Genomic DNA, 47,730 nt, shown 5'->3' with positions numbered 1-47,730 from the left:
GACCCGGGTCTAAAAAGCGGGCACCCCTGTCGGGGTGCATCGTTCACCACTCTTCACAATGAGTGGAGTGGCTCCTGTAACGCTCAAATGCGTCACCCCTGGATCCGGAGACCTGACGGATAAGAGGCCTGTATCACTAACTGTAGGGGGCTCCCTAATGTGCTGGGTGTCAGCAGCAGGATGAAGGCTGTTTCTATTACCGGTATTAGGTTTGACTATTACCGATATTAGTGTTCACTAATACCGACTATAGTTTCGTCTAATATCGGTATTAGTCCGAGGGCATCTTCATCCCCCGGCTACTACCGCTCCGGGATGGGGAGGATAAAGGTGGGGACCGGCTGTCCTCCGGCGGTGCGCAGGTTGGCATCCGTCCAGCCGGTGAAGGCATAGGCGACGGAGACGATCCGGAGTGATCCCTCGGGACACTTGATCCTCAGGCTAGCCCCGTCGATCTCGCCACGCAGCGGGATCCACTGCCCATCCAGCGTCTCCCCGAGGAGACCCCGTACCTCCGCGCCGTCGGAGGTCTCGAGAGTCCCTTCGCCGGCATCCAGTGAGAGCCTCCATCCGTCGGCACACGCCTCGATGCGTAGGGGTCTCGCCGCAGTCGCTTCTGCCCCGTCACGGTGACCGTAGACAGACTGAAGTGCCAGCCGTGCAGCACGCTCGCCAAGAGGCGTCTTGTAGTGGTAGTGCACATCGCCCCGCTCGCCGAGATCATAGCTGGTGACGAGGCTTACCCCCTTCATCTCCTCAGCCAAACGGCGCTGCAGGTCTCTAAATCGCCCCCAGGAGGGACGATCAAGGTTGCTTAGCTGCACCGTCAGCACAGGCAGATCGGAGCCGAAGTGACGACGCAGATCCCGCACGAAGCGGGGGAAGAGGAGACCGTACTGCTCCGCATTCTCCGCATCACTCTCGCCCTGATACCAGAGCACGCCGGAGAGCGACTGACCATAGATAAGGCGGTAGCCGGTCTCTTCGTTGAAGGAGGGGTCATAGCTATGTCTCTGGAAGGGATCCTTCGTGAGCTGCAGGTTGGTCTCCATTCGCTCCCGACACCACCGCATGGTGTAGTCATTATCTCGCCAGTGGTCAAAGACCTTGGCAAACCTTGGATCGTCCTCCAGAATGTCTCTGCTCACCCATGAGGTGAGAGGGGTACCGCCATTGTCGATCTCGATGACGCCTACCGGCACGTCTAATTTTCTTGCCATCTGTGTGGCAAAGGCGTATCCCACGGCTGAGAAGTCGAGTGCCGTCTCGGTACTTACTGCCTTCCATTCGCCGTGATAGAAGTCAAGCTCATTGGCCCGGCGCAGAGCCTCTTCGCTCCATGGCTTGCTGTCTGTCTCGGCGAAGGGTCGCAGGCGAAGCAGCCGCAGGGTGCCCTGCCGGGGATGGCAAGCAGCTGCATAGTCTGGTCCGCCGGTGGCATCCCTGAGAGAGAACGCCATATTGCTCTGACCGCTGACGAGCCAGACCTCTCCCACGAGGAGGTCAGAGAGAGTGATCTTTTTCTCCTTTCCCTCTAAGGACAGCACCTGAGGCTCTACGGTCGCCTCTCCGGCGGGGAAGGTGATTGACCACTTCCCATCATTCTCCACCGGTGCTGAGAGATAGCGCTCGCCTCGCCACTTTAGAGTAACCCGGTCCCCTCTGTCTGCATGACCGGTGATCGTGTGGGTCATCCCCTGCCTCAGCACCATGTGAGGCTGCCAGGCGCCATCGAGGCTGAGGCCGCCGTAGTTACCTGTAAGGGATCGGAAGACCGTCTCTGCCAGATGACGAGCTCCGCGGGCATTGGGGTGGAGCGTGGGCAGATCGGTGATCAGATCGGGGCGGTGGCGAAACGCCTCGTAGAGATCGATAAATCCCGTCTGACGGACCTCCGCCACCCGCGGGATCAGTCCCTGCAGGATCCGGTACCAGTCGTGCGTGGAGGAGATGTATCGTGAGTGACAGGGGAAGATGGGAGTCATACTGCAGATCCTGATGTCCATCTCCGGATTAACCGCCCTGAGGGTGTCGATCAGGGTGCAGTAGTCTGCCACGAAGCGATCCCGGTAGTGTGGAAAGTTGCGGGGGTCGGTGTCGTTGAGTCCCAGGTGGATCACCGCTACGTCGGGCTTGAAATCGAGTGCCGCAGCATACTCCTTCGTCTCCACGTAGGGATTGTGTCCGTCCCGGAGGAGGGTAGATCCACTGTGACCGAAGTTTCGCACCTCATACCCCTCTCCGAGGAGCTGACCGAGGATGGTGGGTTAGGACTGCGCCGCCGGATCTTCCAGCCCGTAACCGTAGGTAACAGAGTTGCCGATGCAGGCGACCCGGACGCGCTGCGCCGAGAGCGAGGGCATCAGCGCCAGGAAGCTCCATAGGAGCAGCAGAAGAGTTCTTCGTCTCATGATATATCAGATAACACTGAGGAGAAACCGATAGGCGGAAGATATACTATATGGTGTGGTCAGACGAGATGGCCCAATAGGGTGGCACTGGTGACGTCGTCGATGTGGCAGCGAACGGTGTCGCCGAGGTGGACGCCCTCCTTCTTGTCAAATACCACCACCTTGTCCTGCGAGGTGCGGCCGGAGAGTTGGGCTCTGGATCGCTTGGAGAAGCCCTCGACGAGCACCTCCACCTTCTGTCCGATCTGACGCCTATTCGACTCCTCGGAGAGCCGCCGCTGGAGGTCGATCATGCGGCTGAGTCGGTCGATCTTGACCTCCTCCGGCACGTCGTCATCGAGGTACTTGGCAGCGTAGGTGCCGGGGCGCTCGGAGTAGTAGAACATGTAGGCGCTGTCGAAGGGGACCCACTCCATCAGCTCAAGGGTATCGCAGAAGTCCTCCTCCGTCTCGCCGCAAAATCCGGTGATCATGTCGGTGGTGATGGCGCAGTCGGGGAGGATCCGGTGGATCGCCTCGACGCGACTCTTGTACTGAGCGACGTCATAGCCGCGACGCATCCGCTTGAGTACCGCATCGGAGCCGCTCTGTAGGGGGAGGTGGATGTGGCGACAGATATTGGGGTGGGCCGCCATGGTGTGGAGCGTCTCGTCGGTCATGTCCATGGGATTGGGCGACGTAAAGCGGATCCGCATCTCGGGGGCTCGCTCGGCCACTAAGGCGAGGAGGCGGGGGAAGTCGGTCGTCACTCCCGACTCGTCCGTGTAGGAGTAGGCGTCGACGGTCTGACCGAGGAGCACCACCTCCCGGTAGCCCATCTCCCGCATCTGGTCGAGCTCGGCGAGGATGCTCTTCACCTCACGGCTCCGCTCCCGCCCCCGGGTGTAGGGGACGATGCAGTAGGTGCAGAATTGGTCACACCCTCTCATTATAGATATGTATCCCGAGATATGGACCCCGGGGAGCTTGACCGGCACGATATCGGCGTAGGTCTCGGAGCGGGAGAGGGTGACATTGACCGCCGGTTCGCCAGCCTCGGCGGCGCTGACGAGATTGGGCAGATCCTGGTAGGAGTCGGGGCCGGCGACCAGATCAGCGTGATGCTCCGTAATGAGAGCTTCCCTCACATTCTCCGCCATGCAGCCGAGCACGCCGATGACGATCGGTCGGGAGAGCTTCTCCCGCAGAGCCCTTAGCTGAGAGAGGCGGGTGTAGATCTTCTGCTCCGCATTCTCTCGCACGGAGCAGGTATTGAGGAAGATCGCATCGGCTTGGTCGATCTCCTCGGTCGTCTCGTAGCCTATGGTCTGCATCACGGCACGGATTACCTCGGAGTCGGCGACATTCATCTGACATCCGTAGGTCTCTAAGTATAGATATTTCGTTTTCTGCATCTTATAGCGTCTCTTTAGCGCCGCAAAGGTACGAAAAAGGGAGGGGCATTAAACTATTAGTTGTGTCAGACATCAGACGAAGAGAGGGAGAAGGGACCGGCATCTGAGACAATTTACTTAGATTTGGATCGGAATACCGCCTGATAGAGAACTGTGGATATGGAAATTGTACTCATCGTTTTGGTGCTGGCCATTGTGCTGAGCAAGTTACTGGGTAAGTCCGACGCCAAGGCGTCGAGCGACCGAGACTTGTCTGCCGAGGACGAGGATGTGACGTGGGGGGAGATCAAGCAAGAGCTAAGGGAGCTCCTCGGGTCGTCCTCCAAGCGGGCTAAGGCTCGCGGTCGACTGCAGCGAGAGCGTAAGCGCCGACCCAAGCCTGTGCCCTCGGTGCGGAGCGTAGAAGAGATGACCCCTCGCTCCACGGACACGACGATGCGGATGAGGGATTACCACAGTACGCTTCGGCCGAGTGACTATATCCTCCGAAGACGACAGGATGAGACAGAGCGACTCACCCGCTCGGTGGTCAGTGAGCCTGAGGAGAGTCTTGGAAGCAGTCTCTTCGACACTGAGGACCGGAGTCGGACGCTCCGCGAAGCGATCCTGAGGGCGGAGATACTGAGACGGAGAGGCGCGTAAGAGGTCAGGAGTGAGCTCAGAGAAGTCTCCTTGGCAGCGAATTTACAGCGAAGAGAACGTGTTTTTGATGAAATAAGATTTTATTTACTACCTTTGTGGTGTAATGGCAGGTATCCTGCTGCCCTGCACCGGCAATGGGCGTGGAGACTTGACCATTAGCGATGCAAGCATTATACATAACAGATACACTAACGAATTTTGAAAATTATGAGAAAGACTCTTCTTACACTCTCCGCTGTTGCTGCAGGCCTCATCGGCATGTCAGCTAATGCGCAGGAGGTAAAGTCCAACGAGGAGTACCTCGCTGAGACCCCTGCCAACAAGGTGGCTTTTGAGCCCACTAGCAGCCACTGGTTCATCCAGGCTCTCGGTGGTATCAACGTCCCCTTCTACACCCACTGGGATAATACTTCTGTCGCAGAGGCTCAGAAAGACGCTGCCTTCGGCGACAAGTTCAGCTGGAGCGCCGGCATCGCTGTAGGTCAGTGGCACAACCCCTACTTCGGTACCCGTCTGGCTCTTGACTACAACAACATCAAGGCCTTCGGTGCTGCTAAGCCCATCGAGCTCCGCACGCTGAATCCCCACTTTGACTTCCTCTTCGACATCACTAACTACTTTGCTCCCTACGATGCCAATCGTGTCTTCCACGTAGTTCCCTACCTCGGTGTGGGTTACTTTGGCTCTAACATCATGGGCAAGGATCAGGATGCGTCTGATGAGAACTTCAAGGCTATCTTCAAGGATACGAAGGTGAACGGCGCTAAGGATCAGTTCTTCGGCGAGATCGATCACGCTATCTCTGCCAACCTCGGTATCGACTTCAACATCAACTTCACCCCGCGCGTTGCTCTGACCATCGCTCCTCAGGCTACTTTTGTACCTGGCTTTGATCACGGTGACATCATCACCGGCATCCGTGGCGGTCTTACCTTCAACGTAGGTGACGTAGAGTTCAACGGCGTACAGCCTATGGACTGGGATCTCGTAAACGGTCTCCAGAGCCAGCTCAACGACCTCCGCAGCCAGAATGCTGAGCTCAGCAAGCGTCCCGTACGCTGCCCTGAGTGCCCCGAGGTACAGCCCACCGCTGTTGCTCAGAACTATGAGAATGTCGTTTACTTCCGTATCGACAGCTCTAAGATCGACAAGAACCAGGAGATCAACCTCTTCAACACCGCTGAGTACGTAAAGGCTAACAACACCCCGATCACCGTGACCGGCTATGCTGACGTACAGACCGGTACCTCTGACTACAACATGCAGCTCTCTGAGAAGCGTGCCCGCAACGTAGCTGACAAGCTCATCAACGAGTACGGTGTGCCCTCTGAGCTGATCACGATCGACTACAAGGGCTCTGACGTTCAGCCCTATGACATCAACGCTTGGAACCGCGTAGTCATCATGAAGAGCAAGTGATCCGATCCCCTAAGGGATAATCACTAATCTATCGAGAGGTCTCGCAGGCAAGTCCTGTGGGACCTCTCCTTTTTTGCATTCTGATATATGGGAAAATAGCTACATTTGGCAATGGATCGGTCTCTTGCCGATAAGAAGCCCGGTCTGCAAGTAGAGTGGTATGCATAGACAACATCATCATGAACGAAGATAATAGCAAGCTGCTGATCTATCAGGCACTGCCCAGGCTCTACGGCAACGTGAGCGGAAAAAACCTACCCGGTGGTTCGATCGAGGAAAACGGCTGTGGTAAGATGAGCCACTTCACCTGTGAGCGGCTTGATGACCTCAGGGAGCTCGGCTTTACCCACGTCTGGTATACCGGTATCCTCGAGCATGCCACCACTACCTCCTACCCAGGGATCATGCATGATCATCCGGACGTGGTGAAGGGGAGAGCAGGCTCACCCTATGCGATCAAGGACTACTACGATGTCGATCCGGATCTGGCGGACGATCCAGAGGAGAGGAGGGAAGAATTTAGGCAGCTGGTGGAGCGAACGCACGCCTCCGGTCTCGGGGTGATCATTGACTTTGTCCCCAATCACCTGGCACGACAGTACCAGTCGGACTGTAGTCCACAGCTGGAGGAGGACTTCGGCGAGCGGGACGATAGGGACATGCGCTTCCGGCGGGACAATAACTTCTACTACCTCACCGATCAGATGCTGGTGATCGGCTCAGACTACGGCCCGGAGCCATCCGCCTACTCAGAGTATCCCGCTCGGGCGACGGGTAATGACGTCTTCCACGCCCATCCCTCTCGAGACGACTGGTATGATACGGTAAAGCTCAATTACGGCGTCGATCCCGATACCGGGGTGGGACACTTCGACGAGCCTGTGCCTGATACCTGGGACAAGATGTACCACATCCTCTACCACTGGGCGATGCAGGGGGTGGACGGCTTCCGATGCGATATGGCTGAGATGGTGCCGGTGCCCTTCTGGCACTGGGTGATCCGGAGGCTCCATCCCGACTTCCCACAGCTGCTCTTCATCGGAGAGATCTACCAGCCGTGGCGCTATCGGGAGTATCTGGATGCCGGGCTGGACTACCTCTACGACAAGGTGGGACTCTACGACACACTGATCGGCGTGCTGAGAGGAGAGCGAGCCGCCTCCGATATCACCTCCGTCTGGCAGTCTCAAGAGGGACTGTCGGGTCGGATGCTCCACTTTATGGAGAATCACGATGAGCAGCGGCTTGCGAGTGACTTCATCGTCGGCAACGGTGCCAAGGGGATCCCCGCTGTGGCGGTGTCGGCTCTCATCGATGGCGGTCCGATGATGATCTACTTCGGTCAGATGCTGGGTGAGCATGGTATGGATGAGGAGGGCTTCTCGGGACGAAATGGCAGGACCACGATCTACGACTACTGGTCGATGGAGTCCATGAGGGCACTTCACCAGCCGGCCTTACGGACAGAGGAGCAGCGGGAGCTCCGAGAGCGGTACCATCGACTGCTTGAGCTGACTCGCCATCCGGTCTTCGATCATGGGCTTTTCTTTGACCTAATGTATGCGGTAGGCGACAGGCTGGATCCCGGGAGACAGTATGCCTTCCTCCGCTACCGTCCGGGTAAGCTGGCACTTGTGGTCGCCAACTTTGCCGATCATACTGCCGATCTCGCACTGCCGCTCCCGAGACACGCCTTTGATACCCTGCACTGTCAGGAGGGGAGAAGCTGCAGGATGCTTGACTTCCAGAGCGGAGACGAGGAGGTGGTGACACTGGAGAGTGATCGACCCTACACCATCAGGGTAAGGCCGCATGACTACGGCGTGCTCCTCTTTACTCCCTTGAGTCCTTACTTCCCCGAGTGAGATGACCCGTGAGATAGAGACTTACTTCGAGCAGAAAGGGGTCAGGCCGACTGCCAATCGTGTACTTGTGCTGAGGGCGCTCCGAGCTGAGGAGCACCCGGTGACGCTGACTGACCTGGAGCTGACGCTGAGCCCAATGGACAAGTCCAGCATCTTCCGTGTGCTTACACTCTTCTTAGAGCAGGATATCGTCCACGCCTTTGAGGACGGACGAGGGCTGCTCAATTACGAACTCTGTGGTAGTGAGGGACCCTGCGACCGACGGGACGAGCACATCCACTTCTACTGCGAGTCATGCCGACAGTCCTTCTGCATGGAGGACCTGCCTCTGCCCGAGATGGTACTGCCGGAGGGCTTCACGCCGCACTCCATCTCCTTTGTCATCAAGGGCGAGTGCCCCGGGTGTCGCCGTCAGCACGAGAGTGACTGACCACGATCGAAAAGGAAGCAAAGAGCCAACCCCCTCAGGAGGATTTCTAATACCGGTATTAGTCTTGCCTAATACCGGTAAAAGTTTCTTCTAATACCGGTAATAGATGGAGGGTAAAGTCCTCTCCGGAGATAACTTCTTTAAGGAAAGAATTAAGTATCTTTCGCCTCTGAAACAAAACCGATTTTTCCACTATTTTATATGATGAATCGAAGACTTAATACACTCCTGTCGCTCCTTCTGATGTTAGCCTTCGTCACAGTGGCAAAGGCACAGACTGAGAGCGGCCTCCGGGTCATCACGGGTCTCGTACTTGAGACCAATGGTGAGCCGATCCCCGGCGCGACAATCTATGCGCCACAGGCCGCCAAGGGGGCGATATCTGAGGTGGACGGCTCCTTCAGGATCGAGGTCCCAGTCGGTGAGAAGACACTCTCCGTCAGCTATGTGGGTATGTCGACTGTTGTCCTGAGTCTCAAGCCGGACAAGTCCTACTACAAGGTGACCCTCTACGAGGATGTGGCCAAGCTGGACGAGGTGGTGGTCACCGGCTACCAGACGATCTCTAAGGAGCGTGCAACGGGTTCCTTTGCTATCATGGGTAAGGATGATATCAGCAAGAAGCTGGACACCTCGCTCCTCAAGCGACTGGAGGGTGGCGTCGCAGGTCTGCAGTCTCGTGGGGGAGGTGAACTACAGATCCGTGGCATCACCTCTCTTCTCGGCAATACGAAGCCACTGATCGTGGTGGATGGGATGCCGCTCGAGGGCGATCTCTCGAGCATCAATCCCTCCATGATCGAGCGAGTGACAGTGCTTAAGGATGCTGCTGCCGCCTCTATCTATGGAGCGCGAGCTGCCAATGGCGTCATCGTCATCAATACCGTAAGTGGCTCTCGAGATGGGGGATTCAGCCTCACCTATGACGGAGTGATGGAGATGACGGCGAAGCCCTCGTATGACTACCTACACCGCCTCTCATCCGCGCAGCTCGTTGAGCTCTCGGAGTATGTCATGCAGAGCCAGTTCCCTGGTATCACCTGGTCCCTGCTCTCATCCCAGAGGCAGGCTTACCCCTACTTCATGGAGCTCTTCTCCAAGCGGAGTGAGGGGCTGATCTCTGACACAGAGTATCAGGCAGAGCGTAGTCGACTGGCAGGCTACAGCAATACCGGCGATATAAGGGATGCACTTCTTCGTACGGGGCTAATGCAGACACATAACGTCAGCATGATCAAGTCCGGTAAGGGTAATCGCTTCATCGCTTCGGTCAATTATGCCGGCAATCACCCGACGGATGCTCTGTCACGTGATCGGTCGATCGGCTTCTCGCTCCGTAATCTGATCGACTTGTCTGACCGTCTCTCGAGCGATATTTCCGTGTCGGGTAACTATGGACGATCCTACTCCGACGATGGTTCCCCCAGTGCGCTCAGTCTCCTTTATAGCCTTCCCTCTTATGTGCCCATAGTAGACAACGGATCCTATCTGAGTCTCCCGACGGAGCGGAGTGAGAGCTCCAAGGCGGATCTCCTGGCGAGGGGGCTGGAGAGTGAGGAGTACAATCCTCTCCGTGATCGCAGCATGGAGTGGTCTCGAGGGGAGAATAGCTACACGCGTGTCAATGCTAAGCTGTCCTATAAGCTGCTCACCGGTCTGACACTTGACGGTCAACTACAGGTGGAGAAGGGAGCCAATTACAGTAAGAACTTTGCTGACGCCACCTCCTACACCGTCCGGCAGATGCGGAATGCCGCCACTGTCCTCGAGGATGGCAGTTATGTCTCTTACATACCGAAGGGAGGGCATCTCCGCGAGACCCGTGGAGGGATGACCGGCTATACAGCGAGGATGCAGGCCAATTACGACACCAGCTTCGGCGAGGACCACCGACTGACTGCCCTCGCCGGTACGGAGTGGCGGAGGATCCACTCCACCTCCACCTCGTCCTACCTGATGGGTTACGATGATATTTCTCTGGGATCGGTCCCCTATGACGCCGGTAAGCTTGCCAATCTCTCCGGGACGATGGCGATGAACGGTCGCTTCACCTTCCCCTCCAATCGCTACAATCGGGTGACCGACCATGACGATCGCTTTATCTCGATGTACGCTAATTTCTCCTACGACTACCTGGATAGGTATAATCTCACCGGAAGTGTCCGCATCGATCAGTCCAATCTCTTCGGTACCGACCCGAAGATCCAGTACAAGCCACTCTGGTCTCTCGGTGGCGCCTGGGCGATGCATAAGGAGGACTTCATGAAGGACGTGACCTGGGTCGATCGTCTCACGCCCCGCCTTACCTATGGTATCGGAGGAAATATCCCTAAGGTCGGTGGTCCCTATATGATCGTCCGTACCGGACAGTACGGAGAGATGAACCGCCTGCCCGGCAGTACCATCCAGACGCCGCCCAATCCCTCACTCACCTGGGAGCGGACAGCGACGCTCAACCTGGGTCTTGACTTCGCCATCCTCCATAATCGCATCAGCGGATATATCGACCTCTACGATAAGGCAACGAGCAACCTCCTCGGTACCCGATCAGGTGATCCGACCCTCGGATGGGCTAACCTCCTGATGAACTATGGAGCGATGAACAACCGAGGCGTGGAGATCACACTTCATACCATTAATCTCCAGAGTCCGGACTTCCGCTGGAGCACTGACTTCACCTTTGCTTACAATCGCAACCGAATCCTCGATGTAGACGAGCCGAACAAGAGCGTCAATAAGTACATCATGAGTGACTATGGTGTGCAGACCTCCGGGTATCCGGTCAATAGCCTCTTTGCTCTCCCCTGGGCCGGACTCTACACCACCGATGAGGAGGGCAATCGAATCGAGCAGGGACGCCCGCACGTCTATACTACCACCCCCGATGGTAAGAGAGTGGCGGTCACGGAGACAGAGCGAATGGAGGATCTGATCCACGTCGGTACGCTCACCCCGGTGTGGAATGGCGGTCTCACGAATACCCTTGAGTACAAGGACCTGTCGCTCTCCTTTGCCTTCGTCTACTATGGCGGTCATAAGCTGCGCCAGGTGGTGGCTCCCTATCTCTCCGGTCTCAATTTTGTCACTGCAGGGACCAATACGGATGCCGACCTGATCCATACTTGGCGCAAGGAGGGCGATGAAGACAACCCCCTCACCACACCTCTCCTCTCAGGTAATGATCCCACCGATGGTGAGAAGGCTTCCTGGTACGGCGCCGATAAGCACGTCCTCTCCGGAAATTATATCCGTCTCAAGGATGTGGTGCTTACCTACAGACTGCCGTCGACGCTTCTCCGATCCATGCACCTGACCGATGTGACGCTACGTCTCCAGGCCAATAACCTCTGGTACTATGCTGCCAATGGTAAGGGCATTGATCCTGAGGCTTACTCCTTCGGGATGGGGACACCGGCACGACTGCCACAGGTGCCTGCTTCCTTCTCCTTCGGACTCTCACTTACGCTCTAATCTATCGACTCGTAACGTATGAAAGTGATATACAAAACACTCGCCCTCCTCGCGCTCTCGCTGATGCTCAGCGGCTGTAAGGACTTCCTCGGGAATGTCCCCAAGGGCTACCAGATACCGACTAAGGTGGAGGAGTATGAGCTGCTGCTCAATGACGACAAGCTGACCTCTCTCGCCTCCTCCGAGTATGATCTGATGGCGGATGAGATCTATGTGCCTGCCGCACTCGATGAGGACCTCTACTACCAGACGACGCTGAAGAATATGACGCCTGTCTGGAGGCGTATCTATCTCTACCAGGCACCTTTCTATGGCCCTGACAAGGCGGATGGCAATTACGATGCAGCCTACAGTAGGATCTTTACCTACAACTCCATCCTCACCGGACTTAAGACAGCCTCCGGAAATGAGACTGAGATGTCTCGAGTCCGTGCGGAGGCGCTTGCCGGTCGTGCCCTGGAGTATCTGACCCTCGTCGGTATCTATGGTCCGTCGTACGATAAAGGGCGTGCTGCAGAGATCAAGACGGTAGCCCTACTCACCGACAACGACATCAATCATAAGGATCTCTCGCCCGCTACTCAGGAGGAGGTCTACCGCCAGATCATCGCAGACCTGACGGAGGCACTGCCTGCTCTGCCCGACCAGCCCTCCGGTAATGCTTACCGCATGAGCAAGGGCGCCGGCTACGGCATCTTCGCTCGCGCCGCCTGGCAGATGAGGAACTATGAGACCGCGCTCAAGTATGCCCATAAGGCACTAGAGACTAAGAGCGAACTGGTAGACTACAAGACGCTTGACTTTAACGAGGAAGAGTGGCAGGCAGGGGTGCGCAATAGCTACCCCGAGGCTCTCCTCAATCCGGAGAATATCCTCATCCGTCACCTCTCGCCTCTCAGCGGTCTTGATGAGTATGCCCTTGTCGGCCATGAGATTCCAGGGCTCTTCGAGGGGACAAAGGATCGGCGACGTGAGATCTTCATCACGAGTGTACCCGGTGGAAGTGCTGAGAGTTGCCCTCCGGGCGAGCTGGTATGGAACCCTGCCATCCGTCCCAATGTCGGCATCTCCACACCTGAGATGTACCTTATTGCGGCAGAGTGTGAGGCTCGGGTCGGCAGTAGAGATGAGGCCCTTCGTCTCCTCAATCATCTGCGTGACTATCGGATTGTGGACAATAAGCCCCTCCAGATCAGCGACAAGACAGAGCTCATCCGGGCCGTGCTTGATGAGCGGCAGCGGGAGTTCCTCTTCCGGGGCTTCTTCCGAATTGTCGACCTGAAGCGACGCGCTCTGGACCCCGACTTTGCCGTCACGGTCACCCACTATGACGAGAAGGGCAATCCCGTCGTTGCATCTCCCACGTCGCCGGACTACCTGAGAGTACCGCTTCCCGCCAAGGTGCTTGCCTTCTGGGAGAGTCAGAAATAACGCCTTTACGCTGCACTACAAATTCTATGAGGAGATATCCGGACCACCGGATATCTCCTCATAGTTTATTTGCTAGGTGGTGAGGAAGGAATGTTACCCGGACAACTCAAAGTCTCAAACCCTCGGGCTGCAAATGCATATGCATTAGGAACCTATGATCATTGTCCCTTCCTGGGTGGCTTAGTCCTCTTGGGGTAAGTACTAAAGCGAGGGCGTGCTGTCTGTGGAGACGGCACGCCCTCATTGTGTTTTTGGGGGATGATCAGAGGCCGAGGTCTGCGATCTTGGCACTCATCTCGTTGGCGTCATTGGTCTTGAGCTCAATGGTGCCCTCGGGGTTGATCAGGATCAGGGTCGGGATCGCCTGGATGCCGTAGGCGTCGGCGAAGGCAGTCGTGGTGTCAAAGACCGTGGTCCAGGTCATACCGAGCTCCTTGCGAGCTTGAGTATTTGCCTCAAAGGTCTCATTGATACCTCCGATGCTCACCACCTTGATCGTGGAGGTATGTCCTTTTGCGATCTCAGCGAGGTGCGGCATGGCAGCACGGCAGGGACCGCACCAGGAGGCCCAGACATCGATGAGGAGGTGCTTGCCCTCCTCACGGAGTTCGCTCACGCGGATCTCCTTGCCGGTCTCATCGGTCATCGTTACGTCGACGTAGGGCTGACCGGCACTCGTCTTCTGCTCTGCCTGCTGCAGCTCATAGAGCTTCTTCAGGTCGGGATCCTCCTTGATCAGGTCGCCGGCAGACTCGTACAGCTCGACGAAGCCCTTAGAGTCGGAGGTGGGGTAGAGGGAGAGCGCCATCCGTCCCAGCTCGTTATCCTTATTCTCCTCGAAGCACTTACGAGCGATCTCTGCCACACGTGCAGTGAAGCGATCGGAGAGCTCGGCGCCCTTCTTAGAGATCTCGGGAGTCACCTTATTCCCAGCAGCCTTGTACGCCTCCTGGAGTGAGAGACTCTCGCGGACGTAGTCGCCGTAGGCGGTATTGTACTCCTCTGTGAGAGTTGCGAGCTGGCGATTCATCGGCGTGGAGGTCTCGTCGTAAGTATATCCCTCGCTGTCGCTGTCGGGGATGATCGTCGAGGTACCACTCTCGGGGAAGTAGCCGATCGCCTGACCTCCCAGCTCTACGTCGTAGCGAGTGAGGGAGATGGTGTCGGGCAAGTCGAGCTCAAAGGCTCCTGAGGTTACCTGAGCGGAGTCGATCCGCTCACCGCCCTTTGCGATGAGCGTGGCGTACTGTCCCTCGAGACTCTGAGGGAGGTTGCTTCCCCGTAGGCGGGGTGCCGTGCTCTCCTTAGTGCAGGCGATGGTGCCGGTGACCAGTAGCCCGGCAGAGAGGAGAAGTAGAGACTTCTTCATACTGTTATTCATGTTAGGGTGTGAGTTATTCTGATGCAAATCTAACATTTTCGTTCTTTACAGATATGGGTGACGCATTTGAAATTAAGCGGTATAGTCGTAAGCAAGGATCTCTGATGATTCCTTAAGGGCATTTATCTTCCGGCAATCATCATAGGCTCTTCTCTCTTTCGCTCTCATTCTGCCAAGGAAGAAGAGGGCGATCTTGTATATGATATTTATGTTTTCAGCCGCATTACCTCTTCTTTTAAGTGACTGATCCTCACGAAATATCACATCCAGGCAGTAGTGAAGATTATTCTCCACGGACCAGTGTTCCCGGATCATTTTGAAGACTTTCTCGGGATCGGTGTGAGAGGAGATGAAGTAGGTGACTTCACGGCTTTCTTTTCCTGTCCGCTTATTATATCTCACCCTGGTCATTTTATGGATCGAGCGCATATTCTGCCATTTGTTCAGGCTGATATAGTGCTCCAGGTCTGAGAATCTCATCGGGTCCATGATGCTCTCCATCACCCTTTTCTCCACACGTCCATGACCACATTCCTCCGATATGGTACGCACGATTTCCTTCTTGTAGAACGGCTTGAAAAGCCCGTCCGCCTCAAGGAGCGTCCCCTTTTGATTGGACTTCACATTGAGGATGTAGTCGGCCTCCTTCTCGGTTATCTTGACCAGTAGAATATAGTCCAGCGGGTAAACGAGATGATTTCCCTTGCGATGATCCGGGACCGCAGAGAGGATGGAGAAGATACTTTCTATAGAGAAACGATGCTGAAAATAGTGATTTATGCCATTGATTATCAGCTACTGAGTTACAGAAAACACCCGACAGAAACAAGCTTAAGATGTTAAATTTCAGCTGATTATGACTGATACTTGGAGTAATCTCGATCCCTCAAGATCCAAATGCGTCACCCCTGCACTCCCCTCTCCGGGCACATCAGAATCCGAATTAGCCGCTACTGCGATTGCCATTGATGGAGCATGGCGTTCTGAGGGAAATAGCATAATAAATGGGTACCTTAGAGCAGGCAATCGATATGGCTCACCCTGATAAAGGAGGTCATGAAACTCAAAAGCGTCAACAATATGCGTAGAGCACTGATCCTACTTCTCTTACTCGTAACCTTGCAGCAGTCCTGCCTGCTCGCTCAGAATGACACCACTCTTCGCTTTCGCGAGGACGGGACTTTCAGGATTGCACAATTTACCGACCTGCACTTAGATCCCGGTTCCCCAGGTAAGGCTCAGACTCTGACAATACTCCGAGAGATTATCACGATAGAGCAGCCTGACTTAGTCGTATTGACAGGTGATGTAGTGACTCGGGCACCGGCAGCAGAGGGGTGGCGGAGTATCATACGATTTTTCACAGAGGAGCGACAGCCCTATGTCGTCTTGCTCGGCAATCACGATGCAGAAACGATTGCCAAGGACTCCATTTATACGCTTCTGGAGGGGACGCCCTATTGCCTGAGTCAAAGAGGTCCGGTAGAGATCAGCGGAAGAGGCAACCAGCAACTCAGGATCAGAGGATCAACAGAAAACACCACAGGGGCTCTCCTCTACCTGATCGACTCCGGGCAGTACTACCACGACCAGTCCCTGAGCCACTACGACATCATTCACTTTGACCAGATAGAATGGCTAAGGAGGGTACATACAGAAACACAGGAGGAGATAGGAGATGATACCCTCCCCGCCCTACTCTTCTTTCACATCCCCATACCGGAGTATAGCGCGCTCTCAGACAATAAGGAGGTAGTCGGTGAGATGCGGTGGCATGTCAACTCCCCGGCGATCAATAGTGGACTATTCGGCACCATGCTGGAGATGAAGGGGGTTATGGGAGCCTTCTGTGGACACGATCACTCCAATGATGCGATAGGGCTCTACAAGGGGCTGGCTCTCGGATACGGCAGAGTCAGCGGCATCGATGCCTATGAGGGGCTGTCACGCGGTGGTAGGATCATAGTGCTCTATGAGGGAGAGCAACGCTTCGATACCTATGTGGTTATCTCCGGTGAAGAGGAGAGGGGACCTCTCTTTCGGTACACCCGGTGACAAAGAGAGAGGGCTGCACCACTGAAGTCTCAGCAATGCAGCCCTCTCTTATTATTTCAGGAACCTACTCTCCGCGGAGTTCCTCTGCGAGGAGGATGAGCTTAGTCAGCATGCGGGGGATGTGGAAGGGTCCCTTGAAGAGGTTGCCCTTAGCCGGCTGTGCCACGGTGCCGTCTCTGTGGAGGTAGCCGTACCACTCGGGGTACTCAGGGTCACGGAGGTGGGTCCAGGCCCAGTCGAGTGCTTTCTTATGACTCTCGAGGTACTCCTCCCGACCGGTCTCCTTATAGGCATAGAGGTGTGCAATGGCTGCCTCGGTCTGAGGCCACCAGAACTTCATGTCCTGGCTGTAGTCCTGACTCGGGAAGCCCTTGCAGTCGAGGAAGTTGATCACACCCCCATAGGGCTCGTCCCAGCCCCACTCCCAGGCGCCGTCCAGCACCTCGAGGGCAAAGGATCGCATCTCATCCGAGATCGACAGATAGGGGAAGGCGTGCCCCACCTCCATGAGGAACCAGGAGGTCTCGATGCAGTGACCGGGATTGATCGTTCGCCCGCCGAGGGTGTCGATCAGGTCGCCCTCAGGGGTGACACTCTCGAGGATGATGTGGTACTCCGGGCGCCAGAGCTTGTGGCGGATCGCCTCATACGACTGCTCCACCTGACGATCGAGGATCGGATCATCGACTACCTGACGCAGCACTGCGGCGGTATTCATCAGGATCATCAGGATGCTGTGACCGATGGCGGGCTGAGTGGGGAGGTACTTGGACGGCAGTGCACCGGGCGTCTCTAGCCACTCCTGCACCTGACGGAAGAGTCGGAGAGCCTTCTCGGCATAGCTCTTGTCTCCTGTCGCCAGCGCATACTCCGCCATAGCGATGATGCCAAAGGTCTCGGAGAAAACGTAGCGACGCTTGCGGAGCGGAAGCCCCTCGCGTGTCACCTCGAAGTACCACCGCCCATCCTTCGGATCGACGCAGTGCTTTTCGGCGAAGTCGAGGATACTCCTTGCCGCCTCGAGGTACTCGGGGCGGGGGTCGATGTGATTATAGACGTAGGAGAGGATATAGGCTGCACGACCCTGAAACCAGACCGACTTGGTCCCGTCCATCAGGGTCCCATCGCGATCGACGCAGGTGAGCATGCCGCCATACTCCCGGTCGAGACCATGCTCGAGCCAGAAGGGGAGGACACTCTTCAGCAGCTCCTCCCTGCACTGAGTGATTATGTGGTGTAGATATTCTTGAGTTGAAGAATCCATTTCTTAATTCTGAAGTTCAGTCATTACTCTTTCACAAGGATGTAATTCGGCATCACTGTCTTAGATGGAGTACTTGGTGATCTCCCAACCCATGAATCCCATGTCGGTCACCATAAGATAGACATGGACTGTTGTCTCATCCGGGCTGACGAAGAAGCAGGCATCTCCCACCTTATTGGGATTCTTACCCACATGCTCATTGAGCCAGCCATAGAGCCGACCGTAGTCCACTTCATTGGGAGCCGTGAGGTCTCCGGTGGCGGCGGGATCGTACTTCTTATTGTAGGAGTCGAGGATCTCACCATCTGTGAGAGACGCCGGAGCACCGCTCTTGATGTCGGCAACGATAAGGCGATTACGCCAGTCATAACCAGCATCCCAATCGGCAACACTTCCATTACCTATAGCGACCAGCTCCATGCCGTTGAAGTGGGTGTAGGCAAAACCCTTGGTATTCCCATTGACAGTGAACCAGCGCTTACCTGGACCAAAGTAATGGGTCTCACCATCCATACCTACCTTGACCATACCGCGATCCACGAGAGCGCCGATCACGACAGGATCACTGTCCTCTACACCGGTGGGGACACACTTGGAGGCATTGGTAAGGGCAATTGCACTCTTGGGAGCAATAAGTCCGCTGTGCTTAACGACCTCACCATCCTTGAGGGAAAGTACGAAGAACTCATTGAGGCCATTGAAGACAAATCCAATACGCGCCTTGCCACTGAGGACATTGCCGGCAATGCCCATGGTACGTCCGGTATTGGCATTCTTATTCTTACCCACAAACATCGGGTCGTGCTGAAGATCCTGCGTAAAAATCTTGGTCGGTGTACCATCAATGCCATCCTTCCAGACCCACACTTCGAGCGTGTGATTTGGAACCCACTTATTCTCGATCGAGGAGATCGTGGTAGCCACCAGGTGACCTGCCTCATCGTGAGCGATACCGTGGATATCACCAACGATGGGATCACGATTGACGGTCTTACCGGTAGCCTTGCCTGTGAAGCGATTGTGGCGAAGGAATGGCCCCTTGAGATTGGCGATGACTAGCTCATCTCCGATCACAGCCATAGAGCGATTTTGAGCATCAACCCAGCCGTGATCACCATCCTTTATCACCTTGACTCCGAAGAGGGGAGAGATCACACCCGGCTTACCAAGCGGCGCGTAGTTGGGATCTACGATCTTAAAACTATACTTAGTCTCTTTTCCGCTCTGGGAAACTACCGTGAAAGAGGTACTCTCGTCGGTGAGGTCCATCTCAGCCCCCTCAGCAGGGAGCTTCAGCGTCGACCATGGCGAGGTCTCGATCTCCAGCTTGGCATGCTTGAGCAACTGAAGGTGCTTGTACCCGAGCTGGACGATCTTGATGATGCGTGAGCCATCCTCACTCACCGGCTGTAGAATGTAGATGAACTTATCATTATCACCTCCGTTAGTCAACTTGATCGAGGTGACATCAGAGCGGTCCGATCGCACATACTCTGCGCGGAAGGTATACTCCTTACTACTTCCATCTACGTAGTGTATGGTAGACTTAAAGTCCTTGGTGAGGTCATGGACACCCTCCAGCTTGGGCTCAAATGTTGCACCCACAGGCATCACCGCAGTGAGGACCATCTGGGTCAGGTCTCCCTGTATCGGGTCGATGTCAGAGAGATAGTAGGGGATCTTAAGAGTAATGAGCCCCTCCTCATCATCGATAGTAGCCTTGAAGGTCTTATCTTTATTGGAGCAAAAAGCCCCCTCTACCGACAATTTATGCAAGTCCGCCTCCTTGGTGTAGCCGGGCTCGACCGGACTCTGACAGCCCGTCAGAAGTCCGAGGAGCGCGCCTATGAGAGGTAGTATATATCTTACTTTCATAGCTGTACGTGTTTCGTAGTTATTTCCATTGTTCATTCTGCTCAAGAGCCGCGTTGTTCTTAAACTCATTAAGCGGGATCGGATTGATCAGATACCTCTCCGGGAAGACGAGAGGCTGAGGATCCACGGCGATGTACTGGTACACGAAGTGGTCGTCACTCTTGGTAATCTTGACGCCATGGCGCTGCATGCCATCCATAACCATCTGAGCAATACCCCACCGACGGAGGTCCCAGAAGCGGTGTCCCTCCAGACCCAGCTCCCGGATGCGCTCCAGCTGCAAGTCACCCAGGTACTCCTCCCAGGAGGCCTTGAGGGGAAGCGCGGGCAGCTGTACCGACGCACGAGTGGTGCGCAGCTTATTGAGCTCCTGGTAGGCCTCGGTGTACTTCCCCAGTCGCGCCAGGGCCTCAGACTTGATGAGCAATACCTCTGCATATCGCATCTCGATCCAGTACTGATCGCTCTTGATATTTACGAGATCTGACTCGGGGTCATACTGGAGATACTTGCGCACCACATATCCGGTAGTCGTGCTTCGAGTATTATCGGCAGTATCATACTCATGGAAGCCATCCACACCACCGACAAAGAGCTCGAGATTACGCGGCTCCCATCGCTTATTGGCGACATCGACAAGGCGCTTCCATGGTGCTCCGTTGTAGAGAATGGTGGCGTAGAAGCGAGGGTCACGATCCTTCCAGGGATCGATCCCCTCAGATGTCACCTCATCCCAACTGAAGGGCTTCCACTCATCCCCCACCTTGATCTCGTAGCTCCCGGCAAACTCCTCCGTCGGGGTAGCCACCACGCCGGTCTCATGACCGAGGAAGTCGGCAGACGCTCCGTAGTAATTATCAAAATTGTGCTGCAGGCTCGGCTTATCGAAGTAAGCGGCAAGGATAAGCTCCTTATTGTGCTCCGTGGTAAAGACCTTGCTGTAGTCGTCCAGAAGAGCATACTTACCCAGACGCTCTACCTGAGACACCGCATCCAGCGCTTCCTGCCACCTGCCGGCGTAGAGAGCCGCGCGTGACATAAGTGCCCACGCGGTGCCCTTGGTGACTCGACCCAGCTCCAGTGCAGGCCACTCCTCGGGGAGACTCTCTGCTGCCTTGGCGTACTCACTGAGGACAAAGTCCCAGCACTCCTTCTCCGACGAGCGGGCTTTAGAGCGATCGTTCTGATCATCGACCTTCTCCTCGCTGATCCGGAGGACAACGCCTCCATAGCGCTGGATCAGCTCCTGGTAAGCAAAAGCTCTCCAGAAGCGTGCCTCCGCGATGCGTATGGCGACCTCCTCCTGGGGAAGCTCAGAGAGCTTACCCTTATTGCAGTCGACGAGGAATTCGTTGATCCTCTTGATCCGACTATACATATCAGCCCAGTTGTCGAGGACAAAGGTCTGTGTATAGCTCTGAGGCTGATAGAAGATCTTATCATTCTCGGAGAAAGTCTGATTATAGAAGGTGGGCTTCATCAGATCCGTGTAGAGCTCACTCATGCGCCCATTGCTCCTGATCTCTGCCGTGTGCGGTGACATCAGAACTCCGTAGAAACTCTTGACGTGAAGGTCAAGGTTCTTCATATTAGCATAAGCGGTATGCTCGCTGTATCGATCATTGGGATTTATTTCCAGAGGATCGCTACACCCTGTAATCGCAGTCGATAGTGCGCCCAGCGACAAGCAGAGTACTGCTATCTTAGCTATTATCTGTCTCATATCCTTGAGTATTTCTTAGTAAATGATTCCATCAGAAGGAGACATCAAGTCCCAGGCTGACTGTTTTCTGCTGAGGATAGTAGGCTTGGAGGACACTAGGTGCCTCAGGGTCTATATACTTAAAGCCGGAGAAGGTGAGGAGATTGACTCCGGCCACGTAGAGTCGGAGGCTCTGCAGACTCATCTTATTAGTGAGGGTCTCCGGTAGCGTGTAACCGAGGGTGACATTCTTGAGTCTCAGGTAAGATCCATTGATCAGCCAGTAGTCTGAGGTAAACGCATTATTGATATTCCCCTCAATAGAGAGACGAGGATACATACCACCCGTGTTATCGGGTCTCCAGCTTCCCTCCACAAGATACCTGGGCGGGGTATCTCCTCCGCCATAGAAGGGTTTCGTCAGAGGGGTCATATCCTCCGCTCCATTATTCCACGTACCCTGAAGCATCTGGCTATAGAGAGCCGCTCCCTGAAACATCACAGAGAAGTCAATCCCTCTCCAGTTGAGTGAACCATTGATCGCATAGACCAACTCCGGGAATCTGGAGGAGGCTATCTCCACCTTATCTTCATAGGTTATCCGTCCATCACCATTGATATCCACATACTTGATATCACCGAGACGAGGTTTCTGTGAGGGGGACTTAGGAGCGTTATCAAGCTCCTCCTGAGTCTGGAAGAGTCCGTCTGTCTTAAATCCAAGCACTCGACCTACCGAGCGTCCGATCTGACTCTGCCAAGGGAGGATATTGTCCGGCTCTGCTCTCTTGAGGATGCGATTATGAGTGTAAGAGATGGTACTACTTAGATTGTAGTGCAGATCCCCTACGGTATTGCGATGTGAGAGCACCAGCTCGAAGCCTCGGTTGTCAAAGGTACCTGAGTTCTCGATCGTAGGATAGTTACCTCCCAGTGAGGGGGGATAATTACCTCCGAGAGGCTGGAGGATATCATAGGTATACTTGTAGAAGACATCCATCTCAACACCCAGGAGTCCCCTCCAGAGAGTCAGGTCAAGACCGAGGTTATAGGTCCGCGTCTTCTCCCAGGTCAGGTCGGGGATAGGCATACCGGCAGAGGAGGTAACCAAGGTATTCTGTGCCTGCGGGTCCTTACCGAAGGCTACATTCTTATTCTGGAGACTGTAGCTCTTGAGGAAGAGATAGGGAGCCACGGTATTACGTCCCAGCTGACCGATACTTCCACGGAGCTTAAGCATGTCGACGATATCGGTGCGGTCCTTGATAAAGCTCTCCTCAGACATCACCCACGCGAGAGAGCCGGAGGGGAAGAAGCCCCAGCGGTAGTCCTTAGCAAAGAGATAGGTTCCATCATAACGGAAGGAAAACTCTGCGAGGTACTTCTTGTCATAGGCATAATTGACACGCCCCACGTATCCGGCATTGGCAATACTGCCACTCTTTCCTCCGTTTCCCGGCCAGCGCTCTCCTGCCTCGGGAATGACCTTTCCGAAATCCAGCTCTCTGATATCGAAGAGGTCGTAGCTCCGACGACGAGCCTGTAAGTTACTGGTGTAGAGACCATTTAGCTCGTAGAGGAAGAGGGCACCGACATGATGCTTATCAAACGTATTGCTGTACTCGATAGCGGGTCGGAGGGTATAGCCGACATTCTGAGTGTTACTCATGTAGAGGCTGCCATCCTTCTGCAGATTTGTAGCATCCCTAAGGGCATACTCCTTCTTCCCGAAGTCGTACCACATCACCTCGTAAGCGTAATTGAAGCTCTTGCCATTGAGTGCCTTATAGTCCCAAGAGGCAAACATCGAGACATTGAGGCCCTCGACGTAGGGGATATCCCAGCGGATCTTACCGGATCCCTCGAAGGCATAGTTCTTATTCTCCGAGGAGCCGGAGTTACCGATACTGTAGTAGGGATTGATCGGAAGGCGTGCAGGAGCGGTAGGATGACCGTCATACTCACGGGGGACAAATGGTCTCGCATACATGAGTAAGCCCCAGACGTTACCCTCCTCCTGATTGCCCCAGGAGAGGATACCATCAGTGAAGTTATTGCGATATCTGCCTGCGAGATTGATGGACACGGTGATATTCTTGACCGGAACAGCATCGATATTGGCACGCAGACCATACTGGCTATAGTGATTGGTATCGAGAATACCATTCTGGTTCATGAATTCACCACTGGTGTAGTACTTGATGCGCTCAGAGCCTCCCGTCAGAGACACGGTGTGCTTCTGCATAGAGGTCGACTTGAGTGCAGGAGCGATCCAGTCGGTATTCTCATACCCATCAGAAGGATCGCCATTGGTCACCAGGGTCATCTCTTCCTCGGTAAACTTAGGAGCCTTTCCATCCAGCTCAAGCGCTTTATTGTACCACTGCATATACTCCAGACCGTTGACAAACTCAGGGAGAGTCGTCGGGCGTGACCAAGAGTAAGAGCCGGAGTAGCTGATATTGTGTCGTCCCTCAGCACCACGCTTTGTGGTGATGAGGATGACACCATTACCGGCTCGCATACCATAGACTGCAGCCGCTGCTGCATCTCTAAGCACGGAAATGCTCTCGATGTCCTGAGGATTGACCTCATTCATCCTTCTCTCCACACCATCGACTAAGATCAGCGGAGAGGAGCTACCATTATAGGTATTGAGACCACGGAGCAAGATCTCGGTGCCATCAGACCCTGGTGCACCACCGGACTGAACTCCGGAGAGACCGGGGGCCCTTCCGACAAGCAGCTGAGAGACATTACTTGTCGGGACCTTGGTGAGGTCGGACTTAGAGATCGTAGAGACGGCACCGGTGAGGTGCTCCTTCTTTTGAGTACCATAGCCGACAACTACAAGTTCGTCGAGCTGCGCTACGTTGTCTAGTAGCTTGACGTTGATCACCGTCTTACTTCCGACGGTAATCTCCTGTGGTACCATTCCGATGAAGCTAAAGACTAGCACATCTGACTTGGCAACACGGATAGAGTACCGACCATCCTGGTCAGTTGCAGTGCCGTTACCGGTATTCTTGACCTTTACCATGACACCAGTGAGAGGCAGTCCGGTATTGTCAGTCACTTGACCGGTGACTTGGAGTTGTTGCCCATGCGCTGTGACTTGTAGTGCCATCATTAGCACTCCTACCACAAGGGCCAATCTCCGGCAGATAGAGGCAGTTGCGATCTTCATAATCTGCGGTTTTGACTTATTAGGGTTTGTAAATCTATAAAACTATTATTATTAATCTCATTATCAACTCTTACCAGATCACGATCTCATCCGTCATCAGGTATTTATCGTCCGGAGGCATATGATAGTGCACCTTGATGTAGCGCGCTTTACGATCTGTCCGGATAGTGAATGTCTCTATGCGTTGCCTCCGATCGTCGGGGGAGGTGGCAGATAAGATCCTGCCACAGGGGGTGAAGGTCTGTCCGTCCTCGGAGAGAGAGACCTCGACCCAGCGAGGCATATAGAGACCGGGACCCGCTTGCTGCATGCATCGGGTCGACACCTTGTGTATGGGCTGCACCACTCCGAGATCGATAAGCACCACATTGTCGCGAGAGGCACGAGTCCCCAGCCACTTACCATCAGAGAAGTTTGCCGTCCCCCGCACGCCGTCCAGCAGCGCCGTCTCAAGACCCACAGAGGCATACTCACTGCCGGTGGGGGTCAGCCAGGTAAGTCTCTTACCCACCCCCAAGTGATAGTCAGCATCCACCTCCGTCACCCGACCATCTATCCTGCCGGCCACGAAGTGCGCCGCCATGATCCGTGCAGAGTCGCTCACCACGATGGTGTCACCGAGGCTGTATCTCGGCGAGGAGAGTGTCGGGATCGTCCCATCCAGTGTATAATGTACCTCGAGGGGACGTCGCTCACTCTCCAGTGTTACCAGTATCCTCCGATGAGCATTGTCGACAGTCATACTCTCATCCAAGCTGGAGGAGGGACTATAGCTATTGACGCCCCTACCCCGCAGTCTCTCCACCTCGCGATTGAGACGCCACTTAAAGCACTCCGGATCCTTCTGCGACACCTCTGTCCAGCCTATCTCAGCAAGAGACAGGAGGCGAGGAAAGATCATATACTCTGCATGCTCCGGGGTAGGCACATACTCCGTCCAGAGATTTCCCTGTACACCTACGATGTGCCTCTTCTCGTCCGATGTGAGTGAGGGGGGTACAGGATCATACCCGTAAGTCCTCATAAAGGTAGTGGTCCAGCCATTGGCCTCCGGCTCATAGCGTCTATCCGACTGATAGTAGTCCAGATACAGGATCCCCACAGGACACATTATGGCATCGTGACCGGACTTGGCTGCCGTGATGCCTCCCTCCTCACCACGCCAGGACATAATAGTCATCTCGGGAGGTGCTCCTCCGCCGAGGACATCATCCCAGCCTATGGCTGTGCGTCCCCTAGAGGTGACGTACTCTGAGATGGAGGTCATGAAGTAACCCTGCAGGGCGTCTGTACTCTCCAGCCCCTCCCTGTCACGCAGAGCCTTGCACCGTGAGCAAGTCTCCCATCCTCTCTTGTCTGCCTCATCGCCCCCTATATGGATATACTGAGAGGGGAAGAGATCCATCACCTCATCCAGGACCCGGTGTATAAAGGTGTAGGTCTCAGGATTACCGAGACAGAGATCTCTCTCGTACCTTGCCGGACTACCACTACAAGAGAGCTGCGGAAGGGCATAGAGTACCTCACTGCTGTGGCTCGGCATCTCGATCTCAGGGATCACCTCTATGCCTCTCTCCTGAGCGAAGCGGACCACTTCGCGGACCTCCTCCTGCGTGTAGTACCCACCATAGCCGCCGATAGAGTCAGAGGGAATATGCCGTCTGTCACCAGAGTCCCACCACCTCATAAAGTGAGACTCACTACGGTATGCAGTCTTGCCTACCAGCTCAGGAATGCTCTTGATCTCCAGGCGCCATCCACCGCCATCCGTGAGATGCCAGTGGAGCTTATTGAGCTTATACCGAGCCATCTCATCAAGAAGTCGGAGGATAAAGGGGAGGGGCATATAGTGACGTGACACATCCAGCATCAGTCCCCTGTAGGGAAGCCGCGGCCGATCCTCGATCTCCAGAGAGGGAAGCCCTCTCGGAGTGATCAGCTGCCTAAGCGTCTGTAGAGCATAGCGTGCTCCCTCGGCCTCCTTATAGCGGAGGAGGACACCTGCGTCAGGAGTTATCCTGAGGGTATACCCGTCCGGCGTCATCCTCGGATCATACTCAAAGTGGATCATCGAGCGATCCGTCGACTCCTCACACGAGACGCTCAGCCCCGAGACCGCCCCCACCTCCTCGATCTCACCGACCAACTCCCAGGCAATAGGCAAGAGATCACCAAGAGTCTCGGGCAGCGACAGGCTCACTCCATCGGACCACTCATAATACCCCTCGGATAGAGACTCCACATGCTGAGGCATGGGGATCAAGGTGTAGTCCCCCTCCTGAGAATAGGCGGAGAGACCTCCTACGAGGGCAGCGCAGGAGAGGAGGAGTCGGAGTATGTGCGAGATGGAGCTCATGGCGACTAAGTCATCATCGAGATGGAGTAGAGCGGAACCAGAAGCGCTCGATCTCCTCCAGACTCTTACCGGTAGTCTCCGGCATGAGCCTCCACACGATATAGAGGTAGGGCAGGCACATGAGTGCAAAGAGGAAAAAGGTCCCCGAGGGCGTCAGTGTCTCCAGCATCCAGGGCGTAAGCTGACCAATCAGGTAGGTCCCGATCCATAGCGAGAGACCCGCCAAGGACATCGCCAGACCTCGGATGCGGGTCGGATACATCTCTGAGAGGAAGACAAAGATCACCGCGCTGATAGACCCCGCACAGAAGAATATGTATGCCAGGAAGAAGACCAGCAACCAGGTGGACGAGATGCCGATCGCCTCACCATACAGGAAGTATAGCCCTATCAGCACCAGCGACACGATCATACCTGACACGCCATAGTAGACCAGAGTCTTCCGCCCCACCTTGTCGATAAGGAAGATCGCAAGCACTGTGGTAAGTACATTTACTATACCGATCCACACCTGATACCACAGAGAGTCCTGCGCTGCCAGCCCGGCACCCTCAAAGATAGATGGACCATAGTAGAGCACAGCATTGACTCCCATAAATTGTCCAAGCATAGCGATCGCCACCCCGATCAAGACCGGGCGGAGGACAGCCGGCTCCCTCAGGAGCCGGAGAGAGCTCTGCTCAGCGGATGTTGCTGCGATAGCTGCTCTCGTCTCACTCATCTGACTCTCGACCACCTCAGGGTCCCTATGCATAGTGCGTAGGATCTCCCTTGCCCGGTCGTCCTTATGTCTCAGGATGAGCCATCGGGGACTCTCGGGGATAAATAGTATAGCCACAAGGAAGAGCAGAGCAGGGATCGTCTCCATCCCCAGCATCCCACGCCAGACCTCTGTGGAGAAGATGAGTTGCATCCAGTCTCCGGAGAGGGTCGGATCAGAGGAGGACCATCTGAGGAGTGCAAAATTGATGAGATATGCTCCGAGGAAACCAATAGTGACGGCCAGCTGATAGAGCGCCACCATCCGTCCGCGATACTTAGGGATAGATATCTCAGAGATATAGAGTGGCGAGACGATCGACACGACGCCGATCCCCATCCCTCCTATGATACGATAGACCACCAGCTGATCAAATGAGTGGCTGACTGCACAGCCTACCGCAGAGGTAGTGAAGAGGACCGCAGAGAGCAGCATACTCCACTTGCGCCCTATCCCATCACTCAGGATCCCGGCGCATAGCACCCCGATAATCGATCCTACCAAAGCGCAGCCCACGTACCAGCCCTGCGACATGGTATCTAAGCCATACTGCCCCACCACGAGAGGGATGGTCCCCGAGATAACTGCCGTATCATAGCCAAAGAGGAAGCCTCCGAGAGCAGCAATTATCGCCAGGAAGAGCAGGTAGCCGTAGTTGGTCTCTTTCTTCTCCATCTTGTTGCCTTACTTCTCCACTAAGGGGGTTATCTCATTGATCCATAGACGATAGCCCTGAGCAGTCAGATGGATGCCGTCACGGGTATATGAGGCGCGCAGCATATCTGTCTCCGGGTCTATCAGGAGAGAGAAAATATCCAGGTAAGTACAGTCCATCCTCTTAGCCAAGGCTGAGAGCTCGGCATTGATCTGACGGATATTATCGGTGCTTACTGAGGGCGTGTCAGTCTTGAAGATCTCCCGATTGATCGGAAGTATACTCTCGAGGAAGATCTTCGTGTCAGGGCACTGACTCTTCAGGATACTCAGGATATGCTCGATATTAGCAATGATCTGAGCATTGGGCTTAGAGCCGATGAGGTCGTTGATACCAATCATCAGGAAGAGCTTGGATGGCTGATGCCGGATGATCTCAGGCATACGGTGGAGCACTCCGGCTGTGATGTCACCCCCGATACCTCTATTGAGGATCGCGACACCGGTGGGTGGCGTAAAGTACTCGTGCCACTGCCAGTGATCAGTGATGCTATTGCCGAGGAAGACGATCGCACCATCATGGGTGGGAGCCTCCTCAAACATTGACTCCCTCATAGTATAGTGGACAAAGGGCTCAAAGGGAGGTAGCTCGCGCTGAGCGTAAAGCGACTGTGCTCCGAGGAGGAGCAGCAGGATCGGAAGCAGATACCTATTCATGTCTTTTTTTCTTGATTATAATGCCGTGATTATCACATCGATTCTTTATAGCGGATAAGGGCTTGATCTAATACCGATATTAGAGATCACTAATACCGATATTAGACTTTTCTTTTACCGGTATTAGTGAGCCGTCGGGTCGGCACACCTTATTTCCGTAGAGATCCACTTCTTGACTAAAGGGATTGAGTATGCGATCCAGGAGGAGGATAAAGTCTCCCCTCGAGATGGTCCCTCCGAGGTCTTGCCCCGGGAGCTCAGCCTCTGTCACCTCTCTCCCGGAGAGCAGGCTCATCAGCCGGAGTGCTCGGGATACCGATACCTCCTCGTGATCAGCTCCTCTCCACAGGCGGATCTGCTCCACCGCATCGGGATAGTACTCCTCCAGGCAGAAGATCTCCCCGTAGAGGAGCGGAGCAGTGACACGCATCCACGTCTCATTGGACCAATTAATTGTCTTGCCCTCACCCCTCAGGATCCCGGTGACGCCTATGCGCTGTAGGGGGAGGAAGAGAGGGTCGCCCTGAGGGACATCAAGGAAGGGCATCAGATACCCACCTCGCCTCAGCAGCTCGCTCTGTACAGCTCTCACAGATACCCCTGCCGAAGGGATCTCATCCCTGACGGAGAGTGCGGCAAGCAGACCGGCGGCCTGTCCCAGCTGCATGACCACCGGCTGGAGCCGAGTAGTGCCATTGACGACATTAGACACGGAGATAGACTTCTCCGCGACGAGGAGGTCTCCCTGATCCTGAGGGATCACTACGCCCAGCGGGACAGCAAAGGAGGGTACCGGATGGAAGTGGAGGTCGGGTAACGCCTCCTCGCCGGTATAGGCCTCGTGGTGATGATCCACCGGATAGTCTCCCACCGCCACAGAGGTACGANAGAGAGGGAGTGGCTGATCGTATGGGTGCTCCAGATGATTGAGATCAAAGCGGACTACCCCCCTGATCCGCCGTGACTCTCTGTGGTAGGGGATGAAGGGCCAGCCGTCTGCAGTGGGGTACTCATCATCCGCAATGCCGAGGTGATCGAAGCCCAGCTCATCATGCAGGAAGTAGAGGAAGCGCTTGGTCTTCTCCTTAGCCTGCTTATAAGCCTCTTGACGCTCCTCCTCGGATGACTCTATCACATTGGCGTAGTAATCATTGCCCTCTATCGGCCAATTGATCATATACTTACCATTGGGCAACTTGCCATACCGGAGCATATCCTCCGGCGACCAGAGGGTGCGGGTGGAATTGACAGGAGTATGACAGAGATCCGTCTTGCAAGAGCAAGCAAACTCCCTCGGGTCATAGCCCTCCGGTCGCTTGAGCGGCATAGGGTGATCGTACTCCTTGAGTATGGCTACATAGGTGAGATCCTGTATGATGTGATTAGACTCCTCCGGAGCGACATCCTCCCCTGAGATAGCCCTTGACTCCATACCCACATCGTACGGCACTCCCAGCTCTCCCGCGATGTCACCAAGCTCTGTCGCATCAATCAGTCGACGCGCCAGCACCTGCTCTGAGCCCTCCGGCCTACTTATCCGCAGACGATACCCCTCTCCGGGGGCTATCTCTATAGAGGCGACTGTGGTCGAGGGGTAGAGAGTCAAGTGAGACTCCCGGCGGACCATACGTAGTAGGATCGCACTCCCTACAGAAGGCTCAAAGAGTGTCCGACTCACCCAGCCGGTTGCGAGAGCCTTATCGTCACCATAGTGATCGACCAGGGCACGACGAAACTCGCCGTAGATGCCACTCTGCAGCCGGTAATTACCATCCACGGCACTCACTCCGGCCGAGGTGAGCATCCCTCCGAGCCACTCACACTCAGAGAGGAGCAAGGTAGAGCACCCCATGCGGGCCGACTGTACTGCTGCCGCGGTACCGGCGACACCACCACCCACAACGACCACATCGTACGCTCTCTCCTGACCTGAGAGGGTCTGACCCATCAGCAGGCAGGATAGAGCGACAAGGGTAGCCCGGACGAAACTATGGAGAGAGAAGGTCCTCATCTTATGCCAAAGTACTCACGGTATCTGTCGTATAGATGACCTGCCTGCAAGTAAGCAGACTGGGGCGAGAGGAAGTGGGAGAACTCAAAGGTGATCGCCTTATCGTACCCGGCACGCTTAGCAGCCTCGAGCTTGAGACGAAGTTTCTCAAAATTAATCGGGAAAAAGCGTATCGGCATGTCTCTATCAAAGGTCTCAGCATTGGTCCAGCACTGCATACCATACTTGTCGGCGAGCCTCTTATTCACCTCAAAGAACGCATCCAGCTCATCGTAGTCGATCTGACCATCCTGGAAGGCTACGGCATCCACCACATCATGGATCCCGGAGAAGATCTCGTCCCACTCCCTCTCATGCTGCTGCACGGAGACGGCATCAGCCTTGGTCAGTGCACTACCGGAGGCCATCACAGCCTTCTTCCCATCTATCCAGGGAGAGATGAAGGTGGGGAGTCCCCCCGACACATCCTTGCACTGCTTGCCCATCGCGTGGAAGGCACCAATGGCCCCCTTGGTAGCACGACTGATCTCTCCACTGATATACCATCCGCCAAAGCTGCTATACCGCTTCCCGTAGCGCTCCCACACTTCATCGATGACATACTTATTATCCTCGATCTCATGAGACATATCCCCGGTATCCCAGTAGACTCCCGAGTCGTAGAGACCGAGGTAAAACTTCATACCATGCTTCTGTGCCAGCCTCAGGAAGAGGTCGAGCAGGTCTCGCCCGGGTCGGTAGCAACCCTTGCTGATCAGGTAGGGCGACGGATAAGTGATAAACTTACGATACCCGCAGCGGATCATAATGACTGTATCTATGCCGATAGCACGCATATACCCGAAGTCCCGATCCCACTCCTCCTCGCCCCAGTTTTGGCAGGGGATATCATGGGTGATCTCATCAAGGAAGGTCCCTGTGATCGGTAGTGCATTACCGATAGGAGCCGTCCGGAGGCTGGACTCTGTGGTGAGAGGCTCTCCGTACACATCCGTGATGGACTCTGCTCTAGAGAGTAGCGTGGAGGAGAGGGCTGCAGCACCTATGGCTGCGCTCTTCTTAAGGAAGTTTCTTCTACTCTTATCTTCCATAATTATCTATTAAGGCTTTGCTGAAAATAGTAATAATCGACCTTACATGATCGGCTTGCTGATGTCTCTCGGGACTATCTTTAGGAGGTCGAAGACATCCATGGCGGGCATGACGTTGTCTGTCGTCATGAAGTCAAACCCTCTGGGAATGATGAAGTACTGCATCGTGGCAGGCTCATTGACTGTCCAAGCGCCTATGGACATACCGAGCGATCGGGCCTCATCAAACCACTCCGGATGCTTCCAGAAGACGGAGTAATTGTAGTCTACTCCCCTCATCCCCATAGCATATAGCTCCTTGGGACTATAGTCAGCTCTTAGGTGCATTACGAGTGACTCGGGAGAGGACTTGACGAGTTGCTTACAGATCTCGATACTGAAGGAGATAAAGGCTGTCCGCTCCAGTAGCCCGTGCGCCTTGACCATAGCAAGAGCTTGCTCTGCAAGATAGCGCTCTGAGCCTGGGTCTTCCTGAGTCTTTAGCTCTAAGAAAAGCTTTAGGTCGGGGTACGAGCTCAAGGCCTCCAGGAACTCATCCAGCGTAGGGATCTGCTCCTTGCTGCGGAGACGTACGTTATCTCTGAGCTGAGACCAGTCGGTCTTGTCGATACGATAACCACCGATATCAGGGTCATGTGAGAGTATAAGGACGCTGTCCCTCGTCAGCTGCACATCGATCTCTAGGCCATAGATGCCCCTGGTATCGTAGGCTCGATGGAGCGACTCGATGGAGTTTTGGGCACTTCCCCGGACATTCCATAACCCACGATGGGCAATTATGGCTGTCTGTGACATGAGCGGGAAGTGTGCAAGAAATGCCAGAAGTAGGCAAAGAGTAAGCTTTCGATAGTTCATAGATATTTACTTGATGTTATCAGCAGTTGTGCCACTTAGTTTATCAGTCGGAGAGGGACGACTTTGCGACTCCGGGTTTCTCCACTCTGACCATCAGGAGAGACAGCTCGTAGAGCAGATAGAGCGGGACGAAGACGACCGTCATCGTGAGCGGATCGCCACTGGGGGTGATGACGGCAGCAAGGATAAGCAGGACAACTACAGCGTACTGCCTACCTCGCTTGAGAGTGTCGACATTGAGGACACCTACAGTAGCAAGTAACTTCACCACCAGAGGGAGTAGGAAGATGATGCCCATCGCTGAGATGAGTGTGAAGAAGTTGCTCATATAGGACTCCAGAGACAATTGATTAGCAATGAGGTCACTTAGATTGTAAAACACAAGAAAGTGCAATGTCAGTGGAAATACCAAGAAGTAACCCACTAAGACACCCAGGTAAAATAGGATCGGCATCCCCAAGAGGACATGTCTCAGGGCAATGGCCTCTCCCCGATAGAGTCCGGGACGTACAAAATACCAGACCTCTATCAAGACAGGAGGTACGAGGACGATCAGAGCGATGGCAATGGCAACTCTGATATGGAGGAAGAACTGCGTCCCTAGCTTGATATTGACAAGCTCTATCGGGAAGCTCCCCGTGCGGAAGCTCTCCCCGGGACTGAGCCGCTCAATACAGCGATAAGTAACAAAGTCCGCCCTGCAGGGGCCAAGGATCACTGAGTCAAATATACTGGGGACAAGGACAAAGGCAACTGAAAAAGCAACCAGGAAGTAGATAAACACCCTGATAAGTACGCCTCTCAGGACCTCTGCATTATCCCAGAAATCGGGCTCCTCACTCCTCCTCCTTGGATGAGTCATCGTCCTTGGGGTCTGTCAGATCCTCATTGAGCCCATCCTTGAAGCTCTTGATCCCTTTCCCGAAAGAGTGCATCAGCTCAGGAATCCTCTTTGCACCAAAAAGGATCAGGATAACGACTAAGATAACTAACAGCTCGCCCATACCGACTCTTGGCAGAAATAGTAGTGGTAAGTAATTCATAAGCCCATTGATAATTTGAGCTCCTGATGATCCCTATCGGGACTCACCGGAGGGAAAGTATTTACTTATAAGAAGTGACACATAACGATCTATGGGCATAGATGGCCTGACCTCTGCGATCTCCCCCGTAGATTGTCTCCACTGATCCTCAAAGGCGATCATCTCTGTCCTAAACTGCTCCTCATCGAGCGGGATACCCTCCCTGAGAGAGCTCTCCACCGACTCGATAAATCGCTTCCATCGGGGAGCATAATAGTCTGTGACCAGCCCGGCATAGGCTCTATTGGCATAGTCTGTTAGCTGACGACCCGGCTGCCCCCATACAGTGAGGATGCTGCGTGCATTTCGCTCGTAGTAGTCAGCCTCTGCCTCACTGTGTGAGCCATAGTCCCTCGCATCTCGGAGCCACTTACCGAGCGTAAAGTAGGGCTCATACGTGAGGAGAGAGGCGTAGTCGTCCATAAGCTCCTTCATCTGCTGTCCTACAGCTGATACTTGGTCGAGATCCTTATCCTCGTATGCCTTAGTAAGGACATCTCTCAGCTCCATAAACCGATTACCCAAGAGCTGGCGACCTACATTGACGAGATCATAGGTAAGCTCCCTGTGGTGAGACTCGGCAGAGGTGTAGCCCTGCAAGAGTAGCTGCCACGCCCGTAGGAGATGATCGTTGTCATACTCATAGTCGGGCACTGTACACCAGCCCTGATAGCCATGCAGACAGGGACGTGCGTGGATCAGCACCGCCTGACCTCCTCTGCTAAAGTCACGGTAGACTGAGCTCTCGAGGATCTTCCAAGCCTCGTACACGTAATTATTCGCAGAGCTATTACCGCGCTTGTCCGCCCAGATCCTGATCCAGTCATCAGCTGTAGGTGCACTCGTCCAGGCTTGAGAGAGCACATACTCATACATGATCGGATTGGCATCCAGTCCCTCCAGAGTACAGCCTATACCCATAGGTGCCGATGAGGGTGTGGCCTGCGCAGCAGAGAGTTTCTCCCGCACATCGCGCATATTACCACAGAGCCAGCTGTTGCCGCCAAAGTTGCCGAGGTAGCACCACAAGTAGGGCTGACCGTAGAATGCCTCCGTCTCCCTCCAGACCTCGGCCTTATCGCAGTAATAGTCCAGCAGGTAGATGCTCCCCTGGGGGACGGCCTCTAAGAATGCCCGTATCCGCTCAGGAGTCCAGTGCTCCTTGTCGTAGTAAAAAAGCCAAGTCATCATAAGCCACTTAGCCTCACTGTCGACATCGGTTAGCGAGGTGTGGATTGCCCGTGAGACATCGGCAAGGAACTCCGGTGACCAGTCGGGAGAGTCCACCTCATTAAACGCATCTATGCCATAGATATGATCGGTGCCGAAGAGCTCAGTCTGCTTCTCGAGATAGAGGGTCTGGATCTTGCGGAAGAGTGGCGAAGCCGGAGAGAGGTAGTACGTCCCGTATTTCTCCTCAAATCCGCCCCACTCACCAAGTCGGAGCACCTCGGCATCGGGGTAGTGCTGGGCAAGCTCTTGGGGGACGTGACCTGCAAATGCCGGCAAGACAGGCGTCATCCCGAAGGACCGCTCACGCTCGAGGATCTTCTTCTGCAGCTCCACCTGCTCATCCAGCCAAGAGTCAGGTAGCGGCCCCTCCCATCGATCGATATTATTCATCCGATGCCAGGGGAGATGGGCAGGACCGGTGAAGTAGCTCTTGACAGACTCCGGATCGAGACCGAGCTCCGTCCAGACGTCAAGCCACACCTTCTCTTGGCCGGTGATAGCCAGGGGCATGGTGACACCCTGTAGGGCCATCCAGTCGATCAGTCGCTCCCAGTCAGCCCACTTCCAGTAAGGCATACTGTAGCCAAAGGTGCAGTAGTTGAGGAAGAACCGCTCAGGGACAACTGCGGATCCCTCAAGGGGCCCCTTGGTATCGGGGAGACGACCGGGCAGCTCCACCTTATCATAAGCGTACGGGCTTACATAGGTATGACAGTACTCGCTGAGGTACCTATTGAGACCCACAGAGAGGGCAAGGGGATCACTTCCCTTGATAGTCACCTTACCTCTCTCAGCAACTACGCTGTATCGAGACGGCGAGTCCGATGAAGTCATGTCTCTATCAAGCACGAACTGAAAGGCTCCGCTCCTTTCCGGGAAAAGACGATCACACAGCCCGATCAGGGGAGCAATCGCTTCATCCGCCTCCTCGGAACCATCTCCGCAGGCAGTGATAAGAGGAAGGAGAAGGAGGATAAGTACTAAAGTGATCTTCTGTTTCATATCAGAGATAACAAATGGCAGGCGTCAAAGGCAGCCGAGTTATTTCTCAAAAAATCCGATGATCGACTTGATCGCACGAGTGTCACCGGTTGCAGCTACTATGTCCTTATGATTAACGATCTCGCCACTGACCCACATGTTGGTAGAGCCTCCGCCATCGAGGTTGAGAGCATCCTTACATCCCAGTCCCTTCATGATCTGTGCGAGCTCCACTAAGTCAGCTCCCTTGCTCTCAGGAATACGTCCATCGCAGACAAAGAGGACAATGCGACCATCCTCTCGCACGCCTACCGCTGTCCTATCCGGACGAATATCTGATCCGAAAATATCGTAGGGCATTAGCTCAAAATTGGCCAAGTAGTACTCATCACCCTCTCGGAATGCTGTGAAGTCTACAGGCACTCTTCCATCCTTAAGTACTACCGGTCCACCGGACAGTCCATAGTAGGGGACCCACTCTACAGGCTTGTCTACAATTTCAGGAAGATAAGAGTCGTATTTTGCCTCCCCCAGGAGGATAGGCATCGGGTGCTCATAGAGGTGCGGCTCACCGGCCTCTGATCCTCCCCAGTACACCCTGGCGTCTCCCTCCTTCGTCACGCCAAAGAATCCTCTCATCGCATGGTACATGACGTTGTACTCCGGATGCGTGGTCCTCAAGGAACCACGAAGGGGCTGGTTGACACCCTTCAGCCCATTGTGTCCATAAATACCGAGCGTAGTATTCATGTAGAAGTAGGAGCCGTTCACCAGTACAAGAGCCTTCGAGAGTTGCTTGGCCTGCTCCGTCAGCGAGGTATTGGTAGCGGGGTCATTGCGCTTAATGCGGCTTTTCTCCGGATTGCCCACAGCATACCAGGCGTTGAAGGGGCGTCCATTGAGTGTAGAGGTAGTGCTATACACCTCCACCTTGCCCTTAAGTCCGTCAGGGGTGATCTCTTTCCAGTCCAGCTTTATGGCGGCGGGCTGCTCCGGGAGAACAACCTTAGACGGCTCACTTACGTAGCGAGACTTATCACCAAGAGCGTAGGCTCTGACATAAATCTCTGTCGCATCCTTAGGTAGGCGAGTGATGGGTATCATCTGCATACAGCCCGACTTACCTCTCAAGTCAGCAGGAGCAGGGATATCCAGTATAGGCTCAGCTGACTCGTCAGGAGTACGTGTGACCATCAGCCCGAAGCTCTTACGCTCCCCTACAAACAGATTGACAGGCTCATACTCTACCCCTACCCCGGCATGGGAGGCATAGGTACGTATGATCCTGACGCCCTTGATTGCATCTGCCTTGATCACCTTGTAGAGCGAGGTGGCAGGATATGAGCGACTATCACCGCGCATAGCAGCGACAGCAAAGTAGTACGATGCATCAGGAGCAATCTCCTGATCCACCACGTAAGAGCGAGCATCGGCGGGCAGCTTAGCAAGTGCCACATACTGCTCAGTGCCGACAGGCTTGTAGCTGACCTCAAAGCCATCAACCGAGCTATTGGGATCACTCCAAGAGAGTATCACCCTACCGGTCTCCATCGACTGTGTGATGGAGAGATTCTCCGGCATGATTACATTTTCAGGCTGCGAGTCAGCTGACTTACTGCATCCCGCCACCGCAAGCAGGAGCAGCAGAGAATAGACGTGGATAGATAAGGGTTTCATAAGACAGATATAGTATGAGTTGATCGATTATTTCATTTTTCCTGACAGGGGACTTCATCTACCCAGGCGGAGAGTGGAGCGAGGGTTATCCTCTTCCCGGTGGGTAGCGTCAGCTTGTGAGACTGATCATCCCAGTTGACAAGCAGCAGATAGGGCTTCCCCTCGGCGGAGCGCCACTTGGCACCCAATACCGCTGGATGCTGACCATGACCGGGGACATCCATCAGGGGGACTTCGCCGGGAGACCACTCACCGAGAAGCTGCCCTCCGACAAGGATCGACCTGATCTTGGCACGGAATTGCTGCATACGCTTCAGGAAAAGGGCTTCCCGCTGTGCATCTGCAGCCACAATCCTTCCCGGCTGTATCCAGCCAAGCTGACTCCCCCAGAGGAGACTCTTGGCAGTGATAAACTTGAAGGATCCATTATTAATGGGCGATGCGATATAGCAATATCCTGTGTAGAGAGCTCTATCAGAGTAGACTATGGGGAAGAGAGGAATAGGCTTATTATCTCCACGCCTGTCGGTATTCACTATGAGCATCAGGTCAAAAAGGTCGATGTAACACTCAGCACACTCCTCTGTCGCAAGGATCTGTCCATCATTTATAGACCTCGCACGAGCAGCCTGATACATATCACGATACCCCTTAGCCCACCAGTTGCCACCACCGAGAGAGTGGTTATGGTCGGGATTATAGCAGAGATCAGGTGCCGCACAAGCCACTTGATCTATATATACCCCTGCTGTGGAGAGTCTCTTACTGATGCTATCGATCACATCACCCTGCACCCTCTGCCAGATCTCGGAGGAGGGACAAGAGACATTGTGAGGGACCTTCGAGTGATACACCTCTTCGTAGTAGGATCCGTCCCTCTTGACACAGAGCGCCCTATCACCATGATAGGTACGGAAAGCCTCCGACAATGGATCCCAGAGACGCCCATTAATATAGGGTACTACGTGAGCGCCCATATTGGATAACTCACGGAATTTTTCCTTGATCAGAGGCTTCGGAGGAAAGTAGTCAGGGTATCGCGTATCAAATGGGTAATGGTGCCAGTGGTACCAGTGTACGCCGACGTTATTTCCATACAGCGCCATAGCACGAAGCAAGTCACTATAGCTGTCCTCCTTCTGCTTCTGTATCCAAAGATCATTCTCCATCAGCCAGCGCGGGATCTCGCGCTCAGTGACTGCCTTTGCTCCCCACTCGGTCTGATAAGTAAAGGGTCGATACCAGTCAATCACCGTACTCTCCCACCCGGACTTGCGATAGCCAATAACACTTGACCATGGTAATCTCAGATCATCATTACGCCTCCAGTCCTCTGGGACAGGGACAGTAACGTACATCGATACTGACTGCTCATCTGCAACACTTCTGAAGTGCTTGAAGTGTCCCTCCGTGTCTCGTGTGGAGATAAAAGCAGTCCCGCTCGAGGAGGTTGCCATAAGGAATTGCATCGTCCCACTTCCGGATGGATAAGGGAGGTAGGCCTCAGTCCCCACCTTGATCGTCTTCGAGATGCCATACCCCACGGGCATAATCAGCTCCATACTATCCTCACGGGGAACCTTGAACTTCGGAAAGGTAATCTGGTCTATTTGTCGGACGATCGGACCGGTGATACGAAGGCTCCACTCAGGGAGGGGGTCACTATCTTTCTGTCTAACCTCCACCCTAATTGTGGATGTAACATCCCCCTGACTCACTTGCCAGGTCAGCTCGACGAGATCCTCCTCTATCAGGTGACCGCCTGCATACTCTATCTGGTTGTCTGGCAGATGACCATCTCTCAGCTGCAGATCCCAGGGGAGCGTCCTGTCAGATGTCACCAGAGAGGATCTATCCCGGGAGGATATAGTCAGCCCATATCTACCCTCTGGACTAAAGGACAGACTGACCTCGTCTCCTCTTAGCACCAGAGGGCTACGCTCCTGAGCAGAGAGAGGACTCGCAAGCCCCGACAATTGCAGCAGTAGTACAAGCAAGAGCGAGATGTGGCGTGGATGACTCTTATTCATTTTCATATCGGGTAGATGGCGCTGTGGTGTATAGATCGTGACGGACCAGAGCAATTCATATCAAAAACACGGTCTGCCTCAGTGCAAATCTACCAATTATTCATTCTCCAACAAGTATTTTGGCGACAAATCAATTAAAATACTTATCATTTCTACACTTGATAAACTTCGAGCTTATTATCACGCCTATTTCAAAACACCACGAGACAATAGCGAGGCTAAAAGTGAGAAATATTACTTTCTGAACTATTTCCGAGTAGTGCCACTGTCGGCATGGCATCGCACACTATTGATTATCAGCTGTGTACAAATTTGATTTAATCAATTCTATTACTGAAGAAGAGGTATGAGAGGAGGGCCGGCTCGCGGGATGCGGGTCGGCCCTCTCTGTATATGGGTTATGGGTATCGTCAGTGGGTGTCGAGGAGCTGGAGAGCAGTGCGCGCCGCCATCCGGTCGGCCGCTTTCTTGCTCGGTCCGCTGCCCTCAGAGAGAACCACACCATCCACTCCCACACGGAGAGCCACGTGATGCGTCACCTCGCCGGGCGCCCCCTCGGTCTCCCCGAGGTAGTCGAAGAGATAGGGCGTCCCCTCCTTCTGCATCCTGATGATAAAGGTCGACTTATAGTCCTCCTCCTGCCGCGAGACGCACTCCAGGTTTTTCCGCGAGATCACCACTTGCTTCTTGACGAAGTCGGCAGTCACCTCAAATCCCTTGTCGAGATAGAGCGCTCCGATAAAGGCCTCGAGGGCATTTCCCGGCACATCGCTGTGCTCGAGGTCGACCCCGGGAGAGACCCGGAGCATCCTGTCGATGCCCATGCTGCGAGCCAGCTTATTGATCTGCTTGCGGCTGACGAGGAAGGAGCGGATCTGTGTCAGTCCGCCCTGATCCTCATCCGGATAGAGCCGGTAAGCAGCAGCGGCGATCACCGCCCCGAGGAGGCTGTCACCGAGATACTCCAGCCGCTCATTTTGCTTACCGCCGTAGGTCCCGGCATAGGACGAGTGGGTGAGCGCCTGAGCGTAGATCTTCCAGTCGTCGGGCTTCTCCCCCGTCACCTCGAGCACAAAGCGCTCCACGCTCCTCCTGTACTCGTCCACCGGAGTCACCTTCCGCCGGGCTATCCTTCCCCGCCCCAGCGTCTGTATCCGCACTGACAGCCGATCGAGGAGGTGTCCTATCTGACTCATCCTAGCTTACTTCCACTTCCTGAGGATCACCGTACCATTGTGCCCTCCGAAGCCGAAGGTATTGGAGAGCGCATACTCTATGGGGCGCTCCTTAGCGGTATTGAAGGTAAAGTCGAGCCTCGGGTCAAAGTCCGGATCGACGTCATCCTCAGCGTGATTGATCGTCGGAGGAATGATCCCGTCCCTAAGGGCGAGGATCGACAGCACCGCCTCCACCGCGCCGGCTCCACCGAGGAGGTGACCGGTCATCGACTTGGTGGAGCTGATGCTCATCTCGCTCACGTGATCCCCGAAGAGGTCGACGATCGCGCGCGCCTCGCTGATATCCCCGATGGGGGTAGAGGTGCCGTGGACATTGATATAGTCTATCTTATCGGGCGTGATCCCCGCATCCTCCATCGCACGCGTCATCACGAGCCGTGCGCCGAGTCCCTCGGGATGAGAGGCGGTGATGTGGTAGGCATCAGCGCTCATGCCGACCCCGACGATCTCGGCGTATATCCGTGCCCCACGCGCCACGGCGTGCTCCATCTCCTCCAGCACCAGTATCGCCCCGCCCTCACCGAGGACGAAGCCGTCGCGGCTCTTGGAGAAAGGTCGCGAAGCGGTCTCCGGACTGTCGTTGCGCGTCGAGAGCGCCTGCAGGCTATTGAATCCCCCCACCCCGCTGACGCTGATAGCCGCTTCCGCTCCGCCGGCGAGGCAGACGGGCGTGCGACCGAGGCGGATGTTATCGACCGCAGAGATAATCGAGTGGGTCGAGGAGGCGCAGGCGGAGACGGTGCCGAAGTTTGGTCCCCGGAAGCCATACTCGATCGAGATCAGCCCGGCAGCCATGTCGCTGATCAGCTTCGGCACCATATAGGGGGAGAATTGCGGTCCCTTCTCCGCATCGTAGCCCAGGAGATTCTCCTCGAGCGAACTGATCCCTCCGATGCCGCTGCAGACCACCACACCGATCTCGTCCTTATCCTCCCGCTCCAGGTCGAGCTGTGAGTCCTCGATCGCCTCCTTTGCTGCGACGAGGGCAAAGTGGGTGTACCGGTCGCACTTCCTTGCCAGCTTACGATCCAGGAAGTCGGTCGCCCGGAAGTCCTTCACCTCGCAGGCAAAGTGAGTCTTGAAGTGCTCCGGGTCAAATAGGGTAATCGGACCGGCGCCGCTGCGACCCGCCTTGGCCGCTTCCCACGTCGATGGCACATCATTTCCCAGCGGCGTGACGGCGCCGATGCCGGTGACGACTACTCGTTTGAGCTCCATATTATGTCTGATATTTTGCGTAGTGAGGTCCATACGGACACCATTCATCATCTCGCACTCCCCCTGCGAGCAAAGGGGATGGGCCCGCAGCTACGGACACACCCCCTATGATCTGTCAGGCGGACAGAGAGCCGTACCATCAGAGGGACAGCCCTCACCGTGGTAGAGGCCTCTCGTGGAGAGGCTCCGGTGATCGATGATCAGCGATCCTTGACAGCCTCGAGGACGTGGTCCACAGCGTCACCGACGGTCTGGATCTTCTGTGCCTCGTCATCCTCGATCTTGATGTCAAACTCCTTCTCAAACTCCATGATCAGCTCCACGGTGTCGAGAGAGTCAGCGCCCAGGTCCAGGGTGAAGTTTGCCTCATCCTTTACCTCAGAGGCATCTACATTGAGCTTATCGATGATGATATCCTCTACCTTCTTTGCGACTTCGTCACGTGTCATATTGGTATCTCTTATTTAGTGATTAAGTATTGAAAAACCGTACCTTTGTCTCCTGAGGATGAGATAGGCGCACGGCACACCTCACCCTTAGACTATGCAAAGATACGTATTATTTGCACAAGCAAACAAGTTCGTGCATTTTCATACCATGACTAAGATAGCAATATTCGCTTCCGGCAACGGAACCAACATGGAGCAGATCGCCGAGTACCTCGCCGCACACCCGGAGACGGCGCTCTCCGTCGCCTGCGTGGTGATCAACCGCAGAGACGCCTACGTCCGTCACCGGGCGGAGCGGCTCGGGATCGAGGTAAAGTACTTCACCCGCGACGAGCTGGCAGATCCGGAGGTGCTGCTCCCCTACCTCCGAGAGCGAGGGGTGGAGGCGATCGTGCTGGCGGGATATATGGCACTCATACCGCACTTCCTCCTCAATGCCTATCCGGGGCTGATCCTCAATATCCACCCCGCCCTCCTGCCCAAGTACGGGGGCAAGGGGATGTACGGCATGCACGTCCATGAGGCGGTCCACGCCGCCGGCGAGCGAGAGACCGGCATCACGATCCACGAGATCGACGAGCAGTACGACCGAGGGAGGACGATCTTCCAGGCGCGGACCGAGATCAGCCCGGAGGAGACGCCCGACGAGATCGCCGCCAAGATCCACCTCCTCGAGCGGGACCACTACCCCCGCATCGTAGCCCGCTGGATCGAGTCGAAGCGCGAGGAGCACCTCCTCCACCGATAGCCAAGTCAGCCCTATCCCTCAGGGAGAAATCTATTACCGGTATTAGTCGACACTAATATCGGTAATAGTCTTCACTAATACCGGTAATAGATTTCCCCCTCCTCCAGACCCCTCCCAGCCGACCCATCGACCCATCCTACCCCGTCCGACCCCGTCCGACTTGTCCGACCCGTCCGACTTGTCCGACCCATCGCCCCCGTCCGACTTGTCCGACCCCGTCCGACCCGTCCGACCCATCCGACCCATCCGACCAGGTCTCCACAAAAGCATCGACCAGACCACCACAAAAGTATCGACCAATTCACCACAAAAGTATCGACTTTGTCGCCTAAACAACCCCTAAGTGAACCTGAATCACTACCTTTGTGACAGGAATATAGAGTTGTTTTACGCCATGGAGTATTATCATCGAGTAGCAGACGACTTACTAAGTGATCTATTGCAAGCATTTGGGGCGGTCCTTATAGAGGGACCCAAGTGGTGCGGTAAGACTACTACTGCCCTACAGCATGCGAGGAGTGTCGTCCGCCTTCAGGATCCTGATATGCGATCAGAGTACCTTGCGACCTTAGATGTGAAGCCATCTCTGCTACTCGCAGGGGACACCCCCAAGCTGATAGACGAGTGGCAGGATGCTCCCGTCCTATGGGACGCCGTGAGGGTAGCCGTCGATCAAAGAGGTCAAATGGGTCAATTTATACTGACAGGCTCCAATACCGTGGACAAGTCTCAGATACAACATTCCGGCACAGGAAGGATTGCCCGTATGACTATGTTACCGATGAGCCTGTGGGAGATGGGCTTATCCTCGGGAGAGATCTCGGTGACGAGACTTTTTGATGATCCTCAGTACAATATCGATGGCATAAAGTCCCCTATGTCCGTCCCCGATCTGATATTTGCTGCTTGCCACGGAGGATGGCCTGCTGTCCTAAATATTAAGTCTGATCGTGCCAAGCTACTTGTGGCTAAGAACTATGTCAACACGATCTGCGTCGATGACATATCAAGAATAGATGGCAAGAATAGGGACCCTAAAGTAGCTCAGCTGATCCTACGGTCTTACGCACGTAATATCTCTACCCTTGCGCGGAAGAATACGCTTCTTGCTGATATCACAGCCTCTGGAGATCAGGGGATCACTCCAGACACCTTCAACGACTATGAGAAAGCCCTTGAGAAGCTCTTCGTGATCCAAAACATTGAGGCGTGGTGCCCTGCAATCCGAAGCAAGTCTGCCATTAGGAGTTCGGTCAAGAGAGGCTTTGCAGATCCCTCTATCGCTGTGGCAATCCTCGGTCTATCTCCCGAGGCACTATCCACCCAGCTAAAAACTTTTGGCTTCCTATTCGAGCAGATGTGCATACGTGACCTCAGAGCCTACACTATAGATCTGAGTGGTCACGTATCCTACTATAGAGATAGGTATGGTCTCGAGGCGGACGTCGTCCTACACTTAGAGGATGGGAGGTATGCCCTCATTGAGTGCAAGCTGGGAAGCAATGAGATCGAGCAGGGTGCCAAGCACTTACTTGAGCTGAAGCATCTCATCCACATGGCCAATAAGAAGGAGACTCAGATGCCAATCCGGGAGCCGGACCTACTGATCCTCCTCACCGGCGGCGAAATGGCCTATACCCGACCAGACGGAGTCCGGGTGATTCCTCTCGGCTGCTTAGGGAGGTAATAGGTCTATCCAGGAGTCAGGAGAAAATCAGCTCCTTGTCAGTCAGGAAGTCAAAAAGCCCTATCGTGAGTATCCCCTGCTCATCTTCCTTGCGGTGAATATCATCGCCTGTCATTATGATCTTTCGGAAGTGATCATCGATGGAGATTAGCTCCTGAAGATATTGTTTCCTACCAAAAAACATTGTCTAGGGGGTATAATGTGCTACATGTTGCACTTCTTACCCTGTAATTATAGTAAGAATATTGGATGGATCGACCCGTCCGACCCCGTCCGACCCACCGACCCGTCCGACCCGTCCGACCCCGTCCGACCCCGTCCGACCCCGTCCGACTTGTCCGACCCGTCCGATAGAGCCTGCCTTCTTTTTCTTCTCTCAGGGAAAATGGCTACTTTTACACTGTCGGAGCTCGCCTCCGGCCCTTTTTTGCCACTAAAAATCATCTAATCAAATACTTACACTATCGATTCATGAATACAACTGACTTCAGCATCCGCGAGATCGGCGTCACCGACCCCGAGGAGAGGAAGAGGATGCTCGAGACCATCGGCGTCAAGAGCGTCGACGACCTCATCCACCATGTCATGCCGTCGGATATCCTGCTCGACAAGGAGCTGGACCTCCCCGAGCCGATGAGCGAGCGCGAGCTGATCGAGCACATCAATGAGCTGGGCGAGAAGAATCAGATCTTCTCCTCCTACATCGGCATGGGCTGGTACGACACCTGCACCCCCGCCGTCATCCAGCGGAATATCCTCGAGAATCCCGCCTGGTACACCTCCTACACGCCCTACCAGGCTGAGGTGTCGCAGGGCAGACTGGAGGCGCTCTTCAACTTCCAGACCGTCATCACCGAGCTTACCCGTCTCCCGCTGACCAATTGCTCCCTCCTCGATGAGGCGACCGCAGCTGCCGAGGCATGCGCCATGCTGCTGAATGTCCGCAAGCGCACTGAGCAGAAGACCCGGACCAAGATCTTCGTCTCCGACAACCTCTTCACCACCACCCGCCGCGTCATCGAGACCCGCGCATCGCAGTGGGACTGCGAGCTGGTCTACGGTTGCCCGGACGAGATCACCCTCGATGAGACCTTCGCCGGTGCCGTCGTCCAGTATACCAATGACAATGGTCAGGTGATCGAACTCAAGAGCTTCCTCGAGAAGGCAAAGAAAGCCGGCGTACGCGTCGCCGTCGCCGCAGACCTGATGTCCCTCGTGCTGATGACCCCTCCCGGCGAGCTGGGCGCCGACATTGTCTTCGGCTCCTCACAGCGCTTCGGTGTGCCGATGTACTACGGCGGTCCCTCCGCCGGCTACCTCGCTGCCACCGATGAGTACAAGCGCATCATCCCGGGACGCATCATCGGTGTGACCGTTGACCGTCTGGATCACAAGGCCTTCCGCCTCGCCCTCCAGACCCGCGAGCAGCACATCAAGCGCGAGCGCGCCACCTCCAATATCTGTACCGCTCAGGCACTCCTCGCCACCATCGCCGGTATGTATGCCGTCTACCACGGACCGGAGGGACTCAGGGACATCGCCGGACGCATCCACACCTACACCGTTGTCCTCGACCGTCAGCTCCGGAAGCTTGGCTACAAGCAGGCCAATACGCTCTACTTCGACACCCTCAAGATCGTCGACCTCTCCGAGGAGGAGGTGGCACGTATCCGTCGCATCGCCGAGGAGAGCGGCTGCAACTTCCGCTACTTCGCCGACGGCACTTCCATCGGTATCTCCCTCGATGAGACGACGGAGGTGAGCGACCTCGCTACCCTTTTCTACATCTTCACCGAGGCGAAGAAGCCCGACACTGAGATAGACGTGCCGGAGATCCCCGCAGAGTGGCTGCCGATGGACGAGAAAGTTCGTCGGGAGGGCGACTTCATGCAGCAGGAGGTCTTCAGCCTCTACCACACCGAGACCGAGCTGATGCGCTACTGCACCCGTCTCGGCCGGCGTGACCTCTCCCTTGCCGACTCGATGATCTCCCTCGGCTCCTGCACGATGAAGCTCAATCCTGCCGCCTCCCTCTTCATCCTCTCCAATGCCCACTTCTCCTGCATCCACCCCTACGCTCCCTCAGAGCAGGTGGAGGGCTACCTCGAGATGATCGACTGCCTCGGCAAGATGCTCTGCACGATCACCGGATTTGACGACATCTCATTTATGCCCAACTCCGGTGCCGCCGGTGAGTACGCCGGTCTCCGCACCATCCGCGAGTACTTCATCGACCACGGACAGGAGGACCGCAAGGTAATCCTCCTCCCCGAGTCTGCTCACGGCACCAACCCCGCCTCCACCTCCCTCGCCGGACTGGAGCCGGTGATCGTCAAGTCGACGGAGAGCGGCGTGATCGACGTAGAGGACTTCCGCACCAAGGCGGAGGAGAATAGGGACCGCCTCGCCGGCACCA

Annotated in this window: 33 protein-coding genes; 10 read left to right on the top strand and 23 right to left on the bottom strand. The window is 55.0% G+C overall.

Annotated features, from left to right (window positions below):
- Positions 1-302: 302 nt before the first annotated feature.
- From B088_RS04030 to miaB, 3 genes are read right to left on the bottom strand one after another with little or no spacing between them, the layout of a single operon-like run.
- Entirely contained in the window at positions 303-2,261 is a 1,959-nt protein-coding gene (locus B088_RS04030; protein ID WP_281109920.1) for a sialate O-acetylesterase, read from the bottom strand.
- A gap of 6 nt (positions 2,262-2,267) precedes the next feature.
- A complete protein-coding gene (locus B088_RS08570; protein ID WP_155802292.1) occupies positions 2,268-2,411 on the bottom strand; it encodes a hypothetical protein in 144 nt (47 codons plus the stop codon).
- Between the two features lie 59 nt (positions 2,412-2,470).
- A complete protein-coding gene (gene miaB / locus B088_RS04025) occupies positions 2,471-3,805 on the bottom strand; it encodes a tRNA (N6-isopentenyl adenosine(37)-C2)-methylthiotransferase MiaB (protein ID WP_025081954.1) in 1,335 nt (444 codons plus the stop codon).
- Positions 3,806-3,964: 159 nt separating this feature from the next.
- On the opposite strand from miaB, the gene B088_RS04020 reads away from it, so the two are divergent.
- The 6 genes from B088_RS04020 (at position 3,965) to B088_RS03995 (ending at position 13,063) form a co-directional block, all read left to right on the top strand.
- Positions 3,965-4,447 carry a hypothetical protein gene (locus B088_RS04020; RefSeq protein WP_025081953.1) on the top strand — a complete coding sequence of 161 codons (483 nt, stop codon included), beginning with the start codon at positions 3,965-3,967 and terminating at the stop codon, positions 4,445-4,447.
- A 207-nt stretch (positions 4,448-4,654) separates the two neighbouring features.
- Positions 4,655-5,866 (top strand): OmpA family protein, encoded by a 1,212-nt coding sequence (locus B088_RS04015; protein ID WP_018107124.1) that lies wholly within the window; start codon positions 4,655-4,657, stop codon positions 5,864-5,866.
- A gap of 179 nt (positions 5,867-6,045) precedes the next feature.
- Positions 6,046-7,731, top strand: a complete 1,686-nt coding sequence (locus B088_RS04010; RefSeq protein ID WP_018107123.1) for an alpha-amylase family glycosyl hydrolase — start codon at positions 6,046-6,048, stop codon at positions 7,729-7,731.
- A gap of 1 nt (position 7,732) precedes the next feature.
- Positions 7,733-8,161, top strand: coding sequence for a Fur family transcriptional regulator (locus B088_RS04005; protein ID WP_018107122.1), 429 nt, complete (start codon positions 7,733-7,735; stop codon positions 8,159-8,161).
- A gap of 204 nt (positions 8,162-8,365) precedes the next feature.
- On the top strand, positions 8,366-11,632 hold the full coding sequence (locus tag B088_RS04000; protein ID WP_162137994.1) for a SusC/RagA family TonB-linked outer membrane protein: 3,267 nt from the start codon (positions 8,366-8,368) through the stop codon (positions 11,630-11,632).
- Between the two features lie 18 nt (positions 11,633-11,650).
- Positions 11,651-13,063, top strand: a complete 1,413-nt coding sequence (locus B088_RS03995) for a RagB/SusD family nutrient uptake outer membrane protein (RefSeq protein WP_018107120.1) — start codon at positions 11,651-11,653, stop codon at positions 13,061-13,063.
- Between the two features lie 262 nt (positions 13,064-13,325).
- Here B088_RS03995 and B088_RS03990 read toward each other — a convergent pair whose 3' ends face one another.
- Positions 13,326-14,444: a TlpA family protein disulfide reductase gene (locus B088_RS03990; RefSeq protein WP_018107119.1), complete on the bottom strand. Its 1,119-nt coding sequence runs from the start codon at positions 14,442-14,444 to the stop codon at positions 13,326-13,328.
- Between the two features lie 72 nt (positions 14,445-14,516).
- Positions 14,517-15,101, bottom strand: coding sequence for an ISAs1 family transposase (locus B088_RS03985; protein ID WP_281109919.1), 585 nt, complete (start codon positions 15,099-15,101; stop codon positions 14,517-14,519).
- Between the two features lie 399 nt (positions 15,102-15,500).
- On the opposite strand from B088_RS03985, the gene B088_RS03980 reads away from it, so the two are divergent.
- On the top strand, positions 15,501-16,499 hold the full coding sequence (locus tag B088_RS03980) for a metallophosphoesterase family protein (RefSeq protein WP_018107117.1): 999 nt from the start codon (positions 15,501-15,503) through the stop codon (positions 16,497-16,499).
- Positions 16,500-16,563: 64 nt separating this feature from the next.
- On the opposite strand, the gene B088_RS03975 is transcribed toward B088_RS03980, so the two are convergent.
- From B088_RS03975 to B088_RS03890, 18 genes are all read right to left on the bottom strand, one after another.
- Positions 16,564-17,763 (bottom strand): AGE family epimerase/isomerase, encoded by a 1,200-nt coding sequence (locus tag B088_RS03975; RefSeq protein WP_018107116.1) that lies wholly within the window; start codon positions 17,761-17,763, stop codon positions 16,564-16,566.
- A 60-nt stretch (positions 17,764-17,823) separates the two neighbouring features.
- On the bottom strand, positions 17,824-19,638 hold the full coding sequence (locus B088_RS03970) for a DUF5018 domain-containing protein (RefSeq protein ID WP_018107115.1): 1,815 nt from the start codon (positions 19,636-19,638) through the stop codon (positions 17,824-17,826).
- Between the two features lie 19 nt (positions 19,639-19,657).
- Positions 19,658-21,226, bottom strand: coding sequence for a RagB/SusD family nutrient uptake outer membrane protein (locus tag B088_RS03965; RefSeq protein WP_018107114.1), 1,569 nt, complete (start codon positions 21,224-21,226; stop codon positions 19,658-19,660).
- Between the two features lie 166 nt (positions 21,227-21,392).
- Positions 21,393-24,467 (bottom strand): SusC/RagA family TonB-linked outer membrane protein, encoded by a 3,075-nt coding sequence (locus tag B088_RS03960; RefSeq protein ID WP_081605462.1) that lies wholly within the window; start codon positions 24,465-24,467, stop codon positions 21,393-21,395.
- A 130-nt stretch (positions 24,468-24,597) separates the two neighbouring features.
- Positions 24,598-26,883: a glycoside hydrolase family 20 protein gene (locus B088_RS03955; RefSeq protein ID WP_018107112.1), complete on the bottom strand. Its 2,286-nt coding sequence runs from the start codon at positions 26,881-26,883 to the stop codon at positions 24,598-24,600.
- Positions 26,884-26,896: 13 nt separating this feature from the next.
- Entirely contained in the window at positions 26,897-28,318 is a 1,422-nt protein-coding gene (locus B088_RS03950) for a sugar porter family MFS transporter (protein WP_018107111.1), read from the bottom strand.
- A 9-nt stretch (positions 28,319-28,327) separates the two neighbouring features.
- The gene (locus tag B088_RS03945; protein WP_018107110.1) at positions 28,328-29,014 is read right to left on the bottom strand and encodes a GDSL-type esterase/lipase family protein; all 687 of its coding nucleotides are present in this window, start codon (positions 29,012-29,014) and stop codon (positions 28,328-28,330) included.
- 79 nt (positions 29,015-29,093) lie between these two features.
- Positions 29,094-31,025, bottom strand: coding sequence for an FAD-dependent oxidoreductase (locus B088_RS03940; RefSeq protein ID WP_018107109.1), 1,932 nt, complete (start codon positions 31,023-31,025; stop codon positions 29,094-29,096).
- A complete protein-coding gene (locus B088_RS03935) occupies positions 31,022-32,116 on the bottom strand; it encodes a DUF4434 domain-containing protein (protein ID WP_018107108.1) in 1,095 nt (364 codons plus the stop codon). The genes B088_RS03940 and B088_RS03935 overlap by 4 nt, the downstream gene beginning before the upstream one ends.
- Before the next feature lie 42 nt (positions 32,117-32,158).
- A complete protein-coding gene (locus tag B088_RS03930) occupies positions 32,159-32,971 on the bottom strand; it encodes a glycerophosphodiester phosphodiesterase (protein ID WP_018107107.1) in 813 nt (270 codons plus the stop codon).
- Between the two features lie 43 nt (positions 32,972-33,014).
- The gene (gene tatC / locus B088_RS03925) at positions 33,015-33,833 is read right to left on the bottom strand and encodes a twin-arginine translocase subunit TatC (protein ID WP_018107106.1); all 819 of its coding nucleotides are present in this window, start codon (positions 33,831-33,833) and stop codon (positions 33,015-33,017) included.
- Complete coding sequence (gene tatA, locus B088_RS03920) at positions 33,808-34,014, bottom strand: twin-arginine translocase TatA/TatE family subunit (RefSeq protein ID WP_025081947.1); 207 nt, start codon at positions 34,012-34,014, stop codon at positions 33,808-33,810. Before tatA ends, tatC begins: the two co-directional genes overlap by 26 nt.
- Before the next feature lie 33 nt (positions 34,015-34,047).
- Positions 34,048-36,288, bottom strand: a complete 2,241-nt coding sequence (locus B088_RS03915; protein ID WP_081605459.1) for an alpha-N-acetylglucosaminidase — start codon at positions 36,286-36,288, stop codon at positions 34,048-34,050.
- A gap of 39 nt (positions 36,289-36,327) precedes the next feature.
- Entirely contained in the window at positions 36,328-37,944 is a 1,617-nt protein-coding gene (locus tag B088_RS03910; protein ID WP_018107103.1) for a phosphodiester glycosidase family protein, read from the bottom strand.
- A 32-nt stretch (positions 37,945-37,976) separates the two neighbouring features.
- Entirely contained in the window at positions 37,977-39,785 is a 1,809-nt protein-coding gene (locus B088_RS03905; RefSeq protein WP_018107102.1) for a DUF6259 domain-containing protein, read from the bottom strand.
- A gap of 599 nt (positions 39,786-40,384) precedes the next feature.
- Positions 40,385-41,170 carry a ribonuclease III family protein gene (locus B088_RS03900; RefSeq protein WP_018107101.1) on the bottom strand — a complete coding sequence of 262 codons (786 nt, stop codon included), beginning with the start codon at positions 41,168-41,170 and terminating at the stop codon, positions 40,385-40,387.
- A 6-nt stretch (positions 41,171-41,176) separates the two neighbouring features.
- Positions 41,177-42,430, bottom strand: a complete 1,254-nt coding sequence (gene fabF, locus B088_RS03895; protein WP_025081944.1) for a beta-ketoacyl-ACP synthase II — start codon at positions 42,428-42,430, stop codon at positions 41,177-41,179.
- A 200-nt stretch (positions 42,431-42,630) separates the two neighbouring features.
- On the bottom strand, positions 42,631-42,879 hold the full coding sequence (locus tag B088_RS03890) for an acyl carrier protein (RefSeq protein WP_018107099.1): 249 nt from the start codon (positions 42,877-42,879) through the stop codon (positions 42,631-42,633).
- A 148-nt stretch (positions 42,880-43,027) separates the two neighbouring features.
- Between B088_RS03890 and purN the strand changes: the two genes are divergently transcribed.
- The 3 genes from purN to B088_RS03870 form a co-directional block, all read left to right on the top strand.
- Positions 43,028-43,627: a phosphoribosylglycinamide formyltransferase gene (gene purN, locus B088_RS03885; RefSeq protein ID WP_025081943.1), complete on the top strand. Its 600-nt coding sequence runs from the start codon at positions 43,028-43,030 to the stop codon at positions 43,625-43,627.
- 394 nt (positions 43,628-44,021) lie between these two features.
- The gene (locus B088_RS03875) at positions 44,022-45,314 is read left to right on the top strand and encodes an ATP-binding protein (protein WP_025081941.1); all 1,293 of its coding nucleotides are present in this window, start codon (positions 44,022-44,024) and stop codon (positions 45,312-45,314) included.
- Positions 45,315-45,785: 471 nt separating this feature from the next.
- Positions 45,786-47,730 (top strand): aminomethyl-transferring glycine dehydrogenase (locus tag B088_RS03870; RefSeq protein WP_018107094.1); only part of this gene is annotated, 1,945 nt, incomplete at its 3' end.

Origin of the sequence: Porphyromonas bennonis DSM 23058 = JCM 16335, from assembly GCF_000375645.1 — a bacterium.
Classification (GTDB): domain Bacteria; phylum Bacteroidota; class Bacteroidia; order Bacteroidales; family Porphyromonadaceae; genus Porphyromonas_A; species Porphyromonas_A bennonis.
The sequence above is the reverse complement of the archived record's forward strand: the minus strand, read 5'-3'. Positions and strand labels throughout refer to the sequence as shown.

What these genes read in the sequence shown, in the direction of transcription:
- B088_RS03960 (WP_081605462.1), bottom strand. Translation starts at nt 24,467, where the DNA reads ATGGCACTACAAGTCACAGCGCATGGGCAACAACTCCAAGTCACCGGT.
- B088_RS03970 (WP_018107115.1), bottom strand. Translation starts at nt 19,638, where the DNA reads ATGAAAGTAAGATATATACTACCTCTCATAGGCGCGCTCCTCGGACTT.
- B088_RS03915 (WP_081605459.1), bottom strand. Translation starts at nt 36,288, where the DNA reads ATGAAACAGAAGATCACTTTAGTACTTATCCTCCTTCTCCTTCCTCTT.
- B088_RS04020 (WP_025081953.1), top strand. Translation starts at nt 3,965, where the DNA reads ATGGAAATTGTACTCATCGTTTTGGTGCTGGCCATTGTGCTGAGCAAG.
- tatC (WP_018107106.1), bottom strand. Translation starts at nt 33,833, where the DNA reads ATGACTCATCCAAGGAGGAGGAGTGAGGAGCCCGATTTCTGGGATAAT.
- tatA (WP_025081947.1), bottom strand. Translation starts at nt 34,014, where the DNA reads ATGAATTACTTACCACTACTATTTCTGCCAAGAGTCGGTATGGGCGAG.
- B088_RS03980 (WP_018107117.1), top strand. Translation starts at nt 15,501, where the DNA reads ATGAAACTCAAAAGCGTCAACAATATGCGTAGAGCACTGATCCTACTT.
- B088_RS04000 (WP_162137994.1), top strand. Translation starts at nt 8,366, where the DNA reads ATGAATCGAAGACTTAATACACTCCTGTCGCTCCTTCTGATGTTAGCC.
- B088_RS03995 (WP_018107120.1), top strand. Translation starts at nt 11,651, where the DNA reads ATGAAAGTGATATACAAAACACTCGCCCTCCTCGCGCTCTCGCTGATG.
- B088_RS08570 (WP_155802292.1), bottom strand. Translation starts at nt 2,411, where the DNA reads ATGAGACGAAGAACTCTTCTGCTGCTCCTATGGAGCTTCCTGGCGCTG.
- B088_RS03945 (WP_018107110.1), bottom strand. Translation starts at nt 29,014, where the DNA reads ATGAATAGGTATCTGCTTCCGATCCTGCTGCTCCTCCTCGGAGCACAG.
- B088_RS04010 (WP_018107123.1), top strand. Translation starts at nt 6,046, where the DNA reads ATGAACGAAGATAATAGCAAGCTGCTGATCTATCAGGCACTGCCCAGG.
- B088_RS03935 (WP_018107108.1), bottom strand. Translation starts at nt 32,116, where the DNA reads ATGGAAGATAAGAGTAGAAGAAACTTCCTTAAGAAGAGCGCAGCCATA.
- B088_RS04015 (WP_018107124.1), top strand. Translation starts at nt 4,655, where the DNA reads ATGAGAAAGACTCTTCTTACACTCTCCGCTGTTGCTGCAGGCCTCATC.
- purN (WP_025081943.1), top strand. Translation starts at nt 43,028, where the DNA reads ATGACTAAGATAGCAATATTCGCTTCCGGCAACGGAACCAACATGGAG.
- B088_RS03975 (WP_018107116.1), bottom strand. Translation starts at nt 17,763, where the DNA reads ATGGATTCTTCAACTCAAGAATATCTACACCACATAATCACTCAGTGC.
- B088_RS03930 (WP_018107107.1), bottom strand. Translation starts at nt 32,971, where the DNA reads ATGAACTATCGAAAGCTTACTCTTTGCCTACTTCTGGCATTTCTTGCA.
- B088_RS03990 (WP_018107119.1), bottom strand. Translation starts at nt 14,444, where the DNA reads ATGAATAACAGTATGAAGAAGTCTCTACTTCTCCTCTCTGCCGGGCTA.
- B088_RS03955 (WP_018107112.1), bottom strand. Translation starts at nt 26,883, where the DNA reads ATGAGCTCCATCTCGCACATACTCCGACTCCTCCTCTCCTGCGCTGCC.
- B088_RS04005 (WP_018107122.1), top strand. Translation starts at nt 7,733, where the DNA reads ATGACCCGTGAGATAGAGACTTACTTCGAGCAGAAAGGGGTCAGGCCG.
- B088_RS03890 (WP_018107099.1), bottom strand. Translation starts at nt 42,879, where the DNA reads ATGACACGTGACGAAGTCGCAAAGAAGGTAGAGGATATCATCATCGAT.
- B088_RS03900 (WP_018107101.1), bottom strand. Translation starts at nt 41,170, where the DNA reads ATGAGTCAGATAGGACACCTCCTCGATCGGCTGTCAGTGCGGATACAG.
- B088_RS03965 (WP_018107114.1), bottom strand. Translation starts at nt 21,226, where the DNA reads ATGAAGAACCTTGACCTTCACGTCAAGAGTTTCTACGGAGTTCTGATG.
- B088_RS03950 (WP_018107111.1), bottom strand. Translation starts at nt 28,318, where the DNA reads ATGGAGAAGAAAGAGACCAACTACGGCTACCTGCTCTTCCTGGCGATA.
- miaB (WP_025081954.1), bottom strand. Translation starts at nt 3,805, where the DNA reads ATGCAGAAAACGAAATATCTATACTTAGAGACCTACGGATGTCAGATG.
- fabF (WP_025081944.1), bottom strand. Translation starts at nt 42,430, where the DNA reads ATGGAGCTCAAACGAGTAGTCGTCACCGGCATCGGCGCCGTCACGCCG.
- B088_RS03875 (WP_025081941.1), top strand. Translation starts at nt 44,022, where the DNA reads ATGGAGTATTATCATCGAGTAGCAGACGACTTACTAAGTGATCTATTG.
- B088_RS03910 (WP_018107103.1), bottom strand. Translation starts at nt 37,944, where the DNA reads ATGAAACCCTTATCTATCCACGTCTATTCTCTGCTGCTCCTGCTTGCG.